At 69.4% G+C, this 43340-nt stretch carries 37 protein-coding genes and 1 tRNA gene; 21 read left to right on the top strand and 17 right to left on the bottom strand.

Annotation, left to right across the window (positions count from 1 at the left end; translation table 11 throughout):
• Window positions 1–381: 381 nt before the first annotated feature.
• Window positions 382–1209: a hypothetical protein gene (locus tag AB0B82_RS25595; RefSeq protein ID WP_360173427.1), complete on the top strand. Its 828-nt coding sequence runs from the start codon at window positions 382–384 to the stop codon at window positions 1207–1209.
• Window positions 1210–1345: 136 nt separating this feature from the next.
• Here AB0B82_RS25595 and AB0B82_RS25590 read toward each other — a convergent pair whose 3' ends face one another.
• Together AB0B82_RS25590 and AB0B82_RS25585 are read right to left on the bottom strand one after the other, a co-directional pair.
• Window positions 1346–1663, bottom strand: coding sequence for a hypothetical protein (locus tag AB0B82_RS25590; protein WP_360173424.1), 318 nt, complete (start codon window positions 1661–1663; stop codon window positions 1346–1348).
• Between the two features lie 135 nt (window positions 1664–1798).
• On the bottom strand, window positions 1799–2272 hold the full coding sequence (locus AB0B82_RS25585; protein ID WP_360173421.1) for a methylated-DNA--[protein]-cysteine S-methyltransferase: 474 nt from the start codon (window positions 2270–2272) through the stop codon (window positions 1799–1801).
• A gap of 109 nt (window positions 2273–2381) precedes the next feature.
• On the opposite strand from AB0B82_RS25585, the gene AB0B82_RS25580 reads away from it, so the two are divergent.
• The 3 genes from AB0B82_RS25580 (at window position 2382) to AB0B82_RS25570 (ending at window position 6288) form a co-directional block, all read left to right on the top strand.
• On the top strand, window positions 2382–3107 hold the full coding sequence (locus tag AB0B82_RS25580) for a DUF4328 domain-containing protein (RefSeq protein WP_360173418.1): 726 nt from the start codon (window positions 2382–2384) through the stop codon (window positions 3105–3107).
• A gap of 211 nt (window positions 3108–3318) precedes the next feature.
• A complete protein-coding gene (locus tag AB0B82_RS25575; protein WP_360173415.1) occupies window positions 3319–5490 on the top strand; it encodes a DUF4328 domain-containing protein in 2172 nt (723 codons plus the stop codon).
• Between the two features lie 12 nt (window positions 5491–5502).
• Entirely contained in the window at window positions 5503–6288 is a 786-nt protein-coding gene (locus AB0B82_RS25570) for a TIM barrel protein (protein WP_360173412.1), read from the top strand.
• Here the strand turns inward: AB0B82_RS25570 and AB0B82_RS25565 are convergent.
• On the bottom strand, window positions 6255–6815 hold the full coding sequence (locus AB0B82_RS25565; RefSeq protein WP_360173409.1) for a TetR family transcriptional regulator: 561 nt from the start codon (window positions 6813–6815) through the stop codon (window positions 6255–6257). The genes AB0B82_RS25570 and AB0B82_RS25565 overlap by 34 nt on opposite strands.
• Before the next feature lie 93 nt (window positions 6816–6908).
• On the opposite strand from AB0B82_RS25565, the gene AB0B82_RS25560 reads away from it, so the two are divergent.
• Window positions 6909–8057 (top strand): NAD(P)/FAD-dependent oxidoreductase, encoded by a 1149-nt coding sequence (locus tag AB0B82_RS25560; RefSeq protein ID WP_360173406.1) that lies wholly within the window; start codon window positions 6909–6911, stop codon window positions 8055–8057.
• A 23-nt stretch (window positions 8058–8080) separates the two neighbouring features.
• On the opposite strand, the gene AB0B82_RS25555 is transcribed toward AB0B82_RS25560, so the two are convergent.
• Window positions 8081–9088 carry a LacI family DNA-binding transcriptional regulator gene (locus AB0B82_RS25555; RefSeq protein ID WP_360173403.1) on the bottom strand — a complete coding sequence of 336 codons (1008 nt, stop codon included), beginning with the start codon at window positions 9086–9088 and terminating at the stop codon, window positions 8081–8083.
• A gap of 167 nt (window positions 9089–9255) precedes the next feature.
• Here AB0B82_RS25555 and AB0B82_RS25550 point away from each other — a divergent pair, with 167 nt between their 5' ends.
• The 3 genes from AB0B82_RS25550 to AB0B82_RS25540 all read left to right on the top strand — a co-directional run bounded on the left by AB0B82_RS25550 (window position 9256) and on the right by AB0B82_RS25540 (window position 13887).
• The gene (locus AB0B82_RS25550; RefSeq protein WP_360173400.1) at window positions 9256–10740 is read left to right on the top strand and encodes an alpha-N-arabinofuranosidase; all 1485 of its coding nucleotides are present in this window, start codon (window positions 9256–9258) and stop codon (window positions 10738–10740) included.
• 129 nt (window positions 10741–10869) lie between these two features.
• A complete protein-coding gene (locus tag AB0B82_RS25545; protein ID WP_360173397.1) occupies window positions 10870–12996 on the top strand; it encodes a family 43 glycosylhydrolase in 2127 nt (708 codons plus the stop codon).
• Window positions 12997–13887, top strand: coding sequence for a glycoside hydrolase family 43 protein (locus AB0B82_RS25540; protein ID WP_360173394.1), 891 nt, complete (start codon window positions 12997–12999; stop codon window positions 13885–13887).
• A 6-nt stretch (window positions 13888–13893) separates the two neighbouring features.
• Here AB0B82_RS25540 and AB0B82_RS25535 read toward each other — a convergent pair whose 3' ends face one another.
• A complete protein-coding gene (locus AB0B82_RS25535) occupies window positions 13894–15267 on the bottom strand; it encodes a PLP-dependent aminotransferase family protein (protein WP_360173391.1) in 1374 nt (457 codons plus the stop codon).
• A gap of 18 nt (window positions 15268–15285) precedes the next feature.
• Between AB0B82_RS25535 and sigJ the strand changes: the two genes are divergently transcribed.
• The 3 genes from sigJ (at window position 15286) to AB0B82_RS25520 (ending at window position 18220) form a co-directional block, all read left to right on the top strand.
• Window positions 15286–16230 carry an RNA polymerase sigma factor SigJ gene (gene sigJ, locus AB0B82_RS25530; RefSeq protein WP_360173388.1) on the top strand — a complete coding sequence of 315 codons (945 nt, stop codon included), beginning with the start codon at window positions 15286–15288 and terminating at the stop codon, window positions 16228–16230.
• Window positions 16231–16312: 82 nt separating this feature from the next.
• Window positions 16313–17491 carry an FAD-dependent oxidoreductase gene (locus tag AB0B82_RS25525; RefSeq protein ID WP_360173385.1) on the top strand — a complete coding sequence of 393 codons (1179 nt, stop codon included), beginning with the start codon at window positions 16313–16315 and terminating at the stop codon, window positions 17489–17491.
• 57 nt (window positions 17492–17548) lie between these two features.
• Window positions 17549–18220, top strand: coding sequence for a pyridoxamine 5'-phosphate oxidase family protein (locus AB0B82_RS25520; protein WP_360173382.1), 672 nt, complete (start codon window positions 17549–17551; stop codon window positions 18218–18220).
• Here the strand turns inward: AB0B82_RS25520 and AB0B82_RS25515 are convergent.
• From AB0B82_RS25515 to AB0B82_RS25495, 5 genes are all read right to left on the bottom strand, one after another.
• Window positions 18217–19002 carry an ABC transporter permease gene (locus tag AB0B82_RS25515; protein WP_360173379.1) on the bottom strand — a complete coding sequence of 262 codons (786 nt, stop codon included), beginning with the start codon at window positions 19000–19002 and terminating at the stop codon, window positions 18217–18219. The genes AB0B82_RS25520 and AB0B82_RS25515 overlap by 4 nt on opposite strands.
• Entirely contained in the window at window positions 18999–19943 is a 945-nt protein-coding gene (locus tag AB0B82_RS25510; RefSeq protein WP_360173376.1) for an ATP-binding cassette domain-containing protein, read from the bottom strand. The genes AB0B82_RS25515 and AB0B82_RS25510 overlap by 4 nt, the downstream gene beginning before the upstream one ends.
• A 130-nt stretch (window positions 19944–20073) precedes the next feature.
• Window positions 20074–20598 carry an EXLDI protein gene (locus AB0B82_RS25505; protein WP_360173373.1) on the bottom strand — a complete coding sequence of 175 codons (525 nt, stop codon included), beginning with the start codon at window positions 20596–20598 and terminating at the stop codon, window positions 20074–20076.
• 80 nt (window positions 20599–20678) lie between these two features.
• Window positions 20679–21287, bottom strand: a complete 609-nt coding sequence (locus AB0B82_RS25500) for a hypothetical protein (protein ID WP_360173370.1) — start codon at window positions 21285–21287, stop codon at window positions 20679–20681.
• Window positions 21288–21664: 377 nt separating this feature from the next.
• Window positions 21665–21925: a cell division protein CrgA gene (locus AB0B82_RS25495; RefSeq protein ID WP_355475546.1), complete on the bottom strand. Its 261-nt coding sequence runs from the start codon at window positions 21923–21925 to the stop codon at window positions 21665–21667.
• 88 nt (window positions 21926–22013) lie between these two features.
• Between AB0B82_RS25495 and AB0B82_RS25490 the strand changes: the two genes are divergently transcribed.
• Together AB0B82_RS25490 and AB0B82_RS25485 are read left to right on the top strand one after the other, a co-directional pair.
• Complete coding sequence (locus tag AB0B82_RS25490) at window positions 22014–22784, top strand: DUF881 domain-containing protein (protein WP_360173367.1); 771 nt, start codon at window positions 22014–22016, stop codon at window positions 22782–22784.
• An 8-nt stretch (window positions 22785–22792) separates the two neighbouring features.
• Window positions 22793–23410 carry an aminodeoxychorismate/anthranilate synthase component II gene (locus tag AB0B82_RS25485; RefSeq protein ID WP_360173365.1) on the top strand — a complete coding sequence of 206 codons (618 nt, stop codon included), beginning with the start codon at window positions 22793–22795 and terminating at the stop codon, window positions 23408–23410.
• A 120-nt stretch (window positions 23411–23530) separates the two neighbouring features.
• Here AB0B82_RS25485 and pknB read toward each other — a convergent pair whose 3' ends face one another.
• The 6 genes from pknB to AB0B82_RS25455 all read right to left on the bottom strand — a co-directional run bounded on the left by pknB (window position 23531) and on the right by AB0B82_RS25455 (window position 31197).
• Entirely contained in the window at window positions 23531–25381 is a 1851-nt protein-coding gene (gene pknB, locus AB0B82_RS25480) for a Stk1 family PASTA domain-containing Ser/Thr kinase (protein ID WP_360173362.1), read from the bottom strand.
• Window positions 25382–25515: 134 nt separating this feature from the next.
• Window positions 25516–26970, bottom strand: coding sequence for a penicillin-binding transpeptidase domain-containing protein (locus tag AB0B82_RS25475; protein ID WP_360173359.1), 1455 nt, complete (start codon window positions 26968–26970; stop codon window positions 25516–25518).
• Window positions 26967–28364: an FtsW/RodA/SpoVE family cell cycle protein gene (locus AB0B82_RS25470; RefSeq protein ID WP_360173356.1), complete on the bottom strand. Its 1398-nt coding sequence runs from the start codon at window positions 28362–28364 to the stop codon at window positions 26967–26969. The genes AB0B82_RS25475 and AB0B82_RS25470 overlap by 4 nt, the downstream gene beginning before the upstream one ends.
• A gap of 76 nt (window positions 28365–28440) precedes the next feature.
• On the bottom strand, window positions 28441–29832 hold the full coding sequence (locus tag AB0B82_RS25465) for a protein phosphatase 2C domain-containing protein (RefSeq protein WP_360173353.1): 1392 nt from the start codon (window positions 29830–29832) through the stop codon (window positions 28441–28443).
• A gap of 10 nt (window positions 29833–29842) precedes the next feature.
• Window positions 29843–30340, bottom strand: a complete 498-nt coding sequence (locus AB0B82_RS25460) for an FHA domain-containing protein (protein WP_360173350.1) — start codon at window positions 30338–30340, stop codon at window positions 29843–29845.
• Window positions 30337–31197 carry a DUF3662 and FHA domain-containing protein gene (locus AB0B82_RS25455; protein WP_360173347.1) on the bottom strand — a complete coding sequence of 287 codons (861 nt, stop codon included), beginning with the start codon at window positions 31195–31197 and terminating at the stop codon, window positions 30337–30339. Before AB0B82_RS25455 ends, AB0B82_RS25460 begins: the two co-directional genes overlap by 4 nt.
• A 170-nt stretch (window positions 31198–31367) precedes the next feature.
• Between AB0B82_RS25455 and AB0B82_RS25450 the strand changes: the two genes are divergently transcribed.
• The 4 genes from AB0B82_RS25450 (at window position 31368) to AB0B82_RS25435 (ending at window position 35510) form a co-directional block, all read left to right on the top strand.
• A tRNA-Leu gene (locus tag AB0B82_RS25450) sits at window positions 31368–31451 on the top strand.
• A 168-nt stretch (window positions 31452–31619) separates the two neighbouring features.
• A complete protein-coding gene (locus AB0B82_RS25445; protein ID WP_360173344.1) occupies window positions 31620–32375 on the top strand; it encodes an ABC transporter ATP-binding protein in 756 nt (251 codons plus the stop codon).
• Window positions 32360–34195: a hypothetical protein gene (locus tag AB0B82_RS25440; RefSeq protein WP_360173341.1), complete on the top strand. Its 1836-nt coding sequence runs from the start codon at window positions 32360–32362 to the stop codon at window positions 34193–34195. The genes AB0B82_RS25445 and AB0B82_RS25440 overlap by 16 nt, the downstream gene beginning before the upstream one ends.
• Before the next feature lie 334 nt (window positions 34196–34529).
• Window positions 34530–35510 carry a helix-turn-helix domain-containing protein gene (locus tag AB0B82_RS25435; RefSeq protein ID WP_360173338.1) on the top strand — a complete coding sequence of 327 codons (981 nt, stop codon included), beginning with the start codon at window positions 34530–34532 and terminating at the stop codon, window positions 35508–35510.
• A gap of 109 nt (window positions 35511–35619) precedes the next feature.
• Here AB0B82_RS25435 and AB0B82_RS25430 read toward each other — a convergent pair whose 3' ends face one another.
• Window positions 35620–39264, bottom strand: a complete 3645-nt coding sequence (locus AB0B82_RS25430; RefSeq protein WP_360173335.1) for a S8 family serine peptidase — start codon at window positions 39262–39264, stop codon at window positions 35620–35622.
• A 244-nt stretch (window positions 39265–39508) separates the two neighbouring features.
• Here AB0B82_RS25430 and AB0B82_RS25425 point away from each other — a divergent pair, with 244 nt between their 5' ends.
• The 4 genes from AB0B82_RS25425 to AB0B82_RS25410 are packed head-to-tail and all read left to right on the top strand — an operon-like array spanning window position 39509 to window position 42955.
• On the top strand, window positions 39509–40303 hold the full coding sequence (locus tag AB0B82_RS25425) for a PrsW family intramembrane metalloprotease (RefSeq protein ID WP_360173332.1): 795 nt from the start codon (window positions 39509–39511) through the stop codon (window positions 40301–40303).
• Between the two features lie 33 nt (window positions 40304–40336).
• Window positions 40337–40960: a PAS domain-containing protein gene (locus tag AB0B82_RS25420; protein WP_360173329.1), complete on the top strand. Its 624-nt coding sequence runs from the start codon at window positions 40337–40339 to the stop codon at window positions 40958–40960.
• A complete protein-coding gene (locus AB0B82_RS25415) occupies window positions 40944–42068 on the top strand; it encodes an aminotransferase class I/II-fold pyridoxal phosphate-dependent enzyme (RefSeq protein ID WP_360173326.1) in 1125 nt (374 codons plus the stop codon). Before AB0B82_RS25420 ends, AB0B82_RS25415 begins: the two co-directional genes overlap by 17 nt.
• Window positions 42065–42955 carry a hypothetical protein gene (locus AB0B82_RS25410; protein ID WP_360173324.1) on the top strand — a complete coding sequence of 297 codons (891 nt, stop codon included), beginning with the start codon at window positions 42065–42067 and terminating at the stop codon, window positions 42953–42955. Before AB0B82_RS25415 ends, AB0B82_RS25410 begins: the two co-directional genes overlap by 4 nt.
• Window positions 42956–43340: the final 385 nt, after the last annotated feature.

Here is a 43340-nt window from a genome sequence, read left to right as displayed (position 1 = left end):
GACCGCAACAACTACAAGATCACCCACACCATCCACATCCACGACGGTTGACAACCACACCCCAGCCCTAACTGAGCGGCATTGGGGGCAACCCTTCAGATGAATGGGCAAGCTGCCGCCGACCTCGAGGTATGGCGCGGTGCGGGCGACGTTCTGTGGGTAGGCCTGCGGCGTTGGCTGTCCGGCGAGGTGAGCGTGGCGGTGGGTGTCCGTCGGGGTGGATGTGTACGGAGAGTGCGGTGGGGGCACCGGATTATCGCGGCGGTACGTCGTACGATGCAGATGAAGCCGGATTTGTCCAGAGTCGTAACCAGAACGAGCCCATGTCGCCGATGGGCGGGAGAGCTGTCCGCTGCGGCGGGTGGCACCGAGGAGGGAACCGTGGGTTTGAGGAAGTCCAAGGGCCGGGTCGAGACCGCCAAGGAGCGCGTCCGTCCGCTTGCCGGGTCGGCGTCGGAGAAGCTCGGACCGGCCGTGGGCCAGGTTCGTGACCATCTCGCACCGGCTGTGGGCACCGCACGGGAGAAGGTGTCGCCGTACGCCGAGAAGGCCGTCGAGCGGGGTGCGCACCTCGCCCACCAGGCGGTGGAGAAGGCCGGACCGGTGCTCGACGACGCGCTGGCCAAGGTGGGACCGGCCACCGAGCACGCGGCCGAAAAGGCGCGCGAGCGGCTGAACGACGACCTGCTGCCGAAGATGACCGCGGCGCTGGCGACCCTGGCGGCCGCCGCCGAGCCGGTCGTCGAGGAGACCACCCGCCGGAGCAAGGCCACCAAGGCCGCGCTCAAGGGTGAGCTCGACGTGCCGAAGAAGAGCCACAAGCTCCGCAATGTGGTGCTGTTCCTGGGGCTCGGCGCGCTCGCCGCGGCCGCGGTGAAGAAGCTGCTGACCCCGCCGGAGCCGGCGTGGCAGTCCACCCCGACCAGCGGTCGCGACTACAGCTCGGCCCCGGCCGGTACGACGTCGCACGCGAACGGGACCACCCCGTCGTCGAACGGCCGGACAGACACGAAGCCGGCCGAGTCCACGACCGAGGCCCCCAAGGCCGAGGCCACGAGCGACGCCAAGGTGGGCACCGATGCCAAGGCGAGCACCGACGCCAAGGCTGATGCCGCGACCAGCGAGGCCAAGGACGACGCGAAGGCCGCGTCGAACGGCACCGCGAAGAAGGCCACGACCAGGAAGTCGACCGGCTCCAGCGACTCCTGAGCGAAGAACCACCGCAACCACGACCGCAACCAGCACCGCAACGGCGAAGGTCCCGACCCCCGGCTGGGGATCGGGACCTTCGTTCGTCCAGGTGACGCCGCCTTGCGCGAACAGCGTCAGGCCGTCGGTCGGCTCGTCAGTTGACTTGTGGTTCCGGGTCCTCGGACGCCTTCGCGATCGTGTAGCGGCCGGCGGACAGCAGTTGGGTCGCGTACCGATGCGTGATGCACGGGTACGTCCCGCCGCAGCTCAGACAGACGGCGTCGTTGCGGTGCAACCAGGGAACGACCTTGAGCCGCTTGGTCCAGGTCAGCGGTTCCCGGTCCGGAGCGTGCATCTGGAGCGCCGCGCGCGCGGCGTCCTGGATCTCCGGGGCCGACCATTCCTCGGCGCTCTTGTTCATCAGGGCACTGAGGTCGGGGTGGAGGTGGTCAGTGGTGCGGGCTTTGTTCATTTATATGTCTTCCAAGGCAGGTGGGGAGACGCCTGAATCACTCGCTTCAAACGTTAGTGCCCCGACCGGTCCGCCGCGCTCCGGCACCGCGCGTACGGGTGTCAGATCTTCGTTAGTTCCACCTGCCGAAACCGGTCAGGTCCAGAGTGTCTCGAAGCTGACCCGGGCCTCGAGCTCGAGCAGATGCCGCTTGGTCGGGATGCCGCCGCCGAATCCGACCATCTTCCCGCCGGCGCCGACCACGCGGTGGCAGGGCACGACGATCGCCAGCGGATTCCGGTTGCAGGCCGTCCCGACGGCGCGGGCGGCACCGGCGTCGCCGACGGCCTTCGCGACATCGCCGTACGTCTGCATCTCGCCGTACGGGATCCGGGTGAGCTGTTTCCAGACCGCCCGCTCGAAGTCGGAGCCGCCGCGCACCGACAGCGGCAGCGTGAACTCCTGGAGCTCGCCCGCGAAGTAGGCCGCGAGTTGCTCGGCGGCTTCGGACAGCAGCGGATGCGGGCCGAGCGGGCGATCGGTCGCGCCGAAGTGCAGCCGGCAGAGCCCGGTCTCGTCGGCTGCGAGCGCGAGCTCGCCGACCGGTGAGTCGACCACGGACCAGTGCATGCGACCATCCTCCCTCCAGCCACCGACAATGTCTGGCGGAAAGCCGCCACGAACGGTGTGCGACCGGATGTTCTCGCTCCGTCACGCCGGGTTGTGCTATCTCTGATCCATGCCGAGCCGGGCGTCGCAACCACCGATGGACCGGTGGTTCAGCTCCGAGCGGGCGATGGGCATCGGTGCCTCGGTCCTGATCGGAGTCGTCACCGTCACCACGTGGTCGACCGCGTGGTCGGACTGGAACCTGTACCGGACCCGCAAGCAGTACGGCGAGAACGCGAACCGGCTGTCCGAGGCGTACCTGATCTCCGGCTCGCTCGGGATCGTGGCCGGGCTGGCGCTGCTCGCGGCGGCCGTGGTGTTCATCGTCTGGCTGTGGCGGGTGCGCTGGAACGCGGAGATGTTCTGCCGCGGCGCCCACCGGTACTCCCGCGGCTGGGTACTCGGCTGCTGGCTCGTTCCGGTGGTGAACCTCTGGTACCCGAAGCAGGTGGTCGACGACGTGATGGCCGCCAGCGACCCAGGGACCGACCCGCTGACGCCCGAACTGAAGGACATCCCGGGCACTCGGTTGGCGTGGGCGTGGTGGCTGACCTGGGTGGCCGGCCTGGTCACCGGAAACATCGTGCAAAGAGGTGTTCTCGCCGGCGCGTCGCAACTGGGAGATCTGCGGACGAACGTCATACTGTCCTCCGTCTCGGCGCTGTTCACCACCGCCGCGGCCGTCTTCGCGGTGATTTTGATCCAGCGGATCGACGAGCTGCAGACCCGGCGTCCCTGGGTGCCGTGGTGGGCGGTCGGGACACCGCACAGCGGCTACCAACCCCCTGCGCGGTAAACCAAACCGTCACGCCCAGTCTTCTGCTTCGTTACCTAAGGTGATGGGCGTACGAAAAGAACACGTTAAGTCGGCACCCTCCGTGCTGGGGCCGGCTGCCCTCGCATACCTACTTCGTGGTATCAATGTGGCTCGGTCACGCGGGGGCAGGATCTGGCCGAAGCGCCGAACAGACGACGACGGAGTTCCAGCAACGCGAGGGACGCGAGACGTGAGCCACCCGCAGGCATTGATGACTGCTGTCGAGGACCAGGAAGAAGAGTGGCAGCCGCACGCGGCTGAGGAGTTCCAGCAGGTCGGGACGGTCGGGAAGATCGCCATCGGACTGCTCGGGGCGTCGACGCTCACGCACCTGTTGTCCACCTGGTCCGACTGGAACACGTACTCGGTCGTGCACCGCTACCTCGGCGGGATGCCGAACGTCGACGACGCGGACCTGAATCGCGCCGACGCGATCGCCAAGATCACCGCGGTCCCGAACGTGATCATCTCGGTCGCCGCCGCGGTGGTGTTCGTCATCTGGTTGTGGCGGGCCCGGGTCAACTCCGAGGTGTTCTGCCAGGCCGACCATCGCCGCAGCCACGGCTGGGTGCTGGCGAGCTGGTTCTGCCCCGGACCGAACCTCTGGTACCCGAAACAGATCGTCGACGACGTCTGGCTCGCCAGCGATCCGAAGACCCCTGTGTACGCCGATGACCTGCGCCGGTTCCGGCCCCCGACTCTCACGTCCGTGTGGTGGGGTGCCTGGATCGGCGCTCTTGCGTTCGACGTGGTGGTCCGCCGGTTCCTGATGTGGATGGAAGCCACTGTCGGGTCGCTGCGTGGCATCGCCCTGGCCGGTACGGCGTCCCTCGTGCTGACCGCGATCTCGGCGGTGGCCGCGACGATGGTGATCCGCAAGATCAACCACATGCAGACCACGCGCAAGTGGGTGCCGTGGTGGGACCAGGGCCCGAAGCTCCGGTCCGTCCCGACGTACGAGATCGAGCAGGTCCCGTCGTACGCGAACAACGCATTCGGGAGCGCCTCGTACGCGAACGACGACACCGACGAGCAGCCGGCCATCAACGAGCCGATCGCGAGCGGTCCGGCGCTCGGCGTGGTGCGCGAGCCGCAGTTGCAGACGGTCGGCGCTCCGCAGGCCGGCAACCCGTTCGCGCCGGCCCCGCAGGCTCCGGCCGCCGAGCAGGCTCCGGCCGGCAGCCCGTTCGCGCCGCAGACGTTCCCGGGTGACGGCGCCGCTGCTCCGGCCGCGTTCGCCGGTGAGCCGCAGCGCGAGGAGGCGCCCAAGTGGAGCCCGTTCGCGCCGGTAGTGGAGACGTGGCGCGACGACGACGGCGGTCCGGCGACGCAGCAGTTCAACCCGGTCCAGGAATGGCAGGACGAGCAGCCGGCGGCCGAGACGACGTACGACGCGCCGCAGAGCTGGGAGGACTACCGCAGCTCGGTGACCGCGGACGTGCTCGGTACGACGGGCAGCTGGCGTGACGAGACGCCCCCGCTGACCGTCGTCCAGCCCGACCCGTACGCGTACCAGCCGGAGCCGGCCTTGGCGCCTGAGCCGGTACTGCCGCCCGTGCCCCCGCAGCCCGAGGTCGAAGAGCCCTGGGCCGCGCGCTACTCCGAGCCGTACTCCTACGAGTCCGACTACCTGACCTCGACGGCGCCCGCTGCGCCGGCTGAGGCTGCCCAGCCCGCACCCGAGCCTGAGCCCGCGCCAGTTGCGCGCGCCGGTCGCCGGGCCGCTCGGGTCGCGGTGGACAGCCCGTCGGCCATCCAGCCCGCCGTGCCGGACCACTCGACGTCGCACGCTGCCGAGACGTACTCGTCGTACACCGGCCACACCGGCCATGCGGTCTACGGTCAGTCCGAGCACACGCAGCCGTCGTCGTACGTGTCCGCCTCCTCGGGGTACTACGAGCCGGCGCCGGCACCGACCCAGGCGCAGGACGACTTCCTGACCCCGTCGAAGCCGCTGCCGCCGGTGCCGTCCTACGGCCCGGAGCCGACGTACTCGCCCGAGCCGACGTACTCCCCGGAGCCGACCTACTCGTCCGGCACCGGCCAGACCGACTACACCGACTACGGCTCGTCCTACGCGCCGGCGCCGGAGTACACCTCGGACTACTCGTCCTCGTACAACTCGAACGGCTACGACAGCTACAGCGGCTCGGACTACAGCAGCGCCGAGACGTACGAGACCTACAGCCCGAACTACGCCACCGAGTCGTACGGCGCCCAGTACAACACCCAGTACGAGGCGGATCAGGTGCAGCAGGAGTACCAGCAGCAGTCGCCGTACTCCTACGAGCAGCAGCAGGCCGACCAGGACCAGACGTCCGCTCCGCGGACACACCCGCGGCGCGGTCGCTGGGGAATCTGATCTGATAGCGGTATGCGTCTAGGTTTCGCCACTCTCGGTTGCCCCGGAGCTCCGCTCGACGACGTCCTGGCGCTTGCCCAGGGCAACAAGTTCACCGGGCTGGAGCTGCGCGCCCACACCGAGGAGTTCACCCATACCGGGCTGACCGCCGCCCAGCGCCGCGAGCTGCGGACCCGGATCGAGGACGCCGGCCTGGAGATCTTCGCGATCAGCAGCTACGTACGGCTGTGCGCGGTCGAGGAGCAGCCGCTGGAGGCGCACCTCGAACTCGCGGCCGACCTCGGCGCACTCGGCGTCCGGGTGTTCCCGGGTGACGACGTCGACGCCGAGACGCCCGCGGACGGCCCGAGCGCCGGTGAGATCCGGGCGCTCGACCGCGTGACGTCCGCGCCGCGTGACGTACCGATCCTGCTCGAGACGCACGACTCGCACTCCACGGCTCGCCAGGTCGCGGCGTTCTGCTCGGTGCTCGACACCGACGTCCCGGACCACAATGTGAAGGCGATCTGGGACAGCTCACACACCTGGTCGCACGGCGAGACGCTCGCCGAGTCGTTCGCGCTGCTGCGGCCGTGGCTCGAAGTGGTTCAGTTCAAGCAGATCGATTCGCAGCAGGAGTACCGCCCGGTGGCGATCGGCGCCGGCGACTTCCCGATCGACGAGTTGCTGAGTGTTCTCGACGGCACCGACTACCCGCTCTCGCTTGAGTGGGAGCTGAAGTGGCACCCGGAGCTGCCGTCGCTGGCCGAAGCCCTGCCCGCGGTTCACGACTGGCTGGGGTCGGGCGCCGTCAAGTAGCGGGCGAGCGTCGGCCCGAGCCAGGCGACGACTGTGTCGTCCGGCATTGTCGTGATCGGCGGGAAGCCGAGGATGTAGCGGCAGAGCGCAAAACCCAGCACCTGGCTGGCGACCAGGCCGGCCCGGATCTCGGGCCGGTCGACCGCGTGCGCCGTCAGCGTCGGCGCGAGCTGGCTCGCGAAGATCTCGCGCATCCGCTCGACCGCGACCTCGTTGGTGACCGCGGTCCGGAGCAGGACCCGGAGCGAGTCGTCCTCTTCCCACCGCCGCAGGAAGTGCCGCACCAGCGCCTCCCCCACCGCCTCCAGCGGTAGGTCGGCGAAGTCCGGCAGCCGGATGTCGAAGTCGGCCGCTGCCGCGAACAGCTTCTCCTTGCTGCCGTAGTACCGCATCACCATCGCCGGGTCGATCGCCGCGTCCGCAGCGATCGCCCGGATCGTCGCGCGCTCGTACCCGTCCGCGCCGAAGCGCTCGCGGGCTGCCGCCAGGATCGCGGCGCGGGTCCGGTCGGACTTCTTCTCAGCCATGTCCGGAGCATATGCCAACACGTGTTGACTTTTCGAGTCAGGAGGCCTATGGTAAAAGTCAACAAGCGTTGATAAACCATCGAGGGAGCGACGATGACTCCGCAGCAGACAGAGGTCGTAGTGGTGGGTGCGGGTCCGGTAGGGCTTGCGGTGGCAGCCGGTCTGCGGCTGCACGGGCACGACGTGGTGGTGGTCGACCGGCAGGCCGAGGGCGTGAACACCTCGCGTGCCTGCGTGATCCACCCGCGGACGCTGGAGGTCCTGGAGGAGCTCGGGGTGACCAAGCGGCTGGTCGACCTCGGCCTGCAACTGAAGGACTTCGCGGTCCGCGCCGGCGACCACAAGCTGGTCCCGGTCGGCTTCGCGGAGCTCCCGACCGAGTACCCGTTCGTGACGATGATCCCGCAGCCGATCACCGAGCAGGTGCTGCTCGAGCGGCTGGAGGAGCTCGGCGGTTCGGTCCTGCGGCCGTACTCCGCGACCGGCCTGAAGCACTCCGCCGACGGCGTCGAGGTCACGCTCGACAACGGCGACGTGATCGCGGCGCAGTACGTCGTCGCCGCCGACGGGATGAACAGCACGATCCGGGAGCTGGCCGGCCTGCGGATGCCGGGCAACACGCTGCAGATCTCGTGCAGCCTGGTCGACGTCCGGGTGGACGGCGGTCTGCCGGTCGACGAGGTCGCGCTGTACTTCGCCTCGGCCGGACTGCTCGTGGTGGCGCCGCTGCCGGACGGAAGCTTCCGCATGGTCGCCGAGATGCCGAATGCGCCGGAGCACCCCGACCTGGCGTACGCGCAGCGCCTGCTGACCGACCGCGGCCCGCGGAAGTCGCGCCCGCAGGTCACCGAGGTGATCTGGGGTTCCCGCTTCCGAATCCACGAGCGCGTTGCCGACCGGTACCGCTCAGGTCGTGTCCTGTTGGCGGGTGATGCGGCGCACACCCACAGCCCCGCCGGCGGCCAAGGCATGAACCTCGGCCTCCGCGACGCGGTGGCCCTCGCCGACGCCCTGTCGACCGCGCTGGCCGGCGACGACTCCCAGCTGGACGCCTACGCCGAAACCAGCCGTCATGAGGCAATCCGCGTCATCGGTCTCTCCCACCGCCTGACCCGCCTGGCGAACGTCCCCCGCCCGGTCCGCCCGATCCGCAACGCCGTACTGACGCTCGTCGGTCGCATCCGCAAGACCCAAACCGACTTCGCCAAGCAACTGGCCGGCTTCCCCGAGCGGAAGATGTAGCCCGCTGGACCCAGCTGGTCCGGTCAGCCGGCGGTGGATTCGCGGATTTCCAGGGTGTACGGGACGGTGAGGTCGCGGTGGACGACCTCGCCGTCCTCGTCGGTTCCGGCGATGCGGTCCAGGAGGAGGCTGACGGCGTTCTCGGCCAGCCAGTCCTTGTCGGGGGAGATCGTGGTGAGGGTGGGTGAGTGATAGCGGCCGTCCTCGATGTCGTCGAAGCCGGCCACCGCGACGTCCTCGGGGACTTGGAGGCCGGCCTCGGCGAGGGTGCGGAGGGCGCCGAGCGCCAGCAGGTCGTTGAAGCAGAAGACGGCGTCGGGGGGCTCGGGAAGGGCGAGGAGCTCGCGCATCGAGGTGGCGCCGTCGAGGCGGTGGTAGCCGGCCGCGGCGAGTTCGAGGGTGGCGTCGTGCGGGAGGCCGGCCGCCTTCAGGGCCTTGCGGTAGCCCTTCCGCCGGACCGCGCCGGTACTCGTCCCGCCGACGCCGATCGCCGCGATCCGGCGCCGGCCAAGGGAGATCAGGTGCGACGTCGCGTCGTACGACGCCTGCACCGAATCGACCGCGACCCGGTCGAACTGGCCGCCGGCCGGGCGTTCACCGAGCAGCACCAGCGGCTTGCCGGTGTCCGCCGCGGTGAGCTCGGCTGGTGCGGTGGCGAGCGGGGAAAAGATGATGCCGTCGATCAGTTGCCCGCGCATCCCGTCCAGGACGAACTGTTCCGCGGCGCTCTCACCCTCGGTCTGGTCGATCAGCACGGTGATCCCGCGGCGTTTCGCGGCCCGGCTGATCGCGGCGCCGAGTTCGGCGAAGTACGGCGAACCCATCTCCGGAATCGCCAGCGCGATGAAGTCCGACCGGCCCTTGCGCAGCGAGCGGGCGCTGACGTTCGGCTTGTAGTTCAGGTCGGCGATCGCGGCCTCGACCTTGGCCCGGGTCCGGGCCGTGATGTGCGGGTAGTCGTTGATCACGTTCGAGACCGTCTTCACCGACACACCGGCGCGCGCGGCCACATCACTGAGCCTGGTCGCCATCCGAACCTCCCGTCACACCGTGTCGCCCGAGTGTGCCATGCCCGGCCGGTCCGGCCCACCCGTCGGGGGACCGGCGTCGGTCACGGAGTGGGGCGAGGCCTTTACACGGGATGTCAATCGTTGTAGACATCCACGTTAAACGTTGTAGACCGGTGCTGGGAGGTTCTGTGGCGCGGCTTGTGGTGGATCCCGCCTTCACGGTCGGTGCGCTGGACCGCCGGCTGTTCGGGTCGTTCGTGGAGCACATGGGGCGCTGCGTCTACACGGGCATCTACGAGCCGGGGCATCCGGCGGCGGACGCGGACGGGTTCCGCCAGGACGTCCTGGAGTTGGTCCGGGAGCTCGGCGTGACCGCGATCCGCTACCCGGGCGGCAACTTCGTCTCGAACTACGACTGGGAGGACGGCGTCGGGCCGAAGGACCAGCGGCCGCGCCGGCTCGACCTGGCCTGGCGGGCGATCGAGCCGAACCAGTTCGGCACCGACGAGTTCGTCGCCTGGTCGCGCAAGGCAGGCGTGCAGCCGATCTGGGCGGTCAATCTCGGCACCCGCGGGATCCGCGAGGCGGTCGACCTGCTCGAGTACTGCAACCTCCCGGCCGGCACCGCGCACGGCGACCGCCGGGTCGCGAACGGCAACCCGGAGCCGCACGACATCCGGATCTGGTGCCTGGGCAACGAGATGGACGGCCCCTGGCAGATCGGCCACAAGACCGCGGACGAGTACGCGCGGCTGGCCGAGGAGACCGCAAATGCGATGCGCCGCGTCGACCCCGGCCTCGAACTCGTCGCCTGCGGCTCGAGCAACGCGGGCATGCCGACCTTCGGCGAGTGGGAGCGGGTCGTTCTCGAGCGCACCTACGACCTGGTCGACCACATCAGCCTGCACGCGTACTACGAGCCGCACGACGGCGACCAGGTGAGCTTCCTCGCGGCCGCCGAGGAGATGGATCGGATGATCTCCTCGGTGATCGCGACCGCCGACCACGTGAAGGCGCTCAAACGCAGCGACAAGGAACTGACCTTGTCGTTCGACGAGTGGAACGTCTGGTATCAGCAGCACTTCCCCGGCGAGCTCGGCCTCCCGATCCGCGAAGTCGGCCCGCTGATCGAGGACACCTACACGGTGGACGACGCGGTCGTCGTCGGCAGTCTGCTGATCACGCTGCTCCGGCACGCCGACCGCGTGAAGATCGCTTGCCTTGCGCAACTGGTGAATGTGATCGGCCCGATCCGCACCGAGCCTGGTGGTCCCGCGTGGCGGCAGACGATCTTCTACCCGTTCGCCCTGACCGCGCAGTACGCCGGTCCGACCGTACTGCGGACCGCCGTCGACGGCCCGACGATCGAGACCGCGGCCTTCGGCACGGTGCCCGCGCTGTGGAGCACCGCGACGTACGACGAGAGCACCGGGGAGACCGCGATCTTCGTGGTGAACCGGAGTGAGACCGACAAGATCGATCTGGAGATCCCGGTCAACGGCCGGGTGATCCGCCACCTGGCGCTGTACGACGAGGACCGGACGGCGGTGAACACGGCAGACGATCCGGATCGCGTGCAGCCGCGGGCCGTGGACGGTACCGCGGTCGTCGACGGCGTCTGCCGCGCCACGCTGCCGCCCGCCTCGTGGCATGTGATCCAGCTGAACAGGTAGAGATCCACGACAGCAGTTGACTTGAGAGGGGACCCGCCCGTGCCTTCGAAACGACTACTAGCAGCCGCCCTGACCGTGGCCGCAGTCGCAGCCGGTACTTCCGCCGCGACAGCAGCACCACCACTTGAAGTGACCACGACCAACCCGATCGACTCGACCTTCGCGGACACCTTCGCCGACCCGTCGGTGATCCAGGGCCGCGACGGCTACTGGTACGCGTACGCCACCTCCGACCCGCTAGTGTCCGGCGGCCCGTTCGGCCTGATGCACATGGCCCGCACCAAGGACTTCAGCTCCTGGGAGTATCTCGGCACCGTCTTCGACGACAGCACGAAGCCCGCTTGGGCCGCGCCCGGCTCGTTCTTCTGGGCGCCGGACATCCGGTACTTCGGCGGCCGCTACGTCATGTACTTCACCGTGACCGACACGAACGCCAACTCCGGTGGCGATCCCGCCATCGGCGTCGCGACCGCGCCGACACCGGCCGGGCCCTGGACGGCGACCGACGGACCGGTCGTGACACCGAAGCCGAACGGCAGCGGCGGTTTCCTCGGCACCATCGACCCGGCAATGCTGACCGCCGCGGACGGCAAGCGGTACCTGTATTACGGCGGCTTCAACGGCGGCATCTCGGTCACCGAGCTGAGCGCCGACGGTCTGCAGGCGGTCGGCGAACCGACCCAAGTCACGATCGGCGACCGCTACGAGGGCTCGTACGTCGTCTACCGCGACGGCTGGTACTACTTCATGGGCTCGTCGATGAACTGCTGCGCCGGCCCGACGACCGGGTACTCGGTGTTCGCCGGCCGTTCGCGCTCGCCGCGCGGGCCGTTCGTGGACGCCGACGGGGTCGCGCTGACCGACTCCCGGGTCGGCGGCACCACGGTGATCACGCAGAACGGCAACAAGTGGATCGGGCCGGGGCACCACGCGTTTCTCACCGACGCGGCCGGCCAGGACCACATCGTTTACCACGCGATCGACCGCAACAAGGCGTGGCTGACCGACCCGTTCGGCATCAACCGCCGGCCGATGCTGATCGACCGGATCGACTGGATCGACGGCTGGCCGCGGACGCGCGCCGGGCTCGGCCCGTCCGACGGGCCGGTGGCCGCGCCGACGACAGGGTCCGGCCTTGGCATCGACTCCACCGACCCGGCCGCCGGCCTCCAGGGAGCCCGCAAGCAGGCGGGCGACGAGCTGGGCGGACCGACAGCTGCGATTCAAGGCGCGGCGCAGACCCGTGCTGCTGCGCCCGCCGGTCCGGTCCGGGTCGATGCCGACGTACGGCTCGGCGGGACCTTCACCACGGTGGTCGGCAACACGGTGGTCGCGACGGTCACGAACGACAAGGTGACGGTGACGGTCGGCCGCCGTACGGCGGCCGCCGCGGTGCCGGCCGATTTCGACCGCACGCAGTGGAACAGGCTGACCGTCCAGGTCTCCGGATCGACCGTCACAGCAAGGCTCAGCGACTCGGGACTTGGTGACCTCTATGCCGAGGCGCGGCTGACCGTGCCCGGGTTGAAGCTGTCGTCGACGCCGGTGCGCTGGCTGGGTTCGGCCGAGCTCGACAACCTGACCGTGCGTCCGGTCGCGAAGACGGTCACCAAGCCGGCCGCCGTACCGCGGACCGGCCGGCTGCTCGCGGGCGACGACTTCGACGGTCCGCTCGGCGCGGCTTGGTCGTGGATCCGTCCGGACAACCAGGCAACCATTGCCGGCGGCAAGTTGTCCTGGCCGCTGCAGAATGCCGACCTGGTCGGCTCGGGGAACAACGCCGGGTTGCTGTTCCACACCACCCCGCCCGGTGACAAGTGGATCGCCGAAACCAAGCTCCACCTCGACACCGGCGAAGGCGACATCAGGAACTACCAGCAGGCCGGCATGGTCGCGTACATCGACGACAGCGACTTCGCCCGGCTCGGCAGCGTGGCGATCTGGCGGACCCGGCAGACCGAGTACGGGCGTGAACTGGTGGCACGGCCGTCCGACGGAGCGACGTCGTACGGTGCGGCCGCGATCGGGCGGTCGGCGCCGACGCTGTGGATGCGGCTCGCGTACCAGAAGAACGCCGCGGGCGAGCACGTGTATCGGGCCGCGACGTCGGTCGACGGCAAGAACTGGACCTGGGGTGCGGCCTGGGTGCTACCGGAAACTGCGAAGATCGGTCTCTACGCGCACGGTGAGTTCACCGGCGCGAACCCGGCGCCGGTCGCGACGTTCGACTACCTCAGGTTCTACGAGAGCAGATAAATGGGATTCTCCAATCCGGTGTACGACGGTGGCTTCGCCGATCCGCAGATCATTGCGGTGGGCAACGACTATTACGCCTTCGCGACCAACGGGCCGCTGGGCAACGTGCAGACGCTGACCTCCCGCGACCTGGTGTCGTGGCAGGCCGTCGGCGACGCGCTGCCGTCGTTGCCGGACTGGACCGCACCGGGCCGGGTGTGGGCGCCGGAAGTCGCGGTGCACGCACCCGACCGGTACGTCATGTACTACACCTCGCGGGACGTCGCCACCGACCGGCAGGCGATCGGAGTCGCGGTGGCGTCCACGCCGACAGGTCCATATGTCGACAAATCGATGAAGCCGTTCATCCATCAGGTCGACGAGGGCGGATCGATCGACGCGTCGCCGTTCCAGGACTCGAGCGGTCGGCGCTGGCTGTACTGGAAGAACGACGGCAACGCGATCGGGGTCGACACCTGGATCTACGTCTCCGAACTGTCCGCGGACGGCCTCACGCTGACCGGTCCGGTGCACCGGATGATCAAGCAGGACCTCCCGTGGGAAGGCAATCTGGTCGAGGCGCCGTACCTCGTCGAACGGGACGGCAAGTTCCACCTGTTCTATTCGGGCAACGCCTTCGACAAGGCGTCGTACGCGGTCGGCCATGCGCTGTGCGAATCGCCGATCGGCCCGTGCGTGAAGACCGGCGACCCGATCCTCACCACCTCCCCCGATGCCGCCGGGCCGGGACACAACATGGTCCTCGGCGACTGGTTCGTCTACCACGCGTGGGATCCGGCGCAGGTCGGCACCGACCCGAAGGGCCGCACGATGTGGCTGTCCCACCTCACCTGGGACGGCGACACCCCGGTCGTCCAGCCCCCACTCGCAGCCAACCCCTTGGATCCGTAGCCACGGTCAAGGCCGAGACGTGCCGAGGACCTCGGTCAGGACTGTCAGGGCTTTGTGGAGATCGGGGGTCGACGGCGTCGCGTACCCGATCACCAGCCCCGGTGGTCCCACCACGCTGCGGCGGTACTCCGAGAGCGGCGCGACGACGACGCCGGCCGCCCGTGCGGCGCGGGCCACCTCCAGGTCGTCGACGTCGTCGGGCAGCAGCAAGGTGATGTGCAGTCCTGCATCCTGACCGACGATCCGGCCGTACGGCGCCAGTACGGAACATGTGTGTGTACGGCGATCCGCGTACAGCCGGCGTCCGCGCCGGACGGCCTGGTCGAGGTAGCCGTCGCGGAGCATGGCGAGCAGGGCGGCCTGCATCGGCCAGCCGGGCCAGTCGCCGGCGTCGGCGCGGAAGGTAGCGAGTTGGTCGACCATCGCCTCGGACGCGACCAGCCAGCCGAGACGCAGCGCGGGGCTGAGCGTCTTCGACAGTGTCCCGAGGTGGACCACGCGCTCGAGGTCGAGTTGCGCGAGCGCGGGCAGCGGCGCGACGTCGTACCGGAACTCGCTGTCGTAGTCGTCCTCGATCAGCAGGCTCCCGGTCCGGCGCGCCCACCGGACGAGTTCGTTGCGCCTGGCAACAGGTAGCCGGCCGCCCAGCGGGTACTGATGGGAGGGCGTGACGTAGACGGCGGTGAGGTCGGCCGTCAGCTCACCGACCAGCAGCCCGTCCTGGTCGACGCCGACATCGAGGATCTCGAGTTGGTGGTCGCGGGCGGCGACGACCGCGTTCAGGTACCCGGGGTCCTCGATGGCGATCCGGTCGCCCGGTCGGCGGGTGGCCGCGAGCAGCAGCCGCAGGCCGTGGACGGTTCCGTTGGTGACCAGGACGTTCTCCGGCCCACAGGCGATGCCGCGCACCCGGCCGACGTGATCCGCGAGGGCGGCGCGCAGCGCAGGCAGTCCGGCCGCGTCGTCGTACCCGCGTGGCGGTGACTGGGTGGACACCTCGCGCCAGGCACGCCGCCAGCCCTGGTCGGGGGTCGGCGCGATGTACGGGATGCCCGGGCGCAGCGTCAGCAGCTCGGCCTCGGCGTCGGCCGGCTGCGGCGCACGTCGCCGTACGGCGGGCTGCAACGGGACGACGTCGGTGACGAAGGTGCCGGCGCCGGTGCGGCCCTCGATCCAGCCCTCCGCGTGCAACTGGTCGTACGCCGCCTGCGTCACGGACCGCGAAACGGCGAGCTCCCGGGCGAGATCGCGGGTCGACGGCAGCCGGTGACCGGCCTGCAACCGCCCGTCCAGCACGGCCGCCCGGAACTGCTGCGCCAGTTGCAGGTGCAACGGCAGCCCGGCGCTCCGGTCGATCGTCAGCGGCAGCGAACTCTGCACGCCAACTAGGATCGCAGCATGAGCATCACCGCGGAGGACCTGTCTCGTTTCGAGTGGTCCCGGGGCCGGCTGGAAGCCATCGCCTACCGCATGCTCGGCTCGGCCGCGGAGGCGGAAGATGTTGTCCAGGAGACCTTCCTGCGCTGGCAGGCGGCCGACAGCGACCGGATCGAGGTCCCCGAGGCCTGGCTGACCAAGGTGCTCACCAACCTCTGCCTCAACCAGCTCGCCTCCGCCCGCGCCCGGCGTGAGACGTACGTCGGTCAGTGGTTGCCCGAGCCGTTGCTCGACGGCGACCCGATGCTCGGACCGGCAGACACCGTGGAGCAGCGCGAGTCGGTGTCGTACGCCGTCCTCACGTTGCTGGAACGACTGTCGCCGAACGAGCGCGCGGTCTACGTCCTGCGCGAGGCCTTCGAGTACTCGCACCGCGAGATCGCCGAGATCCTCGAGATCAGCGAAGCATCCAGCCAGCAGCTGTACCGGCGTGCCAAGCAGCACATCGCCGACGGCCGGGCGCGAACCCAGGTCGATGCGGCCGCGGCCCGGCGGATCGTGGACGAGTTCCTCGCTGCCGCGACCAGCGGCCGGACCGAGTCGATCGTGCGGCTGCTCACCGCCGACGCGATCTCGGTCGGCGACGGCGGCGGCAAGGTCCCCGCACGGACGTCCGCGATCGAGGGCGGACTCGCGGTCGCCCGCTTCCTGCGCGGTGTGTTCCGGCCCGGCGAGGCCAAGCGCCAGTACGTCGGCGGGCGCCCCGACGCCTACGCCTGGACGGTCAACAGCGAACCCGCCCTGGTGGTCGTCGTCGACGGCGCGGTCGTCGGCATCATGTGCCTCGAGCTCACCCCGGACGGCGTGACCGCGGTCCGCACCCAGGCGAACCCGGACAAGCTGGCGCGGGCGACCGAGATCTTCGCCGCGATCGACCACGGGGAGCCGCTCACCACTCTGCTGTGACGTGCTTCATATCCGCGACCTGTCAGGAAACGGCGCGCTGCCCGGTTCAAGGGGCGACACCGAATCAGACAGGAGTACGGATATGAAGCACCGCATCGTGGTCCTCGGCGCCGGTTACGCAGGAGCCGTCGCGGCCGGCCGGCTCGCCGCACGGCTGCACCGCGACGAAGTCAGCATCACCGTGGTGAACGGTGTGGCCGACTTCGTCGAGCGGATCCGCATGCACCAGCTGGCCACCGGACAGGACCTCACGCCGCGGCCGCTGGAGGAGATCTACGCCGGCACCGGCGTCGAGCTGAAGGTCGCGAAGGTCACCGCCGTCGATGTCGACCGCAAGACGGTCAAGCTCGACGCCGGCGAGTTGGAGTACGACACCCTTGTCTACGCGCTCGGCAGCGGCTGGAACCCACAGGGCGTACCGGGCGTTGCCGAGCACGCGTACGAGATCGCGAGCCGTCCCGGTGCGCTCCGCCTGCGCGAGCGGCTCTCGGAGCTGCCCGCCGGTGCGAACGTGGCGGTCGTCGGCGGCGGTCTGACCGGGGTGGAGTTCGTCACCGAGCTGGCCGAGTCCCGGCCGGACCTGGACGTCGCGTTCGTGGTCCGTGGCGAGCTGGGCGACTGGTTGTCGGCCAAGGGTCGCCGGCACCTGAAGAAGGTCACCGGCAAGCTCGGCATCACCGTGCACGAGAACGCTGCCGTCGCCCGTGTCGGCGCGGACAGCCTGACGACGGTGGACGGTACGTCGATTCCCGCGGCGGTGACGGTGTGGACCGCCGGGTTCGCCGTGCACCCGATCGTGGCGGCGACCACGCTGGAGGTCAGCGACAACGGACGGATCGTGGTGGACGAGACCATGCGCTCGGTGTCGCACCCGGACGTCTACGCGGTCGGCGACGCGGCGTACGCGATGGGCGCGAAGGACAAACCGCTGCGGATGTCGTGCGCGTCGGGTCAGCCGATGGCGTGGCAGGCGGCCGACTCGATCGCGGCCCGGTTGACCGGTGGCAAGCTGCGGAAGGCGCACCTGTCGTACTTCAACCAGTGCATCTCGCTGGGCCGGAAGAACGGGCTGATCCAGTACGTGACGGCCGATGACCGTGCGGTCAACGCCGCGCTGACCGGTCGGTTCGCCGCGAGGTACAAGGAGTTCATCTGCAAGGGTGCTGCCTGGGGCGTGAAGAACCCGATGGGCGGGCTGCCGGCCCGCCGCCGGCACGTGGTCGCGCAGCCGATGGCCTTGAAGGCGCAGCGAGTGGACTAGGTGATTCGGCCCGGAATGGCCCGTGTCGCCATGCCACTGAGCGGCCAACCTGGTGCCATGACCGCTTTGCAGCCGACAGCCCGGACCTCCCTGCGTCGCTCGAAGGAACGCGCCGCCACCGATCGCGCGGCGCTGCACGAGGTGTTGCTCGAAGGCATGTTCTGCCACCTCGGCGTGATGGTGGACTACGACCCGCTGGTGCTGCCGACGGCGTACGGCGTCGACCTGGACCGCGGACCGGACGGTGAGATGTACCTGCATGGTTCGGTCGCGGCCAGGAGCGTCGTCGCCGCGCCGTTGCAGACCGTCTGCGCCACCGTCACGCACACCGACGGCCTGGTGCTGGCGCGGTCCGCCTTCCACCACTCGGTGAACTACCGGTCCGCCGTGATCTTCGGCGTACCGCGGCTGGTCACCGACCCCGAGGAGAAGCTGCACGGTCTGAACCGGATCGTCGACCACCTGGTGCCCGGCCGGTCGACCGAGGTCCGCCCGCCGAACCGCAAGGAACTGGCCAAGACCTCGGTGCTCGCGCTCTCGCTCACCGAGGCATCGGTGAAGACCCGGTCCGGACCGGCCAACGACGAGGAGGAGGACCTCGACCTGCCGTACTGGACAGGCGTGCTCCCGCTCCGGCTCGTGGCCGGCGCTCCGAACACCAATCCCGACTGCGATCTCCCGGTGCCGGCTCACGTGCAAACTCGGGCGAAGCTCCTGGGTGCCGGCTAGGCGACAGTGCCCTTGTTGTAGTTCGACTGGGCCCAGAAGTAGCCGACCACGGCGATCGCCACGCACCAGCCCGCGGCCAGCCAGCCGCTGCTGCTGTCGACCGGCGTCTCCAGCAGCAGGTGCCGCAGGCTGTCGATGATCGGGGTGAACGGCTGGTACTCGGCGAACCAGCGGATGCCGCTCGGCATCGCCTCCAGCGGGATGAACGTGTTGCTGAGGAACGGCAGCAGCAGCGCGATCGGCAGGACGATGTTGCTCGCGCCCTCCGGTGTCTTGCTGGTCAGCCCGAGCGCGATCGCGAACCAGGTCAGACCGATGGTCAGGCCAATGAGCAGGGCGGCGGCCAGCAGCCACTCGCCGACCGATGCGGTCGGACGGAACCCGATCAGCACCGCGAAGCCGATCACCAGGAGCAGGCTGCCGATCGTCAGCAGGACGTTCGCGAGCACGTGCCCGGTCAGGACGGCGGGCCGGAAGATCGCCATCGTCCGAAACCGGGCCACGATGCCCTCGGACATGTCCATGCAGACCGCCACCGCCGGTGACATCGTCCCGGACGCGATCGACATCAGCAGGATTCCGGGGGTCAGGAAGTCGATGTAGTCGAACCCGGCACCCGCCCCGCCGATGCCGGCCGCGAACGTGTCGCCGAACACCAGCCCGAAGAGCAGGAACATGATCACCGGCATCCCGAGAGCGCCGAGCGAGAGGCCGGGGTAGCGCTGCGCGTGCCGGAGGTTGCGCCGCAGCATGGTCGCGGTGTCTTGCAGTGCATAGCTCATTTCGCCGTCACTTCCTTCGCGGTGGGCTGACCGGTGACGGCGAAGAACACGTCGTCCAGGTCGGGGGTGTGGACCGTCAGTTCGCCGACCTCGAGCGAGGCGTCGTCGATCCGGGCCAGGAGGTCACGCAGCGCGTGCACGCTGCCGTCGCTGGGCACCTGGAGCACCAGGGCCTCGTGGTTCGGTACGGCGGTCGGTAGCACCTGGCCCGCGAGCGCGAACTCCTCGGGCGAGGTGAACCGCAGCCGGATGTGTCCGCCCGGTGCGAGCCGCTTCAGCTCCTCCGGCGTACCCTGCGCGACGAGCTGTCCGTGGTCGAGAACGGCGATCCGGTCGGCCAGTTCGTCGGCCTCGTCGAGGTACTGCGTGGTGAGCAGGACCGTGACGCCGTCGGCGACCAGTGCGCGGATCAGCGTCCACATCCGGTGCCGGCTGCGCGGGTCCAGTCCGGTCGTCGGCTCGTCCAGGAAGATGATCCGCGGCCGGCCGACCAGCGTCATCGCCAGGTCGAGCCGGCGCTTCATCCCGCCGGAGTACGTCGAGGCGAGCTTGCCGCCGGCCTCGGTGAGATCGAACTGGTCGAGGAGTTCGTCGGCGCGACGGCGGGCCTCCTGCTTGCCGAGGTGGTGCAGGTCGGCCATCAGGATCAGGTTCTCGCGGCCGGTCATCAGGCCGTCGACCGCGGAGAACTGACCGGTGACACCGATCGCGGCGCGTACCGCGTCGGGTTCGGCGTGCAGGTCATGGCCGGCCACCCGGATCTGGCCGGCGTCGGCGGTGCCGAGCGTGGACAGGATCTGCACCGCAGTGGTCTTGCCGGCGCCGTTCGGGCCGAGCAGGGAGAAGATGGTGCCTTCGGCAACGTTCAGGTCGATGCCGTCGAGCACGAGTTTGTCGCCGTAGGACTTGCGCAGTCCGCGGACGTCGATCGCAGCTGACATGAGGGATCCTCGGTGTTTTCGGGCAGGGTGAACCTGACCCGGGTAATTGACGGGTCTGCCAGGAGGGAAGAGGGCGTGCGCGATCACCCGAGCGGCGGCAGTCGCCGTCCGGTGCTGGTGCGGGGTTCAGTCAGATGTCGAGATCCTCGACCGCGGGCTGATCGGCGGCCTCCTCGACGAGTTCGTACAGGTCCTCGGGGATGAGTGCGCGGAGCTCCTCGACCGTGTCGACGACGTACAGGGTGGCCTCGCCCTGCGCCATGCTCCAGGACTGGTCGGTGCTCCAGTTGCCGACCCACGAGCGCCACCCGGTCAGGTAGCGCTCGTCGTCGGCGTTCTGCTTGAACTGGTTGCGACGGTCCGCGTGCAGGACGAACTTGCCGGTCCGGCTGCGGTAGACCTTGAACGCCTCGTAGCCGTCCCTGCTCGACCGTCCGCCTTCCGCGAGCAGTACACCGGAGAACCGTTGCTTGCGGCCGGTGCCCCGGCCCACCCGCACGGTGATCTCGTCGAACCCCTCGAGCCTGCCCTCTTCGGCCTCGACGTACTTGCGCAGCGCGATCGAGATCGCCGAGGACAGGTTGCCGGCGAGTTCCTGGGCGCGCTTGTACAGCGGCAGGTCGTCGTCGGACACGTAGATCGTCTTGTTGGGCATCGCTTTCCTCCTGTACGTAGAACTATACGCACAGGGGTACGCAGATGTCTACGTATAGACCTACGTAGAAGTGGATGCCGCTACTTCGGTGCGTACAACCAGGGGTTCGGCAGGTCGTAGAACGTGGGCTCGCCGCCGGCGAGGGCGTTCAGCTCGTCCATGTCGGCCTGCAGCTCGGGCGGGATCTCCTTGCGCTCCCCCTCGCGGGCTTCGGCCTCGGAGGTGAAGTAGACCGCCATCGTGTACTCGCCGTCGCCGTACATCGCGAGCGTGCTGCCGAGGATCTCCGGCCGGAACGCGGCCCATTCCTCGCGGTGCCGGGTGGTGATCTCGCGAGCCCGGTCCGGGTCGCCGCCGGTGCCCTGCATGATCTGGACGAAGCCGGCCTGATCCGGATCGCCCGGAAGGTCGAGGATCACGTCCTCGGTGTCATGGAAGGTGGCGCCGTCGCTGAGCAGCGTCGCGAACTCGTGCCACCACTTGTCCTGCTCCGGCTTCTCGCTGTTCCGCCGCGCCGCCGCTGCGGACTCGAACCGGGCCAGCGTGATGAACCTGCCGTCGGCGGTGGCCCCGGCGGTACTCCCCAGCCAGCCGGACGCCTCGGGCGCCAGCTCCTCCATCCACCGATCCATCGCCGCGTGCGCTTGCTCGGCGTCGCTGACCTGCCCCTGAATGACCTGAACGAACATGAGACCCTCCCCGTCTCCGCGCTGTCCCCAGGCGTTTCCGACGGTACGCCTGGGGACAGCGCCCGAGCCACAGTGTGGAAACCGAAGGCCTCAAACCTGACTTATCCACAGATTTCGGCCGGTTTCGGCCGCTCTCCGTGGACAACGGCGCCCGAACCTGGGGACAACTCCCCGAAATCGGTGTGCACAGCTGGGGAAACGCCTGTGGATAACTCCGCGTCGCTCACGGTTGATCGCCCCGAAGGCCGAGGTGGTTCCTGGCGACAGGAGGTAGTCGTCCCAGACCGGTGCATCGGGAGTTACCCGAGCGTGCGGCTGGCGGCGATCGGCGTAGACGTCCTGTCGGTTGGTACCTCAGTTGCAGGCTGAGTGCCTGCTCAGACCCACTGGGTGGAGACGACAAAGCCGACGGCGATCAGGCCCATGCCGATCAGCAGGTTCCAGTTGCCGAGGTCGTCCATCACCGGGATGTCCTGGCCGGCCACGTAGAAGACGACCAGCCAGGCGAGCCCGAGCAGCCAGCAGGCCAGCATCAGCGGCGCCACCCACACGCGGCTGGTGGTGCGCGGCTTCTTCGGAGTCTTCTCCGCCTTGACCTTCTCGGTCTTCTTCTTGTTGCGACTGCTCGACTCGGGCACGACTGAACTCCTTGTAAGGACGCATAAGCTGACCGCTGAGAATCCGGTCCGGGTTAGCGTAGTGCAGACGGCGATATGGAGATCACGGGTGCGTAGGTTGAGGCGGATTTCGCTGTGGCGCGCGGCGGCGCCGCTGGCGCTGCTGTGCGCCGGTCTGCTGTTCGCGACCAGCGCCACGAACGCCCGGGGCACCGACCTGCGACCCAGCCGTAACACTACGCTCGCGGGCCTCGTGGAGGAACAGAGCCGCCGCAGCGCCAGCCTGGTCCGGCAGCACGCGGCCCTGACCCAGGACATCGAGAAGCTGCAAGCGCAGCAGGGATCGATCGACCCGGCGCTGTCCAAGCAGCTGAAGGATCTGTCGGAGGCGGTCGGGACGACGCCGGTGACCGGGCCGGGGCTGACCGTGACGCTGAAGGACGCGCCGTCCGAGGTGGTCAAGCAGAACCCGGACGTCGACGCCGACTGGCTGGTGATTCACCAGCAGGACATCCAGGCGGTGGTGAACGCGCTCTGGGCCGGCGGCGCGGACGCGATCTCGATCCAGGACCACCGGGTGATCTCGACCACGGGCATCAAGTGCGTCGGCAACTCCGTCGTCCTGCACGGTGTCCCGTACCTCCCGCCGTACAAGATCACCGCGATCGGGGACCGGCGGAAACTGCAGAAGGCGCTCGACGACTCGCAGTACATCGACAACCTGCAGGACTACGTGGTGAAGTTCCAGCTCGGGTACGAGGTGAAGAACGAGTCCTCGATCTCGATGCCCGCCTACGAGGGCACGCTGGACCTGCAGAGCGCGACGGTGCCGGGCTTCGAGCGGACACCGTCGGCGAGTCCGACCGCGACCGGGCGATAATGGGCCGCATGCCGCGGATCCTCGTCGTCGACAACTACGACTCCTTCGTCTACAACCTGGTGCAGTACCTGCAGCAACTGCAGGCCGACACCACGGTGCTGCGCAACGACGAAGTCACCCCCGAGCAGGCCGGCGAGTACGACGGTGTGCTGCTCTCCCCCGGGCCTGGGACGCCGGAGGAAGCCGGCGCCTGCATCGACATCGTGCAGCAGAAGGGCCGCGAGATCCCGATCTTCGGCGTCTGTCTCGGCCTCCAGGCGATCGGCGTCGCGTACGGCGGGGTCGTCGGCCGCGCGGACGAGCTTCTGCACGGGAAGACCAGCCAGGTGTTCCACGAAGGTGCCGGCGTCCTGTCCGGGCTGCCGTCGCCGTTCACCGCGACCCGGTACCACTCGTTGGCGATCGCCCAGGACAGTGTGCCGGACGTGCTCCAGGTGACCGCGCGCACCGAAGCCGGCGTGATCATGGCGGCCCGGCACCGCGACTTCCCGGTCGAGGGTGTGCAGTTCCACCCGGAATCGGTGCTCACCGAGGGCGGTCACCGAATGCTCGCCAACTGGCTCGAGATCTGCGGCGACCCGGACGCGGTGGCCCGCTCGGCCGGCCTCGCCCCGGTCGTGAACTGACACAGTCGTCAACTGACGCGGTCGTGAACTGACGCGAGCCGACCCCAGCACAGCGAAGAACCCCGGAGCAGTTCAGATCGCTCCGGGGTTCTTCGCTGTCAGTGGTTCAGTGCGGTTCGGTCAGCCGCCGATCGTGATGCCCGGCGTCTCCGGGGTCTCCGGCGGCGGGGTCTCGGAGTTGCCCGGGGTCTCCGGCGGCGGGGTCGGCTGCTCCTCGCGGTTGTTGACCGTCAGCGTGATCAGCGTGTTCTTCGGCTGCTTGGTGCCGGCCTTGATGCTCTGGTCGAGCACGGTCTGGTCCGGTGCGTTCGGGTTGTTGGCCGAGGCGTAGCCGACCCGGAACCCGAGGTCCTTGAGCGTCTTGGTCGCGTCGTCCTGGGTCTGCGTGATGACGTTCGGGACCTCGATGTTCTCCACTCCCGACGACACCGTCAGCGTGAACTCGGTCCGCGCCGGGTACTGCCCGTTCCGGTCCGGGCTGATGTCGATGACGGTGCCCTTCTTCTCCGGGCTGTCCTTCTCGACGACCTCGTCCTTGACCCGGAAGTTGGCTGCCGTTCCCTCGAGCGCCTTCCGCGCCTGGGATTCGGACTTGCCGATCACGTCCGGCACCGGGAACGCGCTGCGACCGGACGAGAACACGACCGTGACGGTCGAGCCCTCCTCGGCCTCGGTGCCCGGCTGCGGGGTCTGCCGGATCGCGGAACCGCGGCCGACCGTGTCGCTGGCCTCCGACGGACCCTGCGCGAACTTCAGCTTCGCCTGCGTGAGCAACGCGGTGGCCTCGGCGACCGACTTGCCGCTGACGTCCGGCACCGCCACCTTGGCCGGCGGCGTCGCCGTCGTACCGCCGCCACCGGCGTTGTTGTTGTTCATGTTCGAGAACAGCGCGTACGCGCCAATCACGACCGCGACGATCGCGAGACCGAGCAGGAAGTAGGCCAGGCCGCGATTGCGCCGCGAGCGCGCGTCCTCTGCCTCGTCCAGGTCGTCACCGCCCGGCGGCAGCAGGTCGCTCCCCTGGGTCTGCCGGAGCTGCTGGGTCGCGGCCGTCGGCGCCACCGCGGTCGGGGCCATCGAGCGGGTCTCCGCGATCGCGGCCATCGGAGCGGTGACCTGCTGGCCGGCCAGCACCCGGTGGATGTCGGCGCGCATCTCGGCGGCGCTCTGGTAGCGCTCCTCGCGGTTCTTCGCGAGCGCCTTCAGCACGACCGCGTCGACCTCCGGCGGGATGTCGGGGTCGAACGACGACGGCGGCAGCGGCTGCTCCCGGACGTGCTGGTACGCCACCGAGACCGGCGACTCGCCGACGAACGGCGGCCGGCCGGTGAGCAGTTCGTACAGCAGGCAGCCGGTCGAGTACAGGTCGGAGCGGGCGTCCACGGTCTCGCCGCGGGCCTGCTCGGGCGACAGGTACTGCGCGGTGCCGATCACGGCCGCGGTCTGGGTCATCGTGGACGACGTGTCGGCGACCGCACGGGCGATGCCGAAGTCCATCACCTTGACCTGACCCTGCGGGGTCAGCATCACGTTTCCGGGCTTGATGTCGCGGTGCACGATGCCGGCCCGGTGGCTGTAGTCGAGCGCCTCGAGGACACCGGAGGTGATCTCCAGCGCGCGCTCCGGCATGATCTTGCGGCCCTCGCGGATCAGGTCGCGCAGCGTCTTGCCGGTGACCAGCTCCATCACGATGTACGGAATCGTGACGCCGGAACCGTTCGGGTCCGGCTCCTCGCCGGTGTCGTAGACCGAGACGATCGTCGGGTGGTTCAGCGACGCGGCGGACTGGGCCTCGCGGCGGAAGCGGGCCTGGAAGGTCGCGTCACTGGCGAGGTCGACCCGCAGCCGCTTGATCGCCACGCTGCGGCCGAGCCGGTTGTCGACACCCTTGCGGACCTCGGCCATGCCGCCGCGGCCGAGCGGTTCGCCTTCTTCGTACCGGCCGCCGACGAGACGTGCCTGCGATGTCATGACCTCAGCCTTCCAACCTGTCTGCGCTGGACAACAACACACTCAACTTGCCCACGGTAGCGGCCGCCACGCGTGGATCCCCGTTGGAAAGACGCACTGTCGTCGCATCATTCCGTATGGTGCTCATCGGCTCCTCATCGGCCCAGCACCGCCTCCATCACGTTTTTCGCGATCGGCGCCGCCAGCGTGCCGCCGGCGATGTCGTTGCGCGGAATGTTGGCGTCCTCGATCAGCACCGCCACCGCGACCTTGGGGTCGTCGGCCGGGGCGAACGCGGTGAACCACGCGAACGGCGGGCGGTCCTTGGCGGTTTGCGCCGTACCCGTCTTGCCGGCCACCTGGACGCCGTTGATCCGGCCCGGCTTCCCGGTGCCGTTGTTGACGACGTCGACCATCATCGCGGTCAGCTGGCTCGCGACCTGCGGGGTCACCGCCTGGTGCAGCGACTCCGGCTTGGCCTCCGACACGGTCTTCAGGTCCGGGGTGCGCACGTTCTGGACGAGGTACGGCTTCATCACCTCGCCCTTGTTGGCGATCCCGGCCGCGACCATCGCCATCTGCAGCGGCGTCGCCCGGACGTCGAACTGGCCGATCGCGGACTGCGCGGTCTGCGGCTGGTTCGGGTCGCCCGGGAACTGACTGGTGGCCACGGCCGGCAGCTCGGTCATCGGCCGGGCGCCGAAGCCGAACTTCGCGGCCTGCTCACGCAGCGCGTCCGGACCGAGCTCCAGACCGACCGTGCCGAACGCGGTGTTGCACGAGTAGCGCAGCGCGATCGTCAGCGTCGCGTTGTTGCTGCCGCCGCAGTTCCGGCCGTCCTCGTTCTTCAGCGGCTGGGTGGTCTGCGGGAGCGGCAGCTCGGCCGGCGAGTTCACCTTGCTCTCCGGCGTGAACTTGCCGCTGGACAGCGCCGCGGCCGTGGTCACCAGCTTGAACGTCGATCCCGGCGGGTAGAGCTCCTGCACCGCGCGGTTGGACAGCGGCTTGTCCTTGTCGGCGTTCAGCGCCTTCCATGCCGCGCCGACCTTCTCGGAGTCGTGCGAGGCGAGCTGGTTCGGGTCGTACGACGGCCGCGTCGCCATCGCCAGGATCCGCCCGGTCTTCGGCTCGATCGCCACCACCGCACCGGTCTTGCCGGCCAGCCCGTTGTACGCCGCCTGCTGGGCCGCGGCGTTCAGCGTCAGTGTCACGCTGCCGCCCTGCTGCGGCCGGTTGCTGATCACGTCGATGATCCGCCGGAACGCCATCGACGGGTCCGAGCCGTTCAGCTCGGCGTTCATCGTCAGCTCGATGCCGGCCCGGCCGAACAGGTACGAGTAGAACCCGGTCGCCGGCGCGTACACCGGGCCGTTCGCGTACGTCCGCTGGTACTTGAACCGGTCGTCGACCGGCTTGCTCTGCGCGACCGGCGTACTGCCGATCAGGATCGGCCCGCGGTTCACCGAGAACTGCGAGTCGCGGACCCGGTTGTTGTCGTTGCGGCCGTTGATCTCGTTCGCCCGGAAGGCCTGCAGGTACGTCGAGTTCGCCATCAGCGCGAGCATCAGGATGATCGCCGCCACGGCCAGTCGTCGGATCGCCGAGTTCACTGCTTCTGCACCGCCATTGCGATCGTTTCGTCCGACACCGGCGCGGCCGGGGTCTGCGGGCGCCGCGCCTGGTCGCTGATCCGCAGCAGCAGCGCGATGATCGCCCAGTTGGCGACCAGCGACGTACCGCCCAGGGCCATGAACGGCGTGGCCAGACCGGTCAGCGGGATCAGTCCGGTGACGCCGCCGACGATCACGAACACCTGCAGCGCGAACGACATCGCCAGACCGGTCGCGATCAGCTTGCCGAAGATGTCCCGGCAGCCCAGCGCGGTACGCAGACCGCGCTCGATGATCAGCGTGTAGATCAGCAGGATCGCGATCAGGCCGGTCAGCCCGAGTTCTTCGGCGAACGAGGAGATGATCATGTCGCTCTGCGCGTACAGCGTGGCCTCCGGGTGACCCTGGCCGAGACCGCGGCCGAGGACACCGCCCCAGGCCTGGCCCATCAGGCCGAGCTTCACCTGGCCGCCGTCGATCGCCCACGGGTCCAGCCAGTCGGTGACCCGGCGGTGCACGTGCCCGAAGGTCGTGTACGCGAAGAAGGCGCCGCCGGCGAACAGCAGACCACCGATGATCAGCCAGCCGGCCCGCTCGGTGGACACGTACAGCAGGAACAGGAACAGCCCGAAGAACAGCAGCGACGAACCGAGGTCGCTCTCGAACACCAGCACGCCCAGGCTGACCGCCCAGGCGATCCCGATCGGGCCGAGGTCGCGGGCCCGCGGCAGATCGAGGCCGAGGAACCGGTGCCCGGCGAGCGTCAGCACATCGCGTTTCACGACCAGATAGCCGGCGAAGAAGACGACCAGACAGATCTTCGCGAACTCACCGGGCTGGAAGGACATCCCGGCCAGGCGGATCCAGATCCGGGCGCCGTTCAGGTTCACACCCAGGCCGGGGACCAGCGGCAGCACGAGCAGCACCAGACCGGCCAGACCGGCGGTGTAGGTGAACGCCTGCAGCCGGCGGTGGTCACGGACCACCAGGATCACGACCAGGAACAGCACGATGCCGACCGCGGTCCAGGTGATCTGCTGCGGCGCCGCCGGTGCCTTCGGGACCCGGCCGCGCGCCTCGGCGACGATCGCCAGCCCGAGGTCGACCCGGTGGATCATCGCGACGCCGAGACCGTTCAGCAGGACGGCACAGGGCAGTAGCACCGGATCGGCGTACGGCGCCCGGTACCGCAGGGCGAGGTGCGCGATCAGCGCGAGCAGCCCGATCCCGGCGGCGTAATACCCGGTGCTGGCCGGTACGGCGTTCTGGACCGTGACGCCGATGTTCACGTACGCGGCGACCGAGACCGCGACCGCGATCACGAGCAGCAGCAACTCCACCCCGCGCCGGGTGCGCGGAATGATCTGGATGACCGACGTCGACGCGATGCTCATCGACGTCCTCGCTTCGCTCCGGGCGCCGATGAGGCACGAGCACGCTGCGTTGTCTTGATGCCCTCGCTCCGCTCGGTCATCGGACGCCGTCGCAGTCGTCGGGATCGACCGGCGCGCTCGGAGTCGTCGTCGGAGTCGTCGTGGGCTTCGTGGTGGCCGGTGCCGTGGTCGCGGGCGGCGGCGACGGCGGCTTGGACGCCGGCGGCTTCGAGACCGGCGTACTCGGCTTCGGGGTCGGCTTGCGCTGCGCGGCGCATTCGTCGGCGGTGTGCTGCAACTCGGCGACGATCGACCGGGCACCGGGCAGGTCGTCCGCCTGGATGTTGCCCTCGACCTGCTCCCGGCTGTACGTCGGCAGCTTGTCGACCTGCAGCGACTGCCGCTCGTACACCTTCGACAGCGACAGCCCCGGCAGATCAGCCTCGACACCCCGGAAGATCGCGACGTAGTCACCGTCGGTGCCGACGTAATACTGCTTCTGGGTCCAGCTGTAGCCGAACCAGGCGCCACCGCCGAGCAGCGCGAGCACCACGAGCAGTACGGCGGTCCGCCGCAGCCACAGGAACCGCCGCGGCGGGCGTGGTGCGTACCGCAGTTCCTCGGGGTCGAGGGCCGCGCCGTGACCACCGTGCCCCGAGCCGTCGCCGGCGCGGGGAATGGTGGAAGTGGCGTCACCGCGACCCGTGCTGCCCTGGGCCAGTTCGGCCGCGGCACCGACCAGTTGCGGCTGGACGCCGCTCGCGGGCTCGGTCTCGACGACGTCCGCGACGATGCAGGTGACGTTGTCGTTCGAGCCCGCCTCGAGCGCGTGCGTGATCAGATCGACGACGACCGAATCCGGCGTACCGGTGGACATCGAGGCGGCGATCACCTCGTCGCTGACGTAGTCCGGCAGGCCGTCGCTGCACAGCATCAGCCGGTCGCCGGCGCGGACGTCGAGGATCTCCAGGTCCGGGTCGGAGTCCGGGCGGCCGTCGAGCACCCGCAGGATCAGGTTGCGGTGCGGGTGGGTGAAGGCCTCCTCCTGGGAGATCCGGCCTTCGTCGACCAGCGACTGGACGAACGTGTGGTCGTGGCTGAGCTGGTACAGCTTGCCGTCTCGCAGGCGGTAGGCGCGGGAGTCACCGAGATGCGCGAGGCCGAGCCGCTCGCCGTCGAACATCAGCGCGGTCACCGTCGAGCCCATGCCCTCGCGCTCGGGGTCCTCCTCGACCAGCTCGGACAGCCGCTCGTTGGCCCGGTGCACCGCACCGGCCAGCGCCTCGATCATGTCCTCGCCGGCGATCTCCCCGGTGTCCAGCCGGCGGATCACCTGGACCGCTGCCGCGCTGGCCACCTCACCGGCAGCCGCGCCGCCCATCCCGTCCGCGAGCAGCAGCAGGTGCGGACCGGCGTACGCCGAGTCCTCGTTGTTGCGGCGGACGCGGCCGACGTCGGAGAGCGTTGCGTAGTCGAGCGACAGGGTCATCGGGGCACGCCTACTTCGCGATGTTCAGCGTCGTCCGGCCGATCCGGATCGAACCGCCGATCTCGGCCGGGACCGGGCGGGTGACCCGCTGGCCGTCGAGGTAGGTGCCGTTGGTGGAGCCGAGATCCTCGACCCACCACTGGCCCTCGGACAGGAACAACCGGGCATGCCGGGTGGAGGAGTAGTCGTCGTCGAGGCGGATCTGGCAGTCCGAGCCGCGGCCGATGATCACCGGCTCCTCGGCCAGCGAGGCACCGACGCCGGCCTGCGGGCCGTCCGCGATCGTCACCGATCCGGGCAGGCCCTTGCGCTTCTTGGCCGGCTTCGCGGGCTTCGGTGTCCGGGCACTCTGCGGTACGGCGGCGGCCGCCGCGCGGCTGTCCACCTTCGCACCGAACAGGTCGGACCTGATCACGGAGAGCACCGCCAGGACGAACATCCACAACAGGGCCAGGAACCCCAGTTTGATCAGGGTCAGGGTCAGTTCCGACATGGACTTCTTCGTCACCACCCGCTGCTCGGCGGCTGGGCCATCGGCTCGTCCGCGAGACGCAGCGTCATGGTCGTGTTGCCGATCCGGACCGTCGAGCCGTCGACGAGCTCGGCCTCGGTGGTCCGGCGGCCGTTCACGAGCGTGCCGTTGGTGGACCCGAGATCGACCAGCACCACCCGGATACCGCCCGGGCCCTCCGGCATCAGCCGGATCTCGGCATGCCGGCGGGAGACGCCGGGGTCGTTGATCTGGATGTCCGCGTCGGTGCCGCGGCCGAGCACCACGCCGGGCGGGTTGACCGGGCGGCGGCGGCCGTTCACCTCGAGCATCACCTGCGGATGGCCGCCGCGCCGCGGCGCCGGCTGCGGTGCCGGCTGCTGCGGTGCCGGCTGCTGCGGAGGCTGCTGGTACGGCGGCGGGGTCTGCACGACCGGCTCGTTCGGCGGCACGTAGGGCTCCTGCTGGTAGGGCTGGGGCTCGTAGGCCGGACGTCGCTGGGGCGTCCCGACCGTGGCGCTGACCACCCGGAACTTACCGGTCGGCAGCTCTTCGTGGCGGACCAGCTCGATGTCGATCGGTCCGGAGAAGGTGTAGCGCTGGATGTCGGCGTGGTCACGCAGCTCGTTGGCCAGCTCGTTGTTCAGGGTCCGGCCGTAGGCGTTCAGCCGCTCGAAGTCGTCCGGACCGAGCTCGATGGTGAAGTGGTTCGGCACCAGCCGGCGGTCCCGGGACAGGATCCGCGCGGTGTTGTCGATCTCACGCTTGAGGGCGGCGGCCAGCTCGATCGGCTCGACGTCCCCCTTGAAAGCGCGCGCGAAGACACCGCTGACGATGCCTTCCAGGCGTCGCTCGAAGCGTTGTAGCGGTCGCACGCCTCCTCCTCCACGGTCGGTACGTCGGAACTGCTCCACCGGCACGGCGGACACACCGGGTACGACGATCGATCGTATCGGGAGGTTCGACCCAACCCGCAATGTGAAGCTCCGGCACAACCCGTGCTACTGTTTCTCCTCGTCGCCGGGAGATCGCTCCAGGCGGCAGCGCGCGGGTGGCGGAATAGGCAGACGCGCACGGTTCAGGTCCGTGTGCCCGAAAGGGCGTGGGGGTTCAACTCCCCCCTCGCGCACAACGAAGTCCCGGTCGAGTCGACCGGGACTTGTGCATTTCCGGGGTGTTTTCGCTCACGGCGACCGGATCGGTCCACCATCGGACCTGGATCAGTCCCGAAGGTGACCGCGGGCGTCCCCCGCCGGAGTGACGACCGGCCGCGGCGCCGAGTGGGAAAGTTCTGCCTATGGATCAGGCGCTGGAGCTGGTGGGGCTCACCAAGGAGTTCGGAGAGCAGCGGGCCGTCGACGAGCTGAGTCTGGCCGTCCCGGCCGGGTCGTTCTTCGGCATGCTGGGGCCGAACGGGGCCGGCAAGACGACGTCGTTGTCGATGGCGGTCGGGCTGCTCCGGCCGGACAGCGGTACGGCGCGGATCTTCGGCGTGGACGTGTGGCAGCAGCCGACCCGGGCCAAGGCGCTCGTCGGGGTGCTGCCGGACGGCCTCGGAATGCCGGAGCGGCTGACCGGGCGGGAGGTGCTGAGGTACCTCGGCCTGCTGCGCGGACTGCCCGAGGACGTGGTTGAGGCGCGGAGCGGCGAGCTGCTGGAGGTACTGGAGCTCGATCACGAGGACGACAAGCAGGTAATCGGCTACTCGACCGGTATGCGGAAGAAGCTCGGCCTGGCGATCGCCCTGCTGCACGCGCCGCGGTTGCTGGTGCTGGACGAGCCGTTCGAGGCGGTCGACCCGGTGTCGGCCGCGACGATCCGGACGATCCTGCACCGGTTCATCGCCGGAGGCGGTTCGGTGGTGATGTCGAGCCACGTGATGGCGCTGGTCGAGCAGCTTTGCGACCGCGTGGCGGTGGTGTCGGACGGCAAGGTGGTCGCCGCGGGCACGGTCACCGAGGTGCAGGCCGGCGGCAGCCTGGAGGAGGCGTTCGTGTCGCTGGTCGGTGCGTCGACCCGAGGCGCGGAGGGTCTGACATGGCTCTCGCACTGACCTACGAGACGTCGCACACGCTGGTCCGAATGCGGTTGGCCGCGTTCCGGCACGCGTTGAAGGACCAGTTTCGGCGGTCGTGGATGCTCACCGGTGGTTTTGTCGGCCTGGTGCTGGCCGGCGCCACGCTGTGGGTGGCCGCGCGCGGCGATCACGATTTGCTGGTCGTCGTACTGTCGATCTGGATGCTGGGCTGGGTGGTCGGCCCGCTGTTCGCGGGCGGCGGTGACGAGACGCTCAAGCCCGAGTACTTCTCGATGGTGCCGTTGCCGCCACGGACGCTGTCCACCGGACTCCTGGTGGCTGCGCTGGCAGGCGTCGCCCCGGTCATCAGCCTGATCGCACTGCTCAGTCTGTTCATTGCGGGCGGCGGCGTGGTCGCCGTGCTCGTCGCAGCACCCGCCGTGGTGCTGCAGTTGCTCTGTTTCGTCCTGGCGTCCCGCCTCGCCGTCGCGGTGTACGGCGTACTGCTGCAGGTGCGGACCGGTGCGATCCTCGCGGCGCTGGTCAACGCGTTCATCCTCGCCTTCACCGCGCAGGGCTGGGCGCTGATCGTCGCGTACGTTTCGACCGACGTACAGGGCACCGCTGCCCAGGCCGCACGGATAGCCCCGTCCGGGTGGGGTCTGGTGGCTGTGGAGGCGGCTGGGCGCGGTGACTGGCTCACGGTGCTCGCTGCCTTGGCAGGGCTCGTGGTGCTCGCCGCCGTGATGCTGATGGCCTGGTCGGCCCTGCTGGTACGCCGGACCACCGCCGGCCGCAGCGGCCGGAAGCCGAGGCGCCTGCTGACGGCCCGGACCCCTGCTGGTGCCGCCGTGGGCAAGGAGATCCGCTCGTGGACGCGCGACCTGCTCTACGGCCACCGCGCCGTGTTCGCCGTCGCGTACGGACTGTTCTTCTGCGCGATGCCGTTGGCGATCGGGATGAAGACGATGCTGCCGTGGGCCGGTCCGGCCGCGGTGGTGATGGCCGGCTCGATGATCGCCAATCTGTACGGCGCGGACGGTACGTCGTTCTGGACCACGCTGATGACGCCCAACTCCAGCCGGGCCGACGTCCGTGCCCGGCAGTCGGCGTTCCTGCTGGTGTTCGGTCCGGCGACGCTGCTGATCACCGTGCTCTTGACCTGGTGGTCCGGTGTCACCAGTGCGTGGCCGTTCGTGCTGAGCGTGATGCCGGCGCTCCTGGGTGGCGCGGCCGGTTTGGTGGTGGCCTGCTCGGTGTACTCCGCGATACCGACCACAGATGCGCACAAGCGCTCCGGGAACCCGCTGAACTCCGGTGAGAACGAGGGCGAGGCGATGGGCATCGTGTACGTGATGCTCGTGCTCGTCGCGCTGACCTGCGCACCAGCGCTTGTGGTCGCCCTGTACTTCGGCTGGTGGGGCGTGCCGGTCGGCCTCCTGTCCGGCGTCCTCGCCTGGTGGTACTTCGGCCTACTGGCCGCCCGGCGTCTCGACGCGCGCGGTCCGGAGTTGCTGACCCTCCTCCGGCACGGCCGCCAGGTCACGGAGCAGGCCAAGAAGGCCCAGGCGTTCTACGCGCTGCCGAAGTGGCGCCGTGCGCTGGCCGGCTTCTGTCTCGGGTTCGGGGCGATCCCGCTGTTCCCGCAGGCCGTCGTACCGGCGATCTTCATCCTGACCGGCAACGCGGACACCAAGGTGTGGTTCCTGGCGCTCCACCAGGAAGGTGTGTCGCGGTGGGTCGTGATCGCGCTGATGGCCGCGCTCGGCTTGGCGATGTACGCCTACGGCGGGATCACCTACCTCCGCGCGAAGCAGCGTGTCCCGGATGTTCCGGCCGAGGCAGCCGCAGCGTAGGCGTTCCGCGGTGCTTGGCCACGGTTCTGGTCTGCTGCTCGGTCTGAGTACTGGTCCGCTGGCTGTGGCGGTGGTTACGGATCATCCAGATCGCGACGGCTGCGGCGGCGATCAGACCGGCGATGCCGGCGTAGTCGGTCAAGCTCATCGTGGGTCTCTTCTCCAGGGCGGTGGCGCTGGGCGGCTGGCGAGTTCCGCTGGCTGCTGACCGGGAAGGGACGGTCCGCCGCCGCGGCCGTGATGGCACATGTGTGACATGGCTAATCGGTGTCAAACGGAAAACACTCGCTTCCACGTTGAAATGCCTGCTTAGGTGGTCCCGGGAGGTGGGCGGATGCCGGACGGAGCGCTGCTGGACGAACGGGAGGAGCAGGCCTATCGCCTGCTCGTCGGCTTGTCCGCGGCCAAAGCGGCCGAACTGGCCGAGGTCGCCAGGCTGCCGAAGCAGGAGGCCGACGAGGTGCTGCAGCGGTTGCAGGCCAAGGGGCTGGTGACCATGCAGGCGGCCGACGACCCGGTGTTCCGGCCGGTACCGCCCGACGTGGCGCTCGGTACGACGCTGCTGCGCCGCCAGGAATCGCTCGAGGCGGCCCGCAAGACGGTGGCTGCGCTGAGCGAGGAGTTCCGTGCCAGCGTGAGCCGCCGGGACGCGCATCACCTGGTCGAGGTGATCGTCGGCGCCACCACGCTGCGCGAGCGCCTGCGCGACCTGCAGAACGCGGCCCGCGAGGAGATCCTCTGGTTCTGTCGCGCGAACCCGCTCGCGATGCAGGGCGCCGACAACACCGAGGAGTACGGCGCACTCTCCCGCGGCGTCCGCTACCGAGCGATCTACGAGCGCGCACTGATCGAGACGCCCGGCGAACTCGACTCGATCGCCGAAGGCGTCAGCTGGGGTGAAGAGGCGCGCGTGATGCCGGCGCTGCCGGTGCGGCTCGCGATCGTCGACCGGTCCACGGCGATCTGCCCGCTTGTCCGGGACGAGGAGCAGAGCATCGGCGAGCCGTCCGCCGCGATCATCAAGCGCGGTCAGCTGCTCGACGCGCTGCTCGCGCTGTTCGAGAGCTACTGGGAGCTGGCGACGCCGCTGCGGCTGCAGCCGGATGAGAAGGTCGACGAGTCCGAAGGGCCGGACGACTCGGAGCGGCTGTTGCTCTCGCTGCTCGTGGGCGGCGTACCGGACAAGTCGATCGCCACCCAGTTGGGCATCAGCCGCCGTACGGTGCAGCGCCGTCTGGACCGCCTGATGGCCCTGGCCGGTGTGGACACCCGCACCGGCCTCGCCTACCAGTCCGCCAAGCGCAGCTGGATCTGAGGCTCGATCTGGGCCCGATCTGCGGCCTGATCTGGGGCTGGTGACAACGCACCGCCGACGGGTTGTGGCGGCAACCCGTCGGCGGTGCGTCAACCCGCGAGGCCGGGGATCAGCGGACGCCGTACGCGCGGATCACCGTCTGGGTGACCTTGGCGCCCTTCGGTCCGGTGGCCTCCACCTTGAGGGACACGGTGTTGCGGGCGTTCGGGACCACGGCGACGTAGTTGCCGCGGGCACCGACCACTACGAGCCGCTGCCAGGTCTTGCCCTCGTCGAACGAAGCCCACGCCTTCAGCCCGGTCGCGCCGGGTGACTCGAAGCCGACAGCGTGCGTCCGGGTCGGTACCCGGCCGGTCAGATCGACAGGGACCTTGTAGCTGACCTGCTGCAGCGGCAGCGGCGCCGTGACGTCGTCACCCTTCTTGGCGGAGCGGAACTCCCAGGAGGTGTCTGTCTTCGTACCCCAGGCCCACTCGCCCTCTTCGTCGATCCGCTCGGTCGACAGGTCGAGTTTGTACGCCGCGTCCGCGCTGGACGTGACGACGTCCTCCCACGCGTCCGGCAGTTCGGCGATGACCTTACCGTTGCGCGACAGGGTCGCCGACGACGAAGTGGTGTCGCCGACCGTGTAGTGCCCGGCCGCGTCCACGTGCTCCGGGATCCGGAACGACAGCCGGTCACCGGTCCGCGTCGACTGCAGGCCCGGTGCCGCCGCGGGCCGTACGACGGGACCGAACCAGGTCTCCTCGGACAGTCCGGGCCGGTAGCTGCGCGGGAGCGACGTCATGCCCCCCACCAGCGCACCCATGGAGTCCCACGTGTACAGGTGGTGCACCCGGTGCTGCCAGAGCGAGTCTCCGGACGTCACCCACTCCTCGCGGACCTTCGGGGTCTCGACGAATCGCTGGGCGTCGTTCCACGAGTACTCCTGCCACGGACGCCACCCGAAGCGCTGCTCCTTGGCCCAGTTGAATCCGCCGTTGTCGGCGTACCGCGTGACGATCCGGGCGCTGTTCGCCGGCGTCACCTTGTAGACGATCTTGGCCGGGATCGCCCCGGTGGAGACCTGCTGGACGTCGTACAGGTAGGGGCTGGACGTGGTCAGGGTCAGATCGATCTTCGGATTCGGTTTGCGGGCTGCCGCGAGCAGCTTCTGGCCGTCCTTGTACGTCGTGACCATCGCCGGGATCGGTTCCCGGTCACCTTGCGGACTCCAGGGCGTCCACACCGGCGAATCGGCGGGCCGGATCAAGATGATCGCGGCGGCGCCGGCCTTCGCGGCCGCTGCGATCTGCGCCCGCTCATCGCCGGCGCCCCAGCCGTCCTCGCTGGAGTCGACCACGGCCAGCGCGCCCTTCACGCCCTTCCACGACGAGCCAGGTGCGACCAGCGGGAACTTCTTCTTACCTTCGTAAGCCGGCGACTGGTGCAGCAGGTAGATGTCGAACGGTCCGGGAACCCCGGGGACCGCCGCCTGCACCATCGGCGCGAGCAGTTGCCAGCGCGACGAGAACTCGAAGCTGCCGTGCTTGACCGGCTTGGTCGGCGTCACGTTGATCTGCTTGACCGTGCTGAAGTGCATGACCCCATGGCTGATCTTCCGGCCGTTGGTGTACTCACGATGCACGTAGTAGCTGAGGATCGCCTGCGGCTCCGACGGCTTCGGGGTCTGGATCGTGATCGGGACCGCCTTACGAGCGTCAATGACGATCTCGGTGTCCTGAGTGATCATGATGTTCGGGTCGGTGAACAGACTGAACTGCTCATACTGGGGGTCCAGGTGCTCGACCAGTGAGTGCAGCAGGTAGTTGCCCTCCTCAACCTCGACGGTCCGGGACCCACCGTCCGGGATCCACCACAGGACGTCGGACCGCGAGTTGTCGCCGAACAGCGAGACCACCGGGACGCCGGTGGGCTGGCCGTCGAGGTCGACCGCGCGCAGTGTGACCTTGTGGGTCGGTCCGGAGCGGAGTGCGCCGACCGCCGTGCTGGTGACGATGCCGTCGGGGCCGGTGGCAACGATCCAGCCGCTGTACTGACCGCGGCGGAGCTTGGCCGGGTCGAGCGTCAGCGCCACGTCGGTGGTGCCGCGCGCGGGGACCGTGACGGTCGCCGGGACGCTCAGTCCGTCGGTGACCGGCTGCTTGTCGTCGAGGTTGACGATCTGCTTCGACAGGTTCAGCGTGATCGCGCTGTCGGAGTCGTTGCGGTAGGTGATGGTCCGGGCACCCGCCTCGGCGGTCTCGGTGCCGAAATCCGCGACGCCGGTCGCGGTCACCTTCTGCGCCACCGCGCGGGCCACGTCGACGCGCCCGGCGCCCTGTGCGTACACGGTCTGGTCCGGCTGCGTCTTCGCGGTGCTGACCAGGGCGTTCTTCAGCTGGTCGGCCTTCCAGTCCGGGTGCTGCTGCGCGAGCAGCGCCGCCGCACCGGCGACGTGTGGCGCCGCCATCGACGTACCCGAAGCGGCGGTGTACAGGCTGTCGACCGGGTTGCCCATGGCCGTCCCAGTTGCACGGGCCGCGATGATCTCGACGCCCGGGGCGGTGATCTCCGGTTTGAGGCCGTTGTCGCCGCGCCGCGGACCGCGGCTGGAGAAGTCGGCGAGCTTGTCCTGGCGGTCCACCGCGCCGACGGTCAGCGCGGCGGCGGCCGAACCCGGCGTACCGACACTGTGGTCCGCGCCGTCGTTGCCGGCGGACACAACGAACAGGGTGCCGGTCCGGGCGGTGATGTCGTTGACCGCCTCGCTGAGCGGGTCGGTGCCGTCGGTCGGGCCGCCGCCGAGGCTCATGTTGACGACCTTGGCCCCCTCTGCCGCTGCCCACTCCATGCCGGCGATGATCCACGATTCGTAGCCCAAGCCGTCGTCGCCGAGCACCTTGCCGACCAGCAGGTCGGCCTTGGGCGCGACACCCTTCCGTGCACCGGCCGCGCCGGCGCCGGTCCCGGCGATGGTCGCGGCGACGTGCGTCCCGTGACCGAAGTGGTCCTCGGTACCGGACGGGCTGCCGGAGAAGTCCTGGCTCTGCTTGATCTTGCCGCTCACATCGGGGTGGGTCGCGTCGATGCCGGTGTCCAGGACGGCGACCTGAATGCCGGAGCCCTCGTACCCGGCCTGCCACGCGTCCGGCGCGCCGATCTGCGGGACGCTCTTGTCGAGCACCGGGCGGACCTTGCCGTCCAGCCAGATCTTCGTGATGCCTGAGTTCAGGCTGCGCTGATTCGGTGACCCGCGCAGAGATTTCCACAGGTCAGGCAGTTGTTCCTCGGCGGCCGCGACCGCGCGGGCGCCGATCGACGGGAGCTCGCGCGTCGTCGTCGTACCGGCCAGGTTCTGCGCGGTGCGGGCGCCGGGCGTGTCCTTGACGATGAGCGGCAGGCTGCCGGCCTCGCCGTACCCGTCGGCGATCAGCTCGTCGACGTCGAACAGGTCGACGTCCAGGACGCCGGAGGACACGAACGGTACGACGTCGCTCGGCAGCACACGGAGGCCGCCGTCGGCCTCGACCGTGTGGAAGGTGACGCGCTCGCGGCCTTCGGCCGGGCGGACCATGGCGGCCTTCTTGCCGCCGCCGGCGTCGGTCACCTCGACCACGTCGCCGGTGATCAGTGTGACCGCGGATCGCTTGCCGGCGGTCGGGCCGGCGGACGCGTCCTTGGGTGGGGCGGCGGCGGACGGGATCACCGTCGCCGCACCGAGAGCAAGCACCGCCGCGGTGGTGAGCGCGGCGATGCGTCGGGGGGAGGACATAGGCAGAATCTCCTTCGAGAGGTTTAGGGCAGGCACACCTCTTCTTGGGTCAGAGTTTGCAATCCCGTCACACCGTTCCGCCCTGTCCAGCGCTGCCGTCCCTGCGACATGGCGCAAGGACGCCATCCGGGACGCCATACTGGTGCCCTCGCCGCCGGGCTCGGCGAGGTGATGGGGGGCTGTCGTTCCGGGTCTTCCTGCCTCGCTCCGGCCGGTTCACTCCGCAGTCACCCCGGGAGGCCGTATGAATGCACAGCGTTTCGTCCGCCGGTGGGCGTGGATCGTGACGTTCCTGGTCGGCGCGGGGCTGTACCTCGCGGTGCTGGCCGTGCTGACCGACACCAAGAACCCGAACCTGTTCCCGACGATGATCCTGCTCGGGGCGCTCGTCGTCCCGCTGACCTTCGTGACGTTCGCCGCTGGGCGCTCCGGGCGGTGGCTGATCGACGGGGTGACCCTGGGGATCTGCCTGCTGTTCGGCGGGGTCATCGGCGTGGTGGTCGCGGGGCTGCTCGAGTACGACGCGATGCGCCGGCTCGGGACGCTGCCGATGGTCGGCGTGGGGCTGATCGAGGAGGCGGCGAAACTGGTCGTCCCGGCGATCCTGGTGATCTTCTTCGGGCATCGGTACCGGACGTCGATCGGGCGCGGGATCGTCATCGGCGTCGCGGTCGGCACCGGGTTCGCGGTGCTGGAGACGATGGGCTACGCATTCGTCGCGTTGCTGCAGTCCGACGGCAACGTCGGTGCCGCCGAGCAGACGCTGTTCATCCGCGGCCTGCTCTCGCCGGCTGGGCACGCGGCCTGGACCGGGCTGACCTGCTGGGGTCTGTGGCGGTTCGTGACCGAGCCGACCGGCAAGCACTTCGCGGGTTTCCTCGGCATGTACGCGGTTGCCGTCGCCCTGCACTCCACCTGGGACGGGCTCGGCGGCGTCATCACCTACGCGATCGTCGGCACGATCTCGATCGGTCTGCTGCTGTTCGGCCTCAAGCGCGCCCAGCGGGCGGACGCCAAGCCCGCACCGGTGACTGTCTAGACAGATTGTCCATAATGGACGTACTGTCCAGGTGTGAAGGCTGAGCATCTGGCGCCGATCGGTGCTGCCCTGGCACGGCTGCTGTCGCCGCATGCCGAGGTCGTGCTGCACGACCCGGCCACCGACCAGGTCGTCGCGATCTGGAACCCGCTGTCCGGTCGCGCGCCAGGTGATCCCTCGCTGCTCGGTGAGCTGGACGAGCTGTCCGAGTCCGGCCCTGACGTGTACGGGCCGTACCCGAAGACACTCGCCGACGGGCGCCGACTGTCCAGCGTCAGCGCGGTCGTCCGCGACGAGGACGGGCAACCGGCGTACGTGTTCTGCGTGAACGTCGACCGGACCGCGTTCGACGAGGCGAGCCGGCTGCTGGCGGCGTTCGCGGCGCCGGTGACCGCGCAGCCGCGGGCGCTGTTCGAGCACGACTGGACCGAAACGCTGAACGAGGTCGTCGCCGGCTACGTCCGCGAACGCGGAGTGACGGTGGACCGGTTGACCAGGGCGGACCGGCTCGCGGTGCTCGGCCGGCTGGACGCGGCCGGCGTCCTGAGCGCGCGCCGGTCGGTGCCGGCCGTCGCGCGGGCGCTGCGGATCTCCCGCTCGGCGCTCTACCAATTACTCGGGGATCTTCGAAAGGATGCCGATGCCGACCCTTCGTGATTTCCGCCTGGAGACGTACTTCTCGCGGTGGGAGTTCAGCGCCCGCTACCACCTGACGGCGTCGGACGCGCAGACGATTCCGATGTCCGAGCTGCTCGCGCTCGCCGACGACGACGGCCGCGAGCGGTGGGAGTCGCTGGCGCTCGGCTACACCGAGACGCGAGGTCTGCCGGCGCTGCGGGAGGCGATCGCGTCGACGTACGACGAGGCGGAGGCTGACGACATCCTGTGCTTCGCGGGCGCCGAAGAGGCGATCTATCTGGCGATGCGCACGCTGCTCGAGCCGGACGACCACGCCGTCGTGCTGACGCCGAACTACCAGGCCGCGGAGACGATCCCGTTGTCGGTGTGCGAGGTGACCGGCATCGCGCTGCGGCCCGAGGACGGTTGGGCGCTCGACGTCGACGCGATCGACGCCGCGCTGCGTCCGAACACCCGGATCGTGTCGGTCAACTTCCCGAACAATCCCACCGGTGCGCTCCCTGCGCCACCGGCCTGGGCGCGGCTCGCGCGGCTGTGCGACGAACGCGGGATCATCCTGTTCTCCGACGAGGTGTACCGCGGTCTCGAAGCGGATCCCATGCCGCAGGCAACGGACCTCTCGGCGACCGCGATCTCGGTGAACGTGATGTCCAAGGCGTACGGGCTGCCCGGCCTGCGGATCGGCTGGATCGCGTGCCGCGACCGGACCGTTCTGGATCGGCTCGAACGCGCGAAGCACTACACGACAATCTGCAATTCGGGGCCGAGCGAGGTGCTGGCGCTGATCGCCCTGCGGGCCAGGGACCGGCTGCTTGCGCGCAACCGCGGCATCGTCGCGGCCAACCTCCCGGTGTTCGCGGAGTTCTTCGCGCGGTACCCGGACCTGTTCGAGTTCACCGCGCCGGACGGCGGATGCGTCTGCTTCCCGCGGTACCTCGGGCCGGACGGCGTCGAGGCGATGTGCACCGAACTCGTCGAGCAGGCAGGCGTGTTGTTGCTGCCCGCCAGCATCTACGCCTCCGAACTGACGGCGACGCCCACCGACCGTTTCCGCGTCGGCATCGGCCGGAGCGGTCCGGAGGCGGCGCTGGCGGTGTGGTCCGACTGGCTGGAGAAGCGGCGATGAAGGTCGTCGGCCTCGACGAGATCCGCCCGGTCGCGACGCCCGCGCTGATCTTCCCGGCGGTCCGCGCGGCGCTGATCGCGCACGCCGAGGGCCGGACCGTGGTGCCACCGCCGATGGTGCTGGACTTCCCACGGGGCGACTGCCATGTGAAGGCCGGTTACCTGGCCGGTTCGCCGTACTTCGCGGTGAAGACCGCCGGCACGTTCGACGCGGGCAACAACGGGCTGATGCTGGTGCTCGACGCCGCGGCCGGCGGTCCGGTCGCCCTGCTCGCCGACGAGGGGATGCTGACGGCCTGGCGTACGGCGGCCGCCGGGGCGCTGGTCACCGACGCGATGACTCCGCTCGACGTCGACGAGATCGCCGTTGTGGGAACTGGCGAACAGGCGTTGCTGCAGGTCCTGTGGTTGCGCGAACTGCGCGCCGTCAGCCGGGTCCAGGTCTGGGGACGCCGATCCGACGCTGTGGACACGCTCTGTGCACAGTTCGCCGCGGCCGGGATCAAGGCTGTTGCGGGCTCGGGTCGCTGGGGTGCGGCCTGTGTCATCACCACGACGTCAGCCCGGGAACCGTTGCCCTTCGAGCTTTTCCAGGACGCGGTGCACATCACGGGCATCGGCACCGACATGCCTGGAAAGTGTGAGCTGCCGATCGAAGTGTTCGACGGTGCGCTGGTGGCGACCGACGACCACGAGCAATGCCTCGACCACGGCGACTTCGGAAACGCGGTACGGGCCGGGGTGGTCGCGCCGGACATCGACGTCGCAGTCGGCGCCGTACTCCGGGACGGGGCCGACCGCGAGCGCCGATCAATCGCCGACCTGACCGGGATCGGTGCCGCCGACGCAGCCGTCGCCGGGGCCGTCGTCGACCAACTCAGCGGATAAATCGTCGACCAGCTCAGCGGACAAGTCGTCGACCAGCTCAGCGGACAAGTCGTCGACCAGCTCAGCGGACAAGTCGTCGACCAGCTCAGCGGATAAGCGCCTCCGGTGACCGATGTGTGGGTGGGGCTGGGACCTGGCACGCGATTCGGCCGGCGGTTGAGGTGTGGGCGGGCCGGCCCGCGAGGCGCCCAACGCCGGGGGATATCCGTTCGTGTTGGGGGTTCTCTGCTCGTGTGCCAACAGAGAACCCCCAAGACGAACGATTAACCCCAACGCCGTTCGGTTAGGGGTTGTGTTTGTGGCGCAAGTTGCGGCGTTGCGGCTGGTGAGATGGGTGCAGCCCTTGTAGGGATGTCCGGTCCTCCAAGACTGGTCATCTCCGACA

This window comes from Kribbella sp. NPDC048915, assembly GCF_040649595.1.
Classification (GTDB): Bacteria; Actinomycetota; Actinomycetes; order Propionibacteriales; family Kribbellaceae; genus Kribbella.
The sequence above is the reverse complement of the archived record's forward strand: the minus strand, read 5'-3'. Positions and strand labels throughout refer to the sequence as shown.

Excerpts from the sequence above, each read along its gene's own strand:
- AB0B82_RS25590 (WP_360173424.1), bottom strand. The coding sequence starts at position 1,663 with ATGAACAAAGCCCGCACCACTGACCACCTCCACCCCGACCTCAGTGCC.
- AB0B82_RS25585 (WP_360173421.1), bottom strand. The coding sequence starts at position 2,272 with ATGCACTGGTCCGTGGTCGACTCACCGGTCGGCGAGCTCGCGCTCGCA.
- AB0B82_RS25580 (WP_360173418.1), top strand. The coding sequence starts at position 2,382 with ATGCCGAGCCGGGCGTCGCAACCACCGATGGACCGGTGGTTCAGCTCC.
- AB0B82_RS25570 (WP_360173412.1), top strand. The coding sequence starts at position 5,503 with ATGCGTCTAGGTTTCGCCACTCTCGGTTGCCCCGGAGCTCCGCTCGAC.
- AB0B82_RS25565 (WP_360173409.1), bottom strand. The coding sequence starts at position 6,815 with ATGGCTGAGAAGAAGTCCGACCGGACCCGCGCCGCGATCCTGGCGGCA.
- AB0B82_RS25560 (WP_360173406.1), top strand. The coding sequence starts at position 6,909 with ATGACTCCGCAGCAGACAGAGGTCGTAGTGGTGGGTGCGGGTCCGGTA.
- AB0B82_RS25555 (WP_360173403.1), bottom strand. The coding sequence starts at position 9,088 with ATGGCGACCAGGCTCAGTGATGTGGCCGCGCGCGCCGGTGTGTCGGTG.
- AB0B82_RS25540 (WP_360173394.1), top strand. The coding sequence starts at position 12,997 with ATGGGATTCTCCAATCCGGTGTACGACGGTGGCTTCGCCGATCCGCAG.
- sigJ (WP_360173388.1), top strand. The coding sequence starts at position 15,286 with ATGAGCATCACCGCGGAGGACCTGTCTCGTTTCGAGTGGTCCCGGGGC.
- AB0B82_RS25525 (WP_360173385.1), top strand. The coding sequence starts at position 16,313 with ATGAAGCACCGCATCGTGGTCCTCGGCGCCGGTTACGCAGGAGCCGTC.
- AB0B82_RS25520 (WP_360173382.1), top strand. The coding sequence starts at position 17,549 with ATGACCGCTTTGCAGCCGACAGCCCGGACCTCCCTGCGTCGCTCGAAG.
- AB0B82_RS25515 (WP_360173379.1), bottom strand. The coding sequence starts at position 19,002 with ATGAGCTATGCACTGCAAGACACCGCGACCATGCTGCGGCGCAACCTC.
- AB0B82_RS25510 (WP_360173376.1), bottom strand. The coding sequence starts at position 19,943 with ATGTCAGCTGCGATCGACGTCCGCGGACTGCGCAAGTCCTACGGCGAC.
- AB0B82_RS25505 (WP_360173373.1), bottom strand. The coding sequence starts at position 20,598 with ATGCCCAACAAGACGATCTACGTGTCCGACGACGACCTGCCGCTGTAC.
- AB0B82_RS25500 (WP_360173370.1), bottom strand. The coding sequence starts at position 21,287 with ATGTTCGTTCAGGTCATTCAGGGGCAGGTCAGCGACGCCGAGCAAGCG.
- AB0B82_RS25485 (WP_360173365.1), top strand. The coding sequence starts at position 22,793 with ATGCCGCGGATCCTCGTCGTCGACAACTACGACTCCTTCGTCTACAAC.
- pknB (WP_360173362.1), bottom strand. The coding sequence starts at position 25,381 with ATGACATCGCAGGCACGTCTCGTCGGCGGCCGGTACGAAGAAGGCGAA.
- AB0B82_RS25470 (WP_360173356.1), bottom strand. The coding sequence starts at position 28,364 with ATGAGCATCGCGTCGACGTCGGTCATCCAGATCATTCCGCGCACCCGG.
- AB0B82_RS25465 (WP_360173353.1), bottom strand. The coding sequence starts at position 29,832 with ATGACCCTGTCGCTCGACTACGCAACGCTCTCCGACGTCGGCCGCGTC.
- AB0B82_RS25445 (WP_360173344.1), top strand. The coding sequence starts at position 31,620 with ATGGATCAGGCGCTGGAGCTGGTGGGGCTCACCAAGGAGTTCGGAGAG.
- AB0B82_RS25440 (WP_360173341.1), top strand. The coding sequence starts at position 32,360 with ATGGCTCTCGCACTGACCTACGAGACGTCGCACACGCTGGTCCGAATG.
- AB0B82_RS25435 (WP_360173338.1), top strand. The coding sequence starts at position 34,530 with ATGCCGGACGGAGCGCTGCTGGACGAACGGGAGGAGCAGGCCTATCGC.
- AB0B82_RS25430 (WP_360173335.1), bottom strand. The coding sequence starts at position 39,264 with ATGTCCTCCCCCCGACGCATCGCCGCGCTCACCACCGCGGCGGTGCTT.
- AB0B82_RS25425 (WP_360173332.1), top strand. The coding sequence starts at position 39,509 with ATGAATGCACAGCGTTTCGTCCGCCGGTGGGCGTGGATCGTGACGTTC.
- AB0B82_RS25415 (WP_360173326.1), top strand. The coding sequence starts at position 40,944 with ATGCCGACCCTTCGTGATTTCCGCCTGGAGACGTACTTCTCGCGGTGG.
- AB0B82_RS25410 (WP_360173324.1), top strand. The coding sequence starts at position 42,065 with ATGAAGGTCGTCGGCCTCGACGAGATCCGCCCGGTCGCGACGCCCGCG.